Raw genomic sequence first — 57,158 nt, 5'->3', positions numbered from 1 at the left:
CACTCCACCAGGGAGTTGACCATCCCGAAGAGCAGCCGTGTCACCAGCCGTATGTCCACGTCGGAGCGGAGATCGCCGTCCGCGACCGCCGCCCTGAGCAGATCGGTCACCCGATGGTCGAACTCGCGCCGCCGCTCCATGGCCCAGCGCTCGGTCTTCGTATTGCCCCGTACGCGCAGCAGCAGCGTGACGTAGGGCAGTTCGGCTATCAGCACATCGACGGTACGGCGGGTGACGTACTCGACCCGCTCGATCGCACGCCCCTGCGTCGCTCCCGGCTCGTCGAGGATTCCGAAGAGCCCGTCCAGCGCCCGGCTGACCGCACGGCGGAGCAGTTCCTCCTTGCCCGCGACATGGTGATAGATGGACGACTTGGAGATGCCCGCCGCCTTGGAGAGATGCTCCATGGACGTGCCGTCGTAGCCGCGCTCGTTGAAGACACGGACGGCGACGGTGAGCAGAGTCTCCGGGGTGTACGTGTCCCGCTTGGCCGTGGTCATGTCCGCGATCCTCCCCTACGAGTTGTCCACAGGTTTGGCGGGCCCCCTTGTCCCGACCGATCGTTCGGTTACTCTAACTCTGTCCGCCCGTCCCTGCCCAGCTCGATGAGGAGTTGGTCCGTCATGGCCGCCGAGCTCTCCCCGCACCTGCTGTCCGAGAAGCACCGCCCCACGCTCGACCAGGCCCTCGACGCGATCCGTACGCGCGCCTACTGGTCCCCGCATCCCGAGCATCCGAAGGCATACGGCGAGGGCGGCGCCCCCGGCAGCCTGAGCGCCGCCGAGGGCAAGGCGGCCTTCGACGCCGTGCTGCACACCCGGCTCGACCTCGGCCAGCCGGGCACCGACGGCTGGACAGGCGGAGAGACTTCTCCGTACGGACCGGAGCTCGGCGTCGAATATCCGCACGCCGACCTGGACGTCCTGCTGCCGGCGATGCGTACGGGAATGGCCGCCTGGCGTGCGGCGGGCCCCGAGACCAGGGCCCTGCTCTGTCTGGAAATCCTGGCGCGGATCAGTGCCAGGACCCATGAGTTCGGCCACGCCGTGATGCACACCAGCGGCCAGGCCTTCATGATGGCGTTCCAGGCGGGCGGCCCGCACGCTCAGGACCGCGGCCTGGAGGCGGTGGCGTACGCGTACGAGGAGCAGATCCGCACCCCGCAGAGCGCCGGCTGGTCCAAGCCGCAGGGCAAGCGCGACCCGCTCCAACTGCACAAGTCGTTCACTGCGGCACCCCGCGGCATCTCGCTCCTGATCGGCTGCAACACGTTCCCCACATGGAACGGCTATCCGGGCCTCTTCGCCTCCCTGGCCACCGGCAACCCCGTCCTGGTCAAGCCGCACCCGCGCGCCGTGCTTCCGCTCGCGCTCACGGTGCAGCTGGCCCGCGAGGTGCTCGTCGAGGCGGGCTTCGATCCCAACCTGGTAGCTCTGGCGGCCGAACGGCCGGGCGAAGGCATCGCGAAGACCCTCGCGGTCCGCCCCGAGATCAAGATCATCGACTACACCGGATCCACCGCCTTCGGCGACTGGCTGGAGACCAACGCCCGCCAGGCCCAGGTCTACACGGAGAAGGCCGGAGTCAACACGATCGTCCTCGACTCCACCGACAACTACCAGGGCATGCTCGCCAACCTGGCGTTCTCCCTCTCGCTGTACAGCGGCCAGATGTGCACCACCCCGCAGAACCTGCTGATCCCCCGGGACGGCGTCACGACCGATGCCGGCGAAAAGACGTACGACGAAGTCGTCGACGACATCGCCGCCGCGGTCAACGGGCTGCTGGGCGACGACGCCCGGGCGAACGCACTGCTCGGCGCCCTGGTCAACCCCGCTGTGAAGGCCCGCCTGGAGGCAGCCGCGGAACTGGGCGAAGTCGCCCTGCCCTCCCGCGAGGTGACCAACCCGGAATTCCCCGGCGCCGTGGTCCGCACCCCCGTCGTCGTCAAACTGGACGGCACCAAGCCCGACGACGAGGAGCACTACCTGTCGGAGTGCTTCGGACCGGTCTCCTTCGCAGTAGCGGTCGACTCGACGGACGACGCCGTGGAACTGCTCCGCCGCACGATCCGTGACAAGGGCGCGATGACGGTAGGCGCGTACACCACCTCACCGGAGGTGGAGCGCGCGGTGGAGGACGTCTGCCTGGAAGAGTCGGCCCAGCTCTCGCTGAACCTGACCGGCGGGGTGTACGTCAACCAGACCGCGGCGTTCTCCGACTTCCACGGTTCGGGCGGCAACCCGGCAGCCAACGCGGCCCTGTGCGACGGAGCCTTCGTAGCAAGCCGCTTCCGCATGGTGGAAGTCCGCCGCCAGGCGTAATCCTCCGCTCCTCCGCCCAATCATCTTCCGGGCTCCCCGATCAGCCTCTCCGATGCTTGAGGAGCGGGGTCCGGGAGGGGCGGAGCCCCCGGTTACGGGAAGGGGCGGGTAGGGAAAACCGCCGCAGGTGTCCACCCGCTGCACGCCCCCACGCGCTGCCCCACCTACCGCAGAACCCCAGCCCTCCCCGGGGCCCGGGCCCGCCTCCCTGGGGGCCCGGGCCCGCCTCCCCGGGCCCCTACTCCCGCCCCGCCCCCGAAATCTCCGCATACCGCTGCACCCACGCATGCATGGCAATCGCAGCCGCAGCCCCCGCATTGATCGACCGCGTCGACCCGAACTGCGCAATGGAACACACCATCGCCGCGTGCTTTCGGGCCTCCTCGGTCAGCCCGGGCCCTTCCTGCCCGAAGAGCAGCACACACCGCCGCGGCAGCTCGGTCCGCTCCAGCGGCACCGCCCCCGGCAGATTGTCGATCCCGATGATCGGCAGCCCCTCCGCCGCCGCCCACTCGGTCAGCGATTCCGTGTCGGGGTGGTGCCGCACATGCTGGTACCGGTCGGTGACCATCGCACCGCGCCGATTCCAGCGCCGCCGCCCCACGATGTGGATCTCCTTGGCGAGGAAGGCGTTCGCGGTGCGCACCACGGAGCCGATATTGAAGTCGTGGCCCCAGTTCTCGACCGCCACATGGAAATCATGCCGCCGCAGATCCAGATCGGCGACGATCGCCTCCCGTGTCCAGTACCGGTAGGCGTCGCCCACATTGCGCCGGTCGCCGTGGGCAAGCAGCTCGGGGTCGTACCGTTCGTCCACGGGCCAGGGCAGCGGATGCGGCCCGACGCCGATCTCCGTCCCGAATCCGTCGTCGTACTGCATGGGTTCCGTCGCCGGTACGGATCCGACGGACAGTTCGCGTCCGAGCCCTCCGGACTCTTCGGTCAACGAATCCCCGCCGGTACTGCCGGTGCTGCTACTGCTGCCGCTCTCACTACTCACCCGACGAGCGTATGGCCCCCGTCGCCGCTGTGCTGCGGGGCCTCCTCGTCATCGACGGCACGCCGCTGCCCCGGCACCTTACCCCTGCGCGAGAACAGCAGCTCCCGCCCAAGGGTCACCCGGCCGCCGAGCCACACCAGGAAGACGGTCGGCAGGAAGACGGAGTCGGCGGCGATCATCGCCATCGAGAAGAACGGCAGCCCGAGCAGCAGGGCGATGCCGGCGTGCTCACACATCATGACGACGAGCAGGACGTTCTTGACCCGCCGGTTGAACAGGGCGAAGGGAAAGGCAACCTGGACAATGACCGTGCCGTACGTCAGCAGCATCACCATGACGCCGCTGGACGCGAGGATGTCCGACAGCCCGGGCCAGGGCGTGAAGGAGTCGAGCTTGAGCGGGTAGTACAGCGCCGTGCCGTCCTGCCACCGCGAACCCTGGATCTTGTACCACCCTGCTGTCGCGTAGATCAGACAGACCTCGGCCATGATCACGACGAGGGTCGCGTTGTGGGCGAGATTGGCGACTACATCCAGCAGGGTGCGTGCTTCGCTGTGCGGCGCGTAGCGATTCACGGCCCACCATGCGCCCTGGCCGGCCCAGAGGACCCAGAAGAGAACCGGCAGCCACCAGGTGCCGCCGAGGCCATCTGTCACGGTGGCCACGGTCAGAACCAGGCCGAGTACCACCCAGAGAACCGGACCGGCCGCATCCCCCCGCACCGAACGCCGCAGACCATCGTCTTCCACATCCGCATCCGCCACACGGCCCACACGCGCCGCACGCCGTGCATCCAACGACCAGACCTGCCCGCAGCGCGTCAGCACGAGGTAGATCGCCATCAGATGGATGACGTTGTCGCCGCCGTCGCCCATGAAAATGCTGCGGTTCTGCAGGGAGAGCACACCGGCCATGAAGAGAACCGACATGGCGCGGGTGTGCCAGCCGACCATCAGCAGCGCGGCGGAGAGCAGAGCAACCGCGTACACGATCTCGAACCAGACCGTACTGTCCGACCACATGAGCGCGGTGAAGGCCTGATTGCCCGATATGAGCTGCTGCGCCATGTCCCAGCGCCACGGGGCGTCGGGTCCGTACATCTCGTGGCGGTGCGGCAGTTCGCGCAGCAGGAACAGCAGATAGGTGACGGAGAAACCGATCCGGATGACGGCGCTCTGGTACGGGCCCAGGGCCGAGGAAGTGATGCGCTGGATGCCGCGGGCGAGCTTGCGGTCGAAGGTGAACGTACTCACTTGTCCGCCCCCTTGGCGTTCTCGGGGAGGTCGGCGGGGGTTACGGTCCACCACGGCAGCACCCGGTAGGACGGCTCCGTGCTGATCTTCTCCTCGCTCCATCCGGGCGCCGCGATGGACCGCACCTCGGAACGGATCTGGATGCGCTCGACGGTGCCGCCGTAGTCGTGTTCGCCGAGGCGCAGCATCGCGATGCGGCGGATGTGACGCTCGGAGAGCTCACCGCGCAGGCCGTTCGCCCGGTTCTCGTTGTCATGGGAACCGACATAGAAGTCCCAGCCGCGACGGAGCTCGTTCTGATTGACGTGGCTGGGGAGCAGATTGCCGCGTATCGCCTTGCTGTCCTCATCGGAGAGGCTCATCCAAGGGGTGGTGCGACGGCCGTCGGCGCCGACTATCTCGGCTCGTACATGAATGGCCACGTTCTGCTGAAGCGGGTTCGGGGCGAAGAGCTTCCAGTTCTGCTCGAACTCGGGATAGATCCAGTCGTCGACCGCTTCGCCGTGCTGCTTGGTCAAGGTGTTGGAGGGTGCGACGTGCAGAAATACCATGACCAGCTGAGCGCAGGCGACCAGCCCGATGACCGACAGTGTGACCGCGGCAACTATCTGGTACGGAAGTGACAGGGCAGCCATGCCGACACGGGGACCTTGACCCGCCCCCCGACCGGCGCCGGACGACGCGTCCTCGCGCTGCCCCGGCCCTGGCCCGGCGCTCCCGTTCCCGCTCCCGGCACCGCTGCCGTCGTACGAATCCATCCCGCCCCGATCCCCGTCGATCCCTGATGAGTTATCCACAGGGTTGACACCCTACGGGCCACCGACTCACCATTGAAGACATTGAACCGAACGATCGGTCGGTCGGTAGGGAGTCCGGGATGACGGCAGTGACTGCGGACCAGACAGCGCAGGCAGGAGCAGGCAGGCCCGAAGGGGCGGACGAGGTCCTGGAGGCGGCCTTCGATGCTGCGGTGGCGGCGGACGAGCGCATCGAGCCACGTGACTGGATGCCGGATGCGTACCGTGCCTCACTGGTCAGGCAAATGGCCCAGCATGCCCACTCCGAAATCATCGGAATGCAGCCGGAGGCCAACTGGATCTCGCGAGCGCCCTCACTGCGCCGCAAGGCGATCCTCATGGCCAAGGTGCAGGACGAGGCCGGACACGGGCTCTATTTGTACAGCGCCGCGGAGACCCTCGGCACTGGCCGCGAGGAGCTGCTCGACAAGCTCCACGCAGGCCGCCAGAGGTATTCATCGATCTTCAATTACCCGACGCTGACCTGGGCGGACGTCGGTGCGATCGGCTGGCTCGTGGACGGCGCCGCGATCACCAACCAGGTTCCGCTCTGTCGCTGCTCCTACGGCCCGTACGCCCGGGCGATGGTCCGTATCTGCAAGGAGGAGTCCTTCCACCAGCGTCAGGGTTACGAGCTGCTGCTCACCCTCAGCCGCGGCACCCCGACCCAGCACGAGATGGCGCAGGACGCGGTGAACCGCTGGTGGTGGCCGTCCCTGATGATGTTCGGCCCGCCGGATGACGCATCGGCCCACTCGGCGCAGTCGATGACCTGGAAGATCAAGCGGCACTCCAACGACGAGCTGCGGCAGCGCTTCGTGGACATCTGTGTCCCACAGGCCGAGGCGCTGGGGCTCGCCCTCCCGGACCCGGACCTCCGGTGGAACGAGGAGCGTGGACAGCACGACTTCGGGGCGATCGACTGGCAGGAGTTCCAGGAGGTCCTCAAGGGCAACGGCCCGTGCAACGAGCAGCGCCTCACCCAGCGTCGCCGGGCGCACGAGGAGGGCTCCTGGGTCCGGGACGCGGCGGTTGCGTACGCCGAGAAGCACACAACAGTACGGATCGGGGAGGCAACAGCATGAGCAGCTCGACCGAATGGCCCCTGTGGGAGGTGTTCGTGCGTTCGCGCCGCGGGCTGTCCCACACCCACGCGGGCAGCCTGCACGCCCCGGACGCGGAAATGGCCCTGCGCAACGCGCGCGATCTTTACACACGCCGTTCCGAGGGCGTCTCCATCTGGGTGGTCCCGTCCGCACAGGTCACGGCCTCCTCGCCCGACGAGAAGGACTCCTTCTTCGCGCCGGCCGGTGACAAGCCGTACCGGCACCCGACGTTCTACGAGATCCCGGAAGGGGTGAAGCACCTGTGACCGCGGCCCTCGCCCTGGGCGACGACGCGCTGGTGCTCTCGCACCGGCTGGGGGAGTGGGCTGGTCATGCCCCCGTACTGGAAGAGGAAGTGGCCCTGGCCAACATCGCCCTGGACCTGTTGGGACAGGCCCGGGTGCTGCTATCCCTTGTCGGGGACGAGGACGAGCTGGCGTATCTGCGCGAGGAGCGTGCCTTCCGCAACGTCCAACTGGTCGAGCAGCCGAACGGCGACTTCGCCCACACCATCGCCCGCCAGATCTACTTCTCCACGTACCAGCGACTGCTCTACGAGCAGCTGGCGGCCGGTGAGAGTCCGTTCGCCGGGCTGGCGGCGAAGGCGGTCAAGGAAGTCGCCTACCACCAGGACCACGCGGAGCACTGGACGCTGCGGCTCGGCGACGGCACGGCCGAGAGCCATGAGCGGATGCAGCGCGGGGTCAACGCCCTGTGGCGGTTCACCGGCGAACTGTTCCAGCCCGTCGAGGGCGTGGAGATCGACTGGCAGTCGTTGAACAGCGGCTGGCTGGAGTCCGTCACCGCAGTGCTGCAGCAGGCCACGCTGACCGTACCGGCCGGCCCGCAGTCCGGAGCATGGGCGGCGGGCGCGGGACGCCAGGGCATCCACACCGAACCCTTCGGCCGGATGATCGCCGAGATGCAGCACCTGCATCGCAGCCACCCGGGGGCGTCATGGTGACCGAAACGCTCCTGGAGGAGGAGCTGCACCGACTGGCAGGCTCCGTACCCGATCCCGAACTGCCCGTGCTGACCCTGGACGAGCTGGGGGTGCTCCGGGGCGTGGACGTGGTGGCGCCCGGCAAGGTCACGGTGCGCCTCACCCCGACCTACACCGGCTGCCCGGCGATCGAGGCCATGTCCGCCGACATCGAGCGGGTGTTGCACGACCACGGCATACCGGAGGTCTCCGTGGTCACCGTGCTCTCGCCTGCCTGGTCCACGGACGACATCAGCGCGGAAGGGCGGCGCAAGCTGGCCGAGTTCGGCATCGCGCCCCCGCGCCCGCACAATGCGACGGCCCCCGCAGGCGGCCCGGTGCCGCTCACGCTCTCGGTCCGCTGCCCCCACTGCGGCTCGACCGATACGGAGCTGCTGAGCCGGTTCTCCTCCACCGCGTGCAAGGCACTGCGCCGCTGTGTGACGTGTCGCGAACCGTTCGACCACTTCAAGGAGTTGTAGATGTTCCATCCGCTCCGGGTCCGCGCGATCGAACGGCTCACGGACGATTCGGTGGCCGTCACCTTCGCCGTGCCGCCCGAGCTGCGCGAGACCTTCCGCCACAAGCCCGGCCAGCACCTCAATGTGCGCTACAGCGTCGACGGCGAGGAGATCCGCCGCTCGTACTCGATCTGCTCCCCGGCCACCGAGGAACCGTCGGATCCGGCGCTACGGGTGGGCATTCGGCTCGTCGACGGCGGCGCGTTCTCCACGTACGCGCTGAAGGAACTCGCCGTCGGTGACCTGATCGAGTCGATGCCCCCGATGGGCCGCTTCGTGCTCACGCCCCGCGCCGGACATTTCGCGGCGATCGTCGGGGGCAGCGGGATCACCCCGGTGCTGTCGATCGCGGCGACACTGCTGGCGCGGGAGCCCGACGCCAGTTTCTGTCTGATCCGCAGCGACCGGACGGCGGTCTCGACGATGTTCCTGGACGAGGTCGCCGACCTCAAGGACCGCTATCCGGACCGGTTCCAGCTGGTCACGGTGCTCTCCCGGGAGGAGCAGCAGGCAGGTCTCCCCTCCGGCCGGCTGGACGGGGACCGGCTCACCGAGCTGCTGCCCGCGCTGCTACCCGTGCCGGAGGTGGACGGCTGGTATCTGTGCGGGCCCTTCGGACTGGTACAGGCCGCCGAACGCGCGCTGCATGGCATGGGCGTCGACCGGAACCGTATCCACCAGGAGATCTTCCATGTGGACGACGGCCCGAACGCACCTGCCCGCACCCGGGCCGAAACGCCTGCTCACAGCAGCCTCACCGCGACCCTGGACGGCCGCTCCGGCACATGGCCGGTACAGGAGGGCGAATCGCTGCTGGAGACCGTGCTGCGCAGCCGCTCCGACGCGCCGTACGCCTGCAAGGGCGGTGTGTGCGGGACCTGCCGAGCATTCCTGGTCTCGGGCGAGGTACGGATGGACCGCAATTTCGCGCTGGAGCCCGAAGAGACTGGCGCCGGCTATGTGCTGGCGTGCCAGTCGCATCCCGTCACTCCGGAGGTGGAGCTCGACTTCGACCGCTGACCGCGCCCCCTCTCCGTACCCTCCCTCCTGTTCCCTTCTCATAGAACCTGTTCTATCTTGACGACCCGTCGGGTCCGGGTACGGGAGCAGCGGTTCGCGGGAGGCCAGGGCAGTGGACTTCACCTTCACCGAGGAACAGCAGGCAGCCACTGAAGCAGCGAGAGCGGTCTTCTCGGGCATTGCGCCCGACGGGGTGCCCAGCCCCGCTCTCGTACCGGGAGCGGTGGCCGAGAACATCGACCGGCCTCTGTGGGCCGGGCTCGCCGCAGGCGACCTGCTGAGTCTGACGCTGCCGCCGGAGCATGGCGGGGCCGGGCTCGATCTGGTCGCGCTCTGTCTGGTGCTGCGCGAGTCCGCCAGGGTACTTGCACGGGTGCCGCTGCTGGAGACGTGCGTGGTCGCGATGGCGCTCCAGCGCTACGGCGACGCGGGGTTGGCCGCCGAGTTGCTGCCCCGGGTCGGCCGGGGCGAGCTGGTCCTCACCGTCGGGGCCAACGGCCGCACCGGCCACGACCCGGCCGAGCTCGCCGTCACCGCCCGCCGGGAAGCCCCCGCGAGCAACCGGCGGGGCGAGGCTCTTGGCGAGGGGCCTGGCAACGCCCCCGGCGACGCCGACGGTGATGCTGCGGGCTGGGTGCTCGACGGGGTGCAGTCAGGGGTGCCGTGGGCGCAGGCCGCGGACTGGATCGCGGTTCCTGCCCACACGGGCGAGGGCCGGGCCGTTGTGGCCCTGATCCGGCCCACCCACGACGGCGTCACTCTGGCCGATCAGGTCTCCACCAGCGGTGAGCTGTTCGCCGAGGTCCGGCTGGATTCGGTACGGATCGACAGCCGTGCGCTGATCGAAACCGTCGGGGCCTGGGAGTGGCTGCGCGCCCTGCTCATCACCGGGACGTGCGCGCTCGCCCTGGGTCTGGGCGAGGCTGTACTGACCATGACGAGCGAATACACCGGCAAGCGCGAGCAGTTCGGCTTTCCCGTCGCGACCTTCCAGTCCGTCGCCGTACAGGCCGCGGACCGTTACATCGACCTGCGGGCCATGGAAGTGACGCTCTGGCAGGCGGCCTGGCGGATCTCCACCGGGGCCGGCGGTGCGCTGCCCGCTGAGGGCGACATTGCCGTGGCGAAGATCTGGGCGTCGGACGGTGTCCGCCGGGTCGTGCAGACGGCACAGCATCTGCACGGCGGCTTCGGCGCGGACACCGACTACCCGCTGCACCGCTTCCATGCCTGGGCGAAGCAGATCGAGCTCTCCCTCGGCCCGGCGGCGGCACACGAGGAGGCACTGGGCGACCTACTGGCCGCGCACCTCCTCAGCTGACTCCGGCCAGGCCCTCGAACAACATGGGTCGAACGTCCGCTTGGCACTCCAGCAGCCGAGCGGCCCCGGTCTCAGAGCACGAAAGCCGGGTTGCCGTTGTCGGTGACCATCGGACGTCCGGCACCGTCCCAGGCGAACATCCCGCCATCGATGTTCACGGCGTCAATGCCCTGCTGCACCAGGTACTGGGTGACCTGGGCGGACCGGCCACCGACCCGGCACATCACATGCACGCGCCGACCGTCCTCGGCAGCTTCGGTCAGCTCACCGAAACGGCCCACGAAGTCACTCATCGGAATGTGCAGGGCGCCTGCGACATGCCCGGCCGCCCATTCGTCGTTCTCCCGGACGTCCAGCACAAAGCCGTCCGACGGAACCGCCGCGACATCCACCGAGGGCAGCGGGGCGAAATTCATGGGTCATGCCTTCTCTCGTACGTACGCTCCAGAGTCACCGGGAACGCTACTGCACCAGACCCGCCAGCTCCGCCTCACGCTGAGCGACCTCGCCCAGCAGCTGATCGGCGATCTCGTCGAGCAGCCGGTCCGGATCGTCGGGCGCCATCCGCAGCATGGCCCCGATCGCGCTCTCCTCGAGCTCCTGAGCGAGCACCGTCAGGAGTTCCTTGCGCTGGGTCAGCCAGTTCAGCCGGGCATAGAGCTCCTCGCTCTCGCTGAGCTCCGCCTCCGGCACTACCGGCCCCGCCGCCCACTCCTGCGCCAGCTCCATCAGCAGCGCCTCGTCCCCACGCCCGTAAGCGGCGTTGACGCGGGTGATGAATTCCTCCCGGCGTGCCCGCTCCGTCTCGTCCTGAGCCAGGTCCGGGTGGGCCTTGCGCGCCAGCTCGCGGTACAGCTTGCGTGCCTCCTCGGTCGGCCGGACCCGCTTGGGCGGCCGGACCGGCTGCTCGGTCAGCATCGCCGCCGCCTCGGGGGACAACCCGTCGGAGTCGATCCAGTCGTGGAACAGCTCGTCGACGCCCGGCATCGGCATCACGATCGCCCGGGCCTCCTGCGCCTTGCGGAGGTCTTCGGGGTCACCGGTCCTGGCGGCGCGGGCCTCCGCGATCTGCGCATCGAGCTCATCGAGGCGGGCGTACATCGGCCCGAGCTTCTGGTGGTGCAACCGGGAGAAGTTCTCGACCTCGACCCGGAAGGTCTCTACCGCGATCTCGAACTCGATCAGCGCCTGCTCCGCCACCCGCACAGCCTTGGCGAGCCGAGCCTCGGGCCGACCTCCATCAGCAGTTCCGTCGGCAGCCCCGCCAGTTCCGCTGTCAGTCCCAGCGGCAGCGTCGGTCTCCGAACCGGCACCAGCGTCGGCACCGGCCGGCCCTCCGTGCTGCACATCCTGCTCGTGCTGCCGGTCGTTTTCCTGCCGGTCATCGTCGTTCCGGGTGGTCGGCACCCCGGCGGCTTCGTGGGTCACCCGTCCAGCGTATGGCCACCGTCCACGCCCCGAGGACGCGCGGTCGACTCAATGCCCCTCACACACCCAGTTCGGCGGCTATCCGCCCCGACCCGATGGCCCGCACCAGCTCCGCGTGGTCCGCCTCAGTACGGTCCGCGTACGTCACCGCGAACGCCGCCACCGCCTCGTCCAGCTCCTCGTTCTTGCCGCAGTAGCCCGCGATCAGCCGCGGGTCGGCGCTGTGCGCATGGGCCCGGGCCAACAGCGCTCCGGTCATCCGGCCGTAGTCGTCGACCTGGTCGGCTGCCAGTGCTGCCGGGTCCACACTGCCCTTGCGGTTCCTGAACTGCCGCACCTGGAACGGGCGCCCGTCGACGGTGGCCCAACCCAAGAGAATGTCGCTGACGACCTGCATCCGCTTCTGCCCGAGCACCACCCGGCGCCCCTCGTGCGCCACCTCCTCCACATCGAACCCGGCAGCCGGGAGGTAGGGCGCCAGCACTGACGGCCGCGCCTCCTTCACCTGCAGCACCAAGGGCTCGCCACGGTGATCGAGCAGGAGCACCACATACGAGCGGGTACCGACGCTCCCCGTGCCGACCACCCGGAACGCCACGTCGTGGATCGCGTATCTGGCGAGGAGCGGTACCCGGTCCTCCGAGATCGTGCCCAGATAGTCGCCGAGTCCCGCCGCCACCGCCGCGGCCTCCTCGTCCGGCACCCGCCGCAGCACCGGCGGCGCGTCTATGAAGCGGCGTCCACTGTCCCCGGAATCCTCGGTGGACTTGGCAGCGAAGCGGGCGCTGGTGTTGTTACGGGCCTTCTCCGAAACCCGCTCCAGGGTGCCGAGCAGGTCCCGCGCATCCGTGTGCGAGACCAACTCCTCGTCTGCGATGGCGTTCCAGGCATCGAGCGCGGGCAGTTTGGCCAGCAGCCGCATCGTCCGCCGGTATGCGCCCACCGTGTCGTATGCGCCCTGGCGACAGGTGTCCTCGTCCGCCCCGGCCTCGCGCCCGGCGAGCACCAGCGAGGTGGCGAGGCGCTTGAGGTCCCATTCCCAGGGGCCGAAAACGGTCTCGTCAAAATCGTTCAGATCGATGACCAGACTGCCCCGCGCATCGCCGTACAGCCCGAAATTGGCCGCGTGCGCATCGCCGCAGAGCTGGGCACCCACCCCGCTGACCGGCGTGCCCACCAGGTCATGGGCCATCAGCCCGGCCGAGCCACGCAGAAACGCGAACGGTGTGGCTGCCATCCGCCCCACCCGGATCGGGGCGAGACCGGGCACCCTGCCCCGGCTCGACTCCTCGACCGCCTGCACGGCATCGGGCCGCCCGGCCGGAAGGTCAAGGGCTGAGTGAGAGACCCTGGGCACCCTCTCCCGCAGCGCCTTGCCCGCCTCCCTGGGCGACTGCGGCGCACTCTTGCCCGTCACAGTCGTCCGACGCGCGAATCCGGGCACGACCGGAATGCGCGGATCATCCGTCACAGCCCGCTGAACCGGCACTGTCGCTTCGATTTCACCCATGGCGCGCAGCCTCCCCCGCTTTCGCCCTGCGCTCCTGGCCCCATGCCCTGTCGCAGATCAATTGCGACGAAGGTACCGCCGTCCGCCGAAAGCCGTCTGCCCTGTGGAAAACTCACCTCGCGGCCTGTGGACAACAATCTGTCCTGGTCAGGCGCCGACGGCCTCTTCGAGCGCTTCTTCCAGCTCTTCCTCGTCGTCCGCCCCGGTCCGGGCTTCGGCCCTGACCTGCTGCCCCGTCCCTGTGCTCCCCCGGCCTCGGCGGACCCGACGACGGCGCCGACCGGAGTTGAGCATCACGAAAAGCACCATGACGCCGAGCGTCGTCATTGCTCCCAGCGGGACAGCCATGGGGCGGATGTCCTGGCATCAGATCCGGCAGGGGACAGCCAGGCGGTGCAGTAGGCGACGAGCCACAGCCCCAGGCGCGTGAACAGGTGGAGCCGGAGGTCCGTGAGGGTCAGTCGGTCGAGCAGTCGCCGCTGCTCGGGGGCGCCGGTGGGGTTCCGTACGGGACCTGGATCGCGTGCAGGATCACGGTGTGCCGGACTCGAGGCCGACTGCTTGGCGGCGGGCAGGGTCGTGGTCATCGGGCATCCATTCCTGGGTCCTTCGGTTACGGGACGCCGAGTTCGAAAAGGCCGTAGCCCGCGTACGAGCCGGAAGCCAGGGCCGCGATGCCGAGGAGCATGAGCTGGTGGGTCAGGCTGAGGCGGCGCAGGGCGAGGGCGAGCGGGAGAAAGAGCGGGAAGAGGGGGAGCAGATAGCGGGAGACGTTGCCGAATATCTGCTGGCTGCCCAGGACGAGGACGAGGGTGAGGACGGTGTAGACCATCAGGACGGCCGGGGGACGCAGCCGGATCAACAACGAGAGCAGTGTGAGCGCGAGCAGGACGACACCGACGCCGATCAGGTCCGCGAAGGGACAGGCGGAGAGATAGTCGGAGTGGCCCACCGGGACGGATGTGAGGACGTCGAGGGTGTGTCGGCCGTAGTCCCACTCGTGGGCCCAGGCACCGGACTGAAGCCTGAAGTAGCCGCCGTAGTCGCCCATTTGGTGACCCACCCAGCCGAGATAGGCGAGGAGGCCGAGCGGGGCGACGGCCATCGCGGCCACCGGACGCAGGATGCCGTCCCGGCGACGGTAGAGCGCGAGCAGGGCCGCGACGGCGACGGCGGCGATCAGCGCCACAGCGGTGGGCCGGTTGAGCCCTGCCACGCAGGTGAGGAGACCGGCGGTGAGCCAGCGGCGGCTCAGGACGGCATGGCAGGCCCAGACGGCCAGGGCCACGTAGAGGGAGTCGGAGTAGACCGCCCACTCCACGCCGGAACCGGGCCAGACGGCCCAGAGTCCGGCCGCGGCCAGCCCGGCCCGTCTGCCGCCGAGGCGTTCGGTGATGGCGTAGATGCCCAGGGCGGCGGCCAAGGAGGCGACGACGGAGACCAGCAGGCCGGCGCCGTACAGGCCGAGGCCGGTGAGCTCGGAGACCAGCCGCATCAGCGCCGGGTAGAGCGGGAAGAACGCCGCCGAGTTCCCTTCGAGGGTGATCGGGCCGGTGGCGCCGGGGATCGGGACCAGCTGAGGGTCGTACCCGTGCGCGGCGATCTGCTGGTACCACCAGCCGTCCCAGCTGGCCAGGACGTCCCACGGTTGGGCGCCGCCGCCGAAGCGCGGGTTCTTCGTGCGGTAGTCCCCGGCGGAGTGCAGCAGCCACATGAAGGCGGCGAAGCCGATGAACTTGAGCGTGCCGTAGACGGCCAGTACGGCGCCGTAGCGCTCGGCTGTGCGGCGCAGCCGGCGCCGGCGGTCGGGGCCCGTGGTGGCGGGCTGTTGCGACAGCCTCGCGTTCCAGCTCAGGGTGCCGGTCGCGGTCGTACGGGCGGTGGTCCTGATCATGCGCGGAACACCCACGCTCGGAAGAACAGGAACCGCAGCAGCGTCGCGGCCAGGTTGGCGGCGAGGAGTACGGCGAGTTCGGTGGCCTGCCCAACCGAGGGCACCGCGTGGTGCAGGGCGGCGAGCGATCCGCCGGTGAGCGCCAGGCCGATCAGGAGGACGACCAGGCCCCTGCCCTGGTGGCGCAGCACACCGCCGCGGCCACGGAGGCCGAAGGTGAGCCGCCTGTTCACGGCCGTGTTGGCGACGGCACAGACCAGCAGCGCGAGTGCGTTGGCGGCCTGGGATCCGGCCACCGGGCGCAGCGCCGCGTAGAGGAGCAGGTATGCGAGGGTGCTGACGGCTCCTACGGCGGCGAAGCACACGAGTTGGGTGGCGAGCCTGCCCGGTGCGTCGGCGCCACCGTCGCGGAGCGACCCGCCCGGCGGCAGCGTGCCCCGTGCCAGTGCCCCGCCGATCCTGGCGATGCCGCGCAGGTCGGCGAGTGCCGTGGCGAGGATGTCGACCCGGGTGTCGGGATCGTCCACCCAGTCGACCGGCACCTCATGGATGCGCAGCCCGGCACGCTCGGCGATCACCAGCAGTTCGGTGTCGAAGAACCACTCTGAGTCCTGCACGAGGGGCAGCAGTCGCTCGGCCACATCGCGCCGCACCGCCTTGAATCCGCACTGCGCGTCGGAGAAGCCCACGGCGAGGACGGAGCGCAGGAGGGCGTTGTAGCAACGAGAGGTGATCTCTCGCTTGGGGCCGCGCACCACCCGGGAACCGGGGGCCAGGCGGGTGCCGATGGCGATATCGGAGTGGCCGGAGAGCAGCGGGGCCACGAGCGGCAGCAACGCCGTCAGTTCCGTGGACAGGTCCACGTCCATGTACGCGAGTACGGGGGCCGACGAGAGCGACCAGGCGGTACGCAGCGCCCGGCCGCGACCCTTCTCGGCCAGCCGAAGCCACTGTGCTTCGGGCAGTTCGTCTGCCAGCCGAGCGGCGATCCGCGGGGTGCTGTCCGTGCTGGCGTTGTCGGCGATGGTGATACGGAACGGATAGGGGAAGGTCTCGCACAGGTGTGCGTGGAGCCGCCGCACGCTCGGCTCCAAATCTCTCTCCTCATTGAACACGGGGACGACCACGTCCAGGACGGGCTCCGGGTGGTGCGTCGCCACCGGTGCGCGGTGCGGCAGTCGGCTCAGGTCCTTCAGGGCAAGTGGCCCTTGATTTCTCACATTTTGTCCTTTTTGTGACCTGGTACGGGGCAGGCCGAAGACACTCGGGGCAACGGTGTGCTAAGGCGTTACGGGGTGACGAGCGAGGACGAAGCGGTCGACGGCTAGTTCCGCGCGGTCGCCGTACCCGAAGGCGGGGCCGAGGTCGAGGGCGGCGACTCGCCCTCCGTGCTCCCCGGCAGGGTCTCGGTGGCCGTGGCCGTACTCCCGGTCGTGGCCGGCGGCGTGATTGAGGCAGTCCCGTCCGGGGACGCGGGAGCAGTGGAGGTGCCCGAGGAGGAGGGCGCGCTCGGGGACACGCCGGATGTCGCGGGCGGGGCGGAGGGCGTCCGGCTCGTCGCGGGCTGTGGGCGGGGGTGGCTGGGCTCGACCCGGGTCACATAGCCGGGCAGCAGGAACAGCCCGACACTGAGGCCGACGACGGCCAGGACGGAGCCGACTGCCCTCTGCGCGGCCCGTCTCCGGTACCGGACACGCACCCCTGCCCAGAGACGTTCCCGGTGCTTCGGCTCGAACGGTGCGGGCGCCTCGGTGTCGCACATCATCTGTGCCAGCTGCCGCTCGAAGTGATCCATGGGGTTCTCCTTCACCGCACCGGCTCGTTCACATCGCCCAGGAGCTGCCTCAGCTGCGCCACTCCGCGTGCGGCATGGGACCGAGCCGTACCCACCGGGCACCCGAGCACCTCCGCCACCTGCCCCTCGGGAAGGTCCTGGTAGTAGCGCAGCACCACCGCCACCCTCTGCTTCGGCGACAACTGGGCCAGCGCGGCCTCCAGCCGAGAGCGCTCCACCACGTCCGCGGACACATCGCCGACCACCGCCGCCTCGGGCAGCTGTTCGACGGGGCGTTCACCCCACCAACGCCGCTGTCCCGAGCGTGCCGCCGCACGCACCATCACCTTGCGGACGTACGGCTCCGGTGCGTCATCCGCGACCTTGGGCCAGACGAACCAGAGCTTGACCAAGGACTCCTGCAACAAGTCCTCGGCCCGATGCCGATCGCCTCCGACGAGCAGACGGGCCAGGTGGACCAGCACCGACCAGCGGGCAGCCACGAACTCGTCGAACGCACGGGCTCGACTCTGCTCCATCCACACTGTCCCTGTTCTCGCCGGTCGCCTACACCCTGTAAAAGGCACTGGCACGCGGCCCACGATGCACCTGCGGCCCGTGATCTGGATCACATGGCATGTCGACGACAAGCGCGAGACGCTCCTCCGTCCCATCCCGTCAGCGACGCCGACGACGAGGACGCGGTTCGACGGCCCCGCCCGACGGCCACCCGCCCGACGGGAAGGGCACCGCCGTCGAAGACCAATGGCGCCAACCCCTTCGGCCGCAGGGGGATTTCCGTATCTCCAGGTGGAAGGCCGGCCCGGTCGTCCACGAAGCGGTGTTGGCAGCGGCCGCCGAGCGGCTCGAGACCCCAGGCAGTGCGAGCCACCTGTTCCGCCCGAACTGCCACAGCCGCGGAACGAACACAGTGACCAACTTCCTGAGCCGGACCAAGCCCAGCGATGACGTTCCCCGCCTGGCCATGGGGCACCTGCGCTCCACCTGGCCGGTCGATCTCTTCGAATCCCGAGTCCCGATCACTGTGATCGTCGCGGCGGCAGGCGTGGACACGCTTCACGGACCCTCCCGCATCCTGCCGTTCCTCCGCGGCATCCCGGCCGACGAAGCTGCCGCACTGCTGCGAGGCGACTAATGGGCGCCGCCGTCCCCATGGGCCAATGCCCCCTCAAGCCGCACACGCTCGGCCGCGGCATTCACTTGCCCCTCGTGGACCCGGAGCCGAGCCCCGCCGGCCCGGTCGCGGTCTGCCGCCGGCGCAGCATCACCGTCGCCCCCGCTGCAGGTGCCAAGCACTGGCAGGCCCTCGAGTACGACGACGAGGAATGACAGAAGGTCTACTTCCGGCTCCGGAACAGCGTCGAGGGGTACAACGGCTACGCGAAGAACCCCCTCACCGAAGCCATCGAAGCCTCGGGCTCGCGCCGCATCGCCGCCCGGACGATCCTCCTTGTCTTCCAGCTCGCCCACGCCAACCGCCGGAAGATCAAAAATCGGGTCGAGACGCTCGCCCTCAACGGAGAGCGCCCCCGCAGGCGCACGCACCACCGGCGCCGCACCAAGCCGCTGGGCAACTGGACCCCCACCGGGTATCTGGCACCCACCGGCTAATGATCAACCCCAGCCCCACCAACTGGAGATCATCAAACAAGCAGGGCCCGCACTGCGAGGCATGTCATGGTGTGGGCTCATTCACGCATAAACCGCCCTGTACGTACCGACTCGGACGGCCACGCTCCCGGAACAACGAGAAACGGGCCCCCACCAGGACTTTCGTCTCTGGTGAGAACCCGTTTCATCGGTTTCTCCTTGTGCGCGAGGGGGGATTTGAACCCCCACGTCCCTAAGGACACTGGCACCTGAAGCCAGCGCGTCTGCCGTTCCGCCACTCGCGCAAGAGTGGTGTTTCCAGACTCTCTCACCGTTTGGTGCGAGCGCCTGGCGACATCCGGAAGATTAGCACGCTGGACAGGGTGGATTCACATCCGTTGTTTCACCGAACGCCTGGCGGGAACCGGGAACGCCGTGCGGCCGCCCCCACTCCTCCTCAGTGCACCCAAGGTGCGGGACACTGTCAGGAGGCCGCCTCTACGATCCGTGTGAGAGGTGACACTCATCCACAGGGCAGACAAGGGGAACCAGCCGATTTCCCCACGCGTGGATACGATCAGTAAGCAGTACAGGGACGACTACAACGGAGGAGGTGCCCCATGGGAGTCATGAAGCGTTTCGAGCAGCGTCTCGAAGGTCTGGTCAACGGCACCTTCGCCAAGGTCTTCAAGTCCGAGGTCCAGCCGGTCGAGATCGCGGGAGCCCTCCAGCGCGAGTGCGACAACAACGCAACAATCTGGAACCGTGAGCGGACCGTCGTCCCCAACGACTTCATCGTCGAGCTCAGCACCCCGGATTACGAGCGACTCAGCCCGTACTCCGGCCAGTTGGGCGACGAACTCTCCAGCCTGGTCCGCGACTACGCCAAGCAGCAGCGGTACACCTTCATGGGCCCCATCAAGGTCCATCTGGAGAAGGCCGACGACCTCGACACCGGGCTCTACCGGGTGCGCAGCCGCACCCTGGCGTCGAGTTCGTCACAGCAGCAGGACCCCCAGGGCCGGCAAGGACTGCAGAGCCAGCCGGGACAGCACGGCCAGCCCCCCTACCCGGGCCCGGGGCGGCCTGCACAGCCCACCGGCGGCTACGGCTACCCGCCCAGCTCCGCCCCGCCCATGCCCGCGGCCCCGCCGCCGGGCGCGGGCAGGCCCGGAGCGCCCAGTAGCGACCGGCACCCGCCGGCCGGACCGAGCCCCCTGCCGAACGCGCAGGTGCGGCGCTGGATCGAGATCAACGGCACCCGCCATCAGATCTCCCGCCCGACGCTGGTGCTGGGACGCAGCACCGACGCCGACGTGCGGATCGACGACCCCGGCGTATCGCGCCGGCACTGTGAGATCCGGACCGGAACGCCCTCGACGATCCAGGATCTCGGGTCTACCAACGGCATCGTGGTAGACGGGCAGCACACAACCCGCGCTACGCTCCGCGACGGCTCGCGGATCGTCGTGGGCAGCACCACCATCGTTTACCGGCAAGCCGAAGGGTGAAGCGGGGGCAATGTCAGAGCTGACCCTGACGGTCATGCGGCTAGGTTTCCTGGCTGTTCTGTGGCTGTTCGTGATCGTGGCCGTCCAGGTCATCCGCAGCGACCTGTTCGGAACGCGCGTCACGCAGCGCGGCTCACGCCGCACTGCGACCGACGCACGGCCGCCACAGGCACGCCAGAATGCCGCGGCACCGCCGCAGCAACGTCAACAGCCCGGCCGCCAGCGCCGGGGGGCACCCACAAAGCTGGTCGTCTCCGAGGGCACACTCACCGGCACCACGGTGGCGCTCCAGGGGCAGACCATCACGCTGGGCCGTGCCCACGACTCAACGATCGTCCTGGACGACGACTACGCGTCCAGCAGGCATGCCAGGATCTACCCCGACCGTGACGGCCAGTGGATCGTCGAGGATCTCGGGTCCACCAACGGCACGTATCTCGACCGGACCCGACTCACCACCCCGACACCTGTTCCGCTGGGCGCGCCGATCCGGATCGGCAAGACCGTCATCGAGCTGCGGAAGTAGTACGACAATGAGCGAGCGGAGCGAGCGAGCCGCGGCGGTCCGGGCAACGGACCCGGCCCGGCTCCCGACCGGAGGGTGGGCAGTGTGGCTCGAGACCGGCTGTACCCCGAGCCGACGGGAGAGGTGCGCATGAGTCTGTCCCTGCGCTTCGCCGCCGGATCGCACAAGGGCATGATCCGGGAAGGCAACGAGGACTCCGGCTACGCCGGTCCGCGCCTTCTCGCCATCGCCGACGGCATGGGTGGCCAGGCAGCCGGCGAGGTCGCCAGCTCCGAGGTGATCTCCACCCTCGTCCAACTCGACGACGACGTCCCGGGCTCGGACATCCTCACTTCGCTCGGTACGGCGGTCCAGCGGGCCAACGACCAACTGCGCATGATGGTCGAGGAGGACCCCCAGCTGGAGGGCATGGGCACCACGCTCACCGCCCTGCTCTGGACCGGCCAGCGCCTCGGCCTCGTCCACGTCGGCGACTCCCGCGCGTACCTGCTGCGCGACGGCGTGCTCACCCAGATCACCCAGGACCACACCTGGGTGCAGCGGCTGGTCGACGAGGGCCGGATCACCGAGGAAGAGGCCACCACCCACCCGCAGCGCGCCCTTCTGATGCGTGCCCTGGGCAGTGGCGACCACGTCGAACCCGATCTCTCCATTCGTGAGGTCCGGGTCGGCGACCGCTATCTGATCTGCTCCGACGGGCTCTCCGGCGTCGTCTCCCACCAGACGATGGAAGAGACCCTCGCCAGTTACCAGGGCCCCCAGGAGACCATCCAGGAGCTGATCCAGCTCGCCCTGCGCGGCGGCGGCCCGGACAACATCACCTGCATCGTCGCCGACGTCCTCGACGTCGACAGCAATGACACCCTGGCCGGACAACTCAACGACACCCCGGTCATCGTCGGCGCGGTCGCCGAGAACCAGGCTGCGCAAATGACCGCCGCCGAAAGCACAGCCGCCATGCAGACCCCCGCCGGACGGGCGGCCGGCCTCGGCCGCCCCGTCCCGCCGCCCGCAGGCGGCTTCGGTCCGCCCGGAAGCGGTGACGACAGCGACTACGACGGCTACGGCGGAATGCCGGACGGCTCCTTCGACGCATACACCGACGACGACTTCATCAAGCCCGGCGGCGGCCGCAAGTGGCTCAAGAGGTCCTTCTACGTCGTGCTCACGCTCGCTGTCATCGGCGGCGGTCTCTACGGCGGCTACCGCTGGACCCAGAACCAGTTCTATGTCGGCGCGAAGAACGAGCATGTCGCGCTGTTCCGTGGCATCAGCCAGGACCTGGCCTGGGTCTCGCTCTCGAAGGTCGAGAAGGACCACCCCGAGATCGAACTCAAGTACCTCCCGCCCTACCAGCGCAAGCAGGTCGAGGCGACCATCGCCGAGGGCAACCTCACCGCCGCACGCGAGAAGATCGGCGAACTCGCCGTCCAGGCATCGGCCTGCAAGAAGGACGCCCAGCGACGCACAGCCGAGAAAGCCCGCTCCGACGAGGGCCAAGCCGCTGGTACGGGCTCGGACGGCACCAAGACATCCGCCGCTTCCGATGCCACCAAGACCAAGCCGACCGCAACTCCCACTCCTGGTCCCAGCCTCTCGGAGGAAGAGAAAAAGCTGGTCCCGCAGTGCGGTAAGCAGTAAAGCCGTAGGGGGCCTTCAGCACCATGAGCGTTGTCACCAACACGACCACGATCGGCGCGATCGACGCACCGAGCCGTCGCAACACCGAGCTCGTCATGCTTCTCTTCGCCGTCTTCATCTCGGCGTTCGCGTACGCCAACGTGGGCCTCGCCCTCAACGGCGAATTGCCCTCCGGCATGCTCGGATACGGACTCGGGCTCGCGCTGCTCGCAGGCGTGGCACATCTCGCGGTCCGAAGGTTCGCCCCGTACGCGGACCCGCTTCTGCTGCCGCTGGCCACCCTTCTCAACGGACTGGGCCTGGCGTTCATCTGGCGCCTGGACCAGTCCGAACGGTTCCAGGCAACCGCGAACTTCGCGCCCGCCGCCTCCAAGCAGCTGGTGTTCTCGGCAGTGGGCGTCGCGCTGCTGGTCGTCGTTCTGGTGGCCCTCAAGGACCACCGCATCCTGCAGCGCTACACCTACATCTCCATGGTCGTCGCGCTCATCCTGCTGATCCTGCCGATGTTCTTCCCCGCGGTGAACGGCGCCAAGATCTGGATCAAGATCCCCGGCGTCGGCACAATCCAGCCAGGGGAGTTCGCCAAAATCATCATTGCGGTGTTCTTCGCCGGCTATCTCATGGTCAAGCGCGACGCGCTGGCCCTGGCCAGCCGCCGCTTCATGGGCCTCTATCTGCCCCGAGGCCGCGACCTCGGACCCATCCTCATGGTCTGGGCCTTCTCAATCCTGATCCTGGTCTTCGAGACCGACCTGGGCTCTTCCCTGCTGTTCTTCGGCATGTTCATCGTGATGCTGTACGTGGCCACCGAACGCACCAGCTGGATCGTCTTCGGTCTGCTGATGTCCGCAGTCGGTGCCGTCGGTGTCGCCGCGTTCGAACCGCACGTCCAGCAGCGCGTCACTGCCTGGCTAGACCCCTTCGCGGGCTGGGGCACGGAACCCGCCAGCGAGCAGATGGCCAAGTCCCTGATGGCGTTCGGCTCCGGCGGCACTCTCGGCACCGGCCTCGGCCAGGGCAATTCCGACCTGATCGGCTTCGCCGCCAACTCCGACTTCATCCTCGCCACCGTCGGCGAAGAGCTCGGCCTCGCCGGGATGATGGCCATCCTTCTCATCTACGGTCTGATCGTCGAGCGCGGTGTCCGCACCGCGCTCGCTGCCCGCGATCCCTTCGGCAAACTTCTCGCGATCGGGCTCTCCGGCTCGTTCGCCATTCAGGTCTTCGTCGTTGCCGGCGGTGTCATGGGACTCATTCCGCTGACCGGTATGACCATGCCGTTCCTCGCGGCAGGCGGGTCGTCAGTGATCGCCAACTGGGCCCTGATCGGCATCCTGCTCCGCATCAGCGACACTGCGCGCCGCCCCGCGCCGGCCCCAGCCCCATCACCCGACGCCGAGATGACCCAGGTGGTCCGACCGTGAACAAGCCCCTTCGCAGGATCGCTGTCTTCTGCGGGGTGCTCATCCTCGCTCTCCTGGTCCGTGTCAACTGGCTCCAGTACGTGCGTGCCGACGAACTGAACGCGAATGAGCACAACCGCCGCGTCCAGATCGAGCGGTACGCACACGAGCGCGGCAACATCATCGTCGACGGAAACCCCGTCACCGGGTCCGTCGAGACCAAGGGCAGCGACTTCAAGTACAAGAGGGTCTGGAAGGACGGCCCCATGTGGGCCCCCGTGACCGGTTACTCCTCGCAAGCGTTCGATGCATCGCAGTTGGAGAGCATCGAGGACGGAATCCTCACCGGCAACAGCGACCAGCTGTTCTTCAACCGCACACTGGCTCTCTTCACCGGCGAAAAGAAGACCGGCGGCAACATCGTCACGACCCTCAACGGCGCCGCCCAGAAGGCCGCCTTCAAAGGGCTTGGCGACAAGAAGGGTGCAGTAGCCGCGATCGACCCGCAGACCGGCGCCATCCTGACCCTCGTCAGCACCCCTTCGTACGATCCCTCGGTCTTCGCGGGCAATTCCCTCAAGGACGCGGATGCTCGGCAGCAGCTCCTGAAGGACAAGGACAAGCCGATGCTCAACCGGGCGTTGCGCGAGACCTACCCGCCGGGATCGACCTTCAAGGTCGTCACCGCCGCGGCCGCGCTGGAGAACGGGCTGTACACCAGCATCGACGAGCCCACCAAGTCGCCACTGCCCTACCGGCTCCCGCTGACCACCGGCAACCTGGAGAACGAGGGCAACATCCCGTGCGAGAACGCCTCGCTCCGGGAAGCGCTGCGTTGGTCCTGCAACACCGTCTTCGGCAAGATCAGCGATGACCTCGGCAACCAGAAGATGATCGACCAGGCCAACAAGTTCGGCTTCAACAAGGAAATCTTCACTCCGGTACGGGCCGACGCCAGTGTCTACCCCAAGGACAACCGCCCGCAGAACGCCATGGCCGGCATCGGGCAGGCGTCCAACCGCGCCACCCCACTGCAGATGGCGATGGTCGCCGCCGCGGTCGCCAACGACGGCAAGCTGATGCAGCCGTACATGGTCGCCGAGCGCAAGGCCCCCAATCTGGACGTGATCTACACCCACGAGAAGGAGCAGCTCAGCCAGCCCCTCTCGGGTGAGAACGCCCAGAAGCTCCAGCAGATGATGGAGACCGTCGTCAAGAACGGCACGGGGCAGCAGGCCAAGATCCCCAATGTCACCGTCGGCGGCAAGACCGGTACGGCCCAGCACGGTCTCAACAACAGCGAGAAGCCGTACGCCTGGTTCATCTCGTACGCCAAGACCGACAGCGGCTCCCCGGTCGCCGTCGCCGTGGTCGTCGAGGACAGCCAGGCCAACCGCGACGACATCTCCGGTGGCGGTCTGGCCGCTCCGATCGCAAAGGATGTAATGAAGGCGGTCATCGACAGCAAGTAGTGATGCCCATCACATCGGGTGCCATACCTGCACATTGGGATACCGGTCAGATATCAGGTCCGGACTCCCGGCCGATCAGGTAGTGCGCGGCCGGTAGCGTATGCGCGAGCAGCACACCGCCGGACCGCACACCGGTGCGGTCGGGACTGACGGAGAGGGCTGGAACAGTTATGGAAGAGCCGCGTCGCCTCGGCGGCCGGTACGAGCTGGGCTCGGTGCTCGGCCGTGGTGGCATGGCCGAGGTCTACCTCGCACACGACACCCGGCTCGGCCGCACCGTAGCTGTGAAGACGCTGCGGGCCGATCTGGCCCGCGACCCGTCCTTCCAGGCCCGGTTCCGCCGTGAGGCCCAGTCCGCCGCCTCGCTCAATCACCCGGCGATCGTCGCTGTCTACGACACCGGTGAGGATTACGTCGACGGGGTGTCCATCCCGTACATCGTCATGGAGTACGTCGACGGGTCGACGCTCAGAGAACTTCTGCACTCCGGCCGCAAGCTGCTGCCCGAGCGCACCCTCGAGATGACCGTCGGCATCCTCCAGGCGCTGGAGTACTCGCACCGCGCGGGCATCGTCCACCGCGACATCAAGCCGGCGAACGTCATGCTGACGCGCACCGGCCAGGTCAAGGTCATGGACTTCGGCATCGCCCGTGCCATGGGCGACTCCGGCATGACGATGACCCAGACGTCTGCCGTCATCGGCACCGCCCAGTACCTCTCCCCGGAGCAGGCCAAGGGCGAGCAGGTCGACGCGCGCTCCGACCTGTACTCGACCGGTTGCCTGCTCTACGAGCTGCTGACGGTCCGGCCGCCGTTCATCGGGGACTCACCCGTCGCGGTCGCCTATCAGCACGTACGGGAAGAGCCGCAGAAGCCCAGCAACTTCGACCCCGAGATCACGCCCGAGATGGACGCGATCGTGTTGAAGGCTCTGGTCAAGGACCCTGACTACCGCTACCAGTCGGCCGACGAGATGCGTGCCGACATCGAGGCCTGCCTCGACGGCCGGCCGGTCGCCGCCACCGCGGCGATGGGTGTGCCCGGTTACGGCGGCTACGACGGTTACGGCAACGACCAGCCCACCACCGCACTGCGCGCCGCGGACCAGAACGGCGCGCCCACGTCCATGCTGCCCCCGGTCAACCCGGACGACGGCGGCTACGGCTACGACGACCGACCCGACCGCAGGCGCCAGAAAAAGAACAACAAGTCGACGATCATGCTGATCGTCGCGGGCGTCCTGGTGCTGATCGGCGCGATCCTGATCGGCCAGTCGGTGTTCAGCGGCAAGGCCGACAGCGGCAAGGTCGATGTGCCGAACATGGTCGGCTCGACCTTGGAGGAAGCACAGGGCCTCGCGAGAACCGCCGACGTCATCCTCGAGGTCGGCTCGCGCGAACCCTGCGAGGACCAGCCCAAGGGCAAGATCTGCAGCCAGACCCCGACCGTGGGCGGCAAGATGGCGGAGAAGGACACCGTCAAGGTCGTCGTCTCCACCGGTGCGCCGAAGGTCGAGGTCCCGAGCGTCGTGGAGAAGACCGAGGCAACCGCCCGCAAGGAGCTTGAGGACAAGGGCTTCACGGTGAACGTCACCGCGGTCGAGTCCAACAAGACCGCGGGTACGGTCATCAAGCAGGACCCCGAGGGCGGCACGAAGACCGAGAAGAACTCCGAGGTCACGATCACGGTCGCCAAGCAGGCCCTGCTGGACCTCCCCGACGTTCGCACCCGTACGTACCAGGATGCAGAGGCACAGCTCAGGGGCATCGGGTTCACAACCATCTCGCGTGTCGACATCGACTCGCCCCAGCCGGTGGACATCGTGGTCGAGCAGTCCCCCGGAGTCGGCAAGCAGGCCAAGGACGTCCCGATCGTCCTGAAGGTCTCGAAGGGTCCGCCGCAGCCGGAGAAGGCAACTGTTCCCGACCTGCAGGGCAAGACCCTCGGGGAGGCGAAGGCCCTGCTGGCCCAGGCGGGCCTGCAGATCCAGGTACAGGGATCGAATGACGACAACGCGAAGGTCGTCTTCATCCAGCCCCAAGCAGGCCAGCAGGTCGACAAGAACAGCGCGGTCAGCGTCCAGACCATGCAGGGCGGTGGAGACGGCAACATCTTCGGCGGCCTGTCCGGCTCACGTCAGCACTGACCCCGAATCGCGACTGCCATCGGGCCCCGGTCACCGTTGCGGTGACCGGGGCCCTTTGCTGTGCCTGCCGGGCTGCCTCCTGCCGGCATACCGCACATGCGGCCGTAAACCGATCGTGTCTTCATATGTCCTGAATCGTTGGACCGATGGGGTGACTTGGGGGTTCAGGCCCCACCCCCAGCTCGCACCAACATCCGAGACGAGCCGAGAGGGCATGGTGATCAACAATGCAGTACTGCTGGAGTCGAGGTCTCTGCGCAATGACGTCGCCGGCCGGACAGAGGTGCTCGACAAGGTCAAGGCACTCTCGCTGCTGCCGGACGGCATGCACGTGACCACGGCGATGGTCGCGGTGTACTTCGAGGTGACCGTGAAGACCCTTGAGTCCGTTATGGAGGACCACAGGGAGGAGCTGGACTCCAATGGCCTCCAGGTTCTGACAGGCACGCGACTGGCCCTCTTCAAGGGGGCCTGTGGAATTCAGTCACGTTCACGGGCGATCGCGGTCTTCTCCCGACGGACGGTACTCAACGTCGCCATGCTTCTCCGGGACAGTGAAGTCGCACGTCAGGTGCGTACATACCTGATTGACATGGAGTACGTGGCGCGGACTCAGCCTGTGGATAACTCTGTCCACAGGGAAGCAGAGGCCCTCGACGAGCGCATCGACCGCCGCATCACCCACATCCTCGGCAAGACCGTCGTCCCCATGTTCAACGCCCTCATCGAGGCTTCCGGCAAGCACCGCAAGGAGCTGATCTCGCTCCGGGACGACGTTGAGAAGGTCGAGCGGAAGCTCTGCAACCACCACCAAAGGCTCAGGCACCTTGAGCACGCCCAGGGCCCGCGCCCGTACACCGGAATCATGGCGTCCATCGACGCCATGAACTGGCGGGAGTTCGAGCACCACGTCGCCGCACTGCTCCGCCGCGACGGCTGTACGGACGTCGTGGTGCATGGCGGCCGCGGCGACCGAGGTGTGGATGTCACAGCAGTGACCGCGGACGGCCGCAGCATCGTCGTGCAGTGCAAGAGCTTCGCGCCCTACCGTCCGGTGTGGAGCGGAGAGCTGCAGAAGTTCCTCGGCGCCTCATTCGTCCAGCACGGGGCCGATGTGGCTCTCTTCGTCGCCACGACTTCCTTCACACCCGACGCACGCGCCATCGCCGAGACCTACGGCATCACCGTCGTCGACCGCGCTCACCTCGAAAAGTGGAGCGCCGGAGTACCGCTCCCGATCCTGAGGTAGCCGTCGCCAGGTAGAGAAGGGGCCCGAAGTCGCAAAGGCTAGTTGCGACTTCGGGCCTTCGCCATCCTAGAACGACTGGGCTCCTCGAATGAGCTCAGTCACGGTTGCTGCAGCTCCGCCGGCTTCGTACGGTCCTTGTCCACCTTCTCCGTACGCACCAGCTCGCCCCACACGATGTAGCGGTACTTCGACGTGTAGACCGGCGTGCAGGTCGTCAACGTGATGTAGCGGCCGGGCTTCTTCGCTCCCGATCCCTTCGGCACCGCCTGCAGCACATCGACGTTGTACTTCGACGTCTCGGGAAGCTCCTTGAAGACCTTGTAGACGTACCAGGTGTCCTTGGTCTCGAAGACGACCGCGTCACCCGTCTTCACCTTGTCGATGTTGTGGAACTTGGCACCGTGCCCGTCGCGGTGTGCCGCCAGGGTGAAGTTGCCCCTCTTGTCCCAGGGGAGAGCCGACTTCACCGGGTCCGTGTAGTAGCCCGCGATGCCGTCGTTGAGGTTCTCGGTGTCGGTGCCCTTCTTGACCAGCACCTCGCCGTTCTTCATCGACGGGACGTGCAGGAAGCCGATGCCGTCCTTGGTGTCCAGCGCGCCCGGTCCGCCCGCCCAGCGGTCGCGGACGGTGTGGCCCTGTTTGGTGGCCTCGCGATCGGCGAGCACATTTGTCCACCAGAGGGAGTAGACGACGAAGAGCCCCAGCACCAGGCCTGCGGTGATCAGCAGTTCGCCGAAAACACTGACCGCAGTCGCGACGGGATGGCGGTCGCTGCGCCGAGGCGGGGGCACGGACTCACCGATTCGCTCTTCGTGCTCGGTACTCGCTGTCACCGCACCCGTCCCTGTCGTGATGATGTCTCAGCCGACGAGCGCGTCGGGCTTCCCTTTGCTGCGCGGTCGTTCGTCGACCATCTTGCCCCAGACGATCAAGCGGTACGTACTCGTGAATTCCGGCGTACAGGTCGTCAGAGTGATGTACCGGCCCGGCCCGGTGAACCCCGAACCGGGCGGCACCGGGCCGATCACCGAGACATTGGACGGCGATGTCTGCGGCAGGGTCTTCGTCGCCTCGTACGTGTAGTACGCATCCTGCGTCTCGACCACGATCAGGTCACCGGGGCGCAGCCGGTTGATGTAGCGGAAGGGTTCGCCGTGCGTGTTGCGGTGGCCCGCCAGCGCGAAGTTGCCCTGCTTGGCCGACGGCATCGCCGTGCGGAGCGCGCCCTCGTCGTAGTGGCCGACCATGCCCCGGTCGAGGACCTTGTCCTTGCTGATGCCCTCGGCGATCGGAGCGACCACATCCAGCTCGGGGATGTGGATGATGGCGAATCCCTGCCCCGCTTCGAACACACCGGGATTGCGGTCGCCCTTCGCCCAGTCGTCCTGGATCTTGTGCGTCTCCGTGCCGGCGTACTGGTCGGCGCGCACATTCGTCCACCACAGCTGGTACGTGACGAACAGCAGCATCAGCACACCGAGGGTGATGAACAGCTCTCCGGTGACCCGGCTGGCGACAACGGCCGGGCTGTCCTTGGCCGCGCGCGCCGCACGCCGTGCCTCGACGCGCGACATCGGCTTCGCGGCCGGCGCCGTTGTCTCCGGCTGCGGTTCGGTACGTCGGCGGCCGCGCCCCTTGGCAGCGTGCCGACGCTCGGCGCGGCCTCCGGTACGCGGTTCCGGATCGGCCTTCTCGAACCCCGTGCCCGGTTCCGCGAAGTTCTCCGCATCGCTCGCCGACCCCAAGCCCGGCTCCGGCTCCGGCTCCGGCTCCGGCGCGGGATTCGGCGCGGGATTCGGCTGCCGGGTCGTCACCGCCTGGTCGACCAGGCGCCGGGTGTCCGCCGTCCGCAGACCGACCGTCTCGTCGTCGAGCGGGAAGGGATGGGCGACGGGTTGCGCCCGGTGCGTCGGCGCGGGCATCGGTGCAGGCGCCTGCTGCCCGTACCAGTCCCGTTCGAACCCCTCGGGGTCGTACCACTCCCGCGGAGTCTCCTCGGGCTTCTGCGCCCCTTGTGGCGGCTGAACCGGCGCCCGGTGCAGCCCCCGCCCCGGCTTCTGCTCCTGCCCCGCCCCCGGCTCCTCGGACGGGATGTTGTCCGCCCGGAACCACGGCGAGGCATGCTTCCCCGGCAGCGGATCGTTCAGCGGATCCGCCAGCTGGTCGACCGCCGCCTCGAACGCGCCTGCGGCCTCGTACGCTCCTTGCTCGTACGGACCGTCCTGTCCGGCGTCGTGTTCGGGGCGGAGTGCGGTCACGCGACGGCCTTGCCCACCACCGGCGCGAGCCCCGCCGACCTCGCGACGGCTCCTGTGTCGCCGCACTGTGCCAGCCAGTTGGCCAGCATCAGATGGCCGTGCTCGGTCAGCACCGACTCCGGGTGGAACTGCACGCCCTCCACCGCCAGTTCGCGGTGGCGCAGCCCCATGATGATGCCGTCGGCGGTGCGCGCGGTCACTTCCAGCTCCGGCGGAACCGTGTCGGGTTCGGCGGCGAGCGAGTGGTAGCGGGTCGCGGTGAAGGGGGACGGCAGACCGGTGAAGACCCCGGTGCCCTCATGGGTCACCAGCGAGGTCTTGCCGTGCAGCAGCTCCGGGGCCCGGTCCACCACACCGCCGTACGCCACCGCCATCGACTGCATCCCGAGGCAGACCCCGAAGACCGGAACGCCCGTGGCCGCACAGTGGCGCACCATCTCGACGCAGACACCTGCCTGCTCCGGGGTGCCGGGGCCGGGTGACAGCAGCACGCCGTCGAAGCCGTCCTGGGCGTGTGCCGTGGTCACCTCGTCGTTGCGCAGCACTTCGCACTCGGCGCCGAGCTGGTAGAGGTACTGGACGAGGTTGAAGACAAAGCTGTCGTAGTTGTCCACGACAAGGATGCGGGCACTCACTGGCCGGCCCCCGATCCGGTCGAGCCGTCAACCGTCACGTCGCCGAACGGAAGCAGCGGCTCCGCCCACGGGAAGACGTACTGGAAAAGCGCGTAGACGACAGCCAGCGCCAGCACGAGCGAGATGAGCGCACGCACCCATGCGTTGCCCGGCAGATGCCGCCAGATCCAGCCGTACATGCTGTCCCCTCCATTCGGTACGGGACCAGACTAAAGGGCCGGGGCAGGGGCGTGGGTCAGCTGTGGAAAGCTGCCGGCTTGCCGTCGGTCACAGGCTGAGTCGCATCGAGGTGCGCCCAGGCGATCAGCCGGTGACTGCTGCCCCATTCGGGATCGCAAGTGGTCAGCGTCAGGTAGCGGCCCGTCCCGTCGAAGCCGGACTTGCGGGGGACGGGGTCGATGACCCCGATGTCGCTCGGCACCGTCCGGTAAGGCTTCTTGTCGATGCGGTACGTGAACCACGTCGTCCCGTCCGTCAGCACCACCGCGTCTCCCCGGCGCAGCTTCGGGAAGTCCTTGAACGGGTCCCCGTATGTGCGGCGGTGTCCGGCCACCGCGAAATTGCCCCTCGTGCCGAGGCGGGCGGTCCCGGTGTAGTGGCCGAGCCCCTTCTGTAAGGTCCTGACCTCGGTGTTCTCCAGGACGGGCCACTCCCAGCCCTTCCCGAAGCGGGGTATGTACAGCATCGCGAACGGCTTGCCGTCCCGGTACGCCGCGGGGGCGGGTGGCGCCGCCGCCGTCGGGGATGTGTGCGGCGCAGGTGCGGACACCGTTCCCTGCGCCCACTGGTTGCGCAGGGTGTCGATCTGTCCCTCGGTCGCGTCGGCGGCCTTCACTCCGGTCCAGAACAGCACGTACACCACAAAGAGCACGATCAGGGCGCCGACGGTGATGCAGAATTCGCTGAACGTCCTCACGATCAGTCGCACCGACACCTCGTCGGCCTCCCCACAGCTGCTCGCTACTTCACCGGCTCCGCATAGTGGAGATCCACTGTGCCCGAGTAGCCGGGAAGAGTCACCGCCTCGTGCTCGTCGACTTTCCAGCCGAGCCCGTACGCCTTCACATACAGCAGGTAGTTGCTGATTGCCGGGGAGTTGTCGAGAGCCTGCTTCAGCTTGGCCGGGTCACCGACTGCGGTGATCTTGTACGGCGGGGAGTAGACCCGGCCCTGGAGGATCAGGGTGTTGCCGACGCAGCGCACCGCGCTGGTGGAGATCAGCCGCTGGTCCATGACCTGGATGCCCTGGGCGCCGCCCTGCCAGAGGGCATTGACGACCGCCTGCAGGTCCTGCTGGTGAATGACCAGGTCATTGGGTTGCGGGTCCGGGTAGCCGGGGTTGGCGGTGGCGTTGGGCGGGGCGTCGTCGAGCGTGACGGCCACGGATCGGCCGGAGAGCTTTGTGGTGCCCGCGGCCCGCTCCAGCTCCTTGAGCCGGGCGTCCTCCGCCTCGGTGCTGCCGTCGTCGCGGCGGACGAGGGTGTCGATGTCCTCGCGCACGGAGGCGTTGGTCTCGTCCAGTTGGGCGTTCTTGCCGCTGCGCTGCTGGATGAGATCGGAGAGCTTCAGCAGCGAGGAGTCGGTGCGGATGTTGGTGCCCTTGGCCGTGTTGGCGCTGGTGACGAAGATCAGTCCGGCGAGGGCGAAGACGGCAGCGGTGAGCACCCTGACCGGGTGCCGGAAGGTACGCCGGACCGGTCCTCGGGGGGAGTCGGCACAATTGCTCAACGTACCCTTATCTCCTTCGGAGCCACGGAAGCACTACGCTAACGGACGCCCGGGGGAGACAGCATTCCCCCTCGCGCCCTGCCCCGGCCCCAGCCACAGTTCCCTGCGCGGTCACGCAGCGCATCGACAGGAGAGTTCCTCGTGCCGAAGTCACGTATCCGCAAGAAGGCCGACTTCACGCCCCCTCCGGCGAAGCAGGCAACCAACATAAAGCTGACCAGCCGGAGCTGGGTGGCGCCGGTGATGCTGGCGCTCTTCCTGATCGGTCTGGCCTGGATCGTCGTTTTCTATGTGACCGACGGCGATCTGCCGATCGCGTCGCTGGAGAACTGGAACATCGTCGTCGGCTTCGGCTTCATCGCCGGCGGCTTCGGTGTCTCCACGCAGTGGAAGTAGCCCCGCAGGGCACGTGACCCCACAGCAGGGCCCAGTCCTGCAACCCTTGCCCCGAGTTACCCACAGCGTTATCCACAGGCAGGGGAAAAGGTCAGACGATCTGTGGATAACTCCCTGCCTGTTGACGCCGATGTGACTGCAGCCTCCCTCATCGGGGGATGGCACGCCCCTTGTCTCTGCTGGAAAAACCCAGCTCAGCGACAAGGGGCACAGTTGTTCCCACAGAATGCACAAGATCCGGCACGCGCTGTGGACAACTGCCCGGGGGAACGCCCAGGGAACGCCGGGGAACGGCGTCCGCTCAGGTCAGCGCGGCTGTTCTGGCGATGACGATGGCGACCACAGCCACCAGGACCAGGGCGCAGGTGCCGTACTGCACCAGTGCGCGCCGCTCGCGGGGTGCGTGCACCATGCCGATCGCGATCAGCGTGCCCGCGATCAGACCGCCGACATGTGCCTGCCAGGCGATTCCGCCCCAGGGGTTGAAGGTAATGACCAGGTTCACCGCGAGAAGCGCGAAGACCGGGCGCATGTCGTAGTTGAGCCGGCGCATGAGCACGGCAGTGGCGCCCAGCAGGCCGAAGATCGCTCCGGAGGCTCCGAGCGAGCCCTGTACGGGTGCGGAGAGCCAGTAGGTGAGGGCGCTGCCCGCCAGGCCGGAGAGCATGTAGAGCGTGAGGTAGCGGGCACGGCCGAGCGCCGCCTCCAGCGGCCCGCCGAGCCACCACAGCCCCAGCATGTTGAACGCGATGTGCCACACCTCCTGATGCAGGAACATCGACGTCACCAGCCGGTACCACTGGCCCTCGGCGACACCTTCCGGCGGACCGCCGAAGTGGGTCGTGGCACGGCCGATCAGCTCCAGATCGTTGACCAGCGCACCGTTCGCCAGCACGGCGATGTACACGGCGACATTGATGCCGAGAAGGATCTTGGTGACGAGCCGGGGGTCGGCCGTGACGGGGGCGCCGGCGACCGTGCGCGGCCGGGCGGCGCCCGGGCCGTGTCCCGTACCGGCTCCCTGGCGGGCGCAGTCCGGGCACTGGAAGCCGACCGAGGCGTTGACCATGCACTCGGGGCAGATCGGGCGGTCGCAGCGGGTGCAGCGGATGTACGTCCCACGGCCGGGGTGGCGGTAGCAGCTGAGCGATCCGTCCGTGGCGGCGGACCGATCCTGGTCTCCCGGCGGCTGCTGGTCCATCGGTCCCATCGCTTCCCGGTCCCCTCGGTGCTCGTCATGGCGGCAGCACGCACAACGCAGCCCTGCTCGTCCGCTATGTAACAAGTACGGACGAGCAGGGCGATTGGTTCCCGAAAAGAGAATCAGAGCGTGATCAACCGATGACCACCGGTGATCATCGGTTCTCGATGACCACCGACTCGATCACGACGTCCTGCAGCGGACGGTCGGAGCGGGCGTTGGTCCTGGTGGCCGCGATGGCGTCCACGACCTTCTGGCTGGCGGGGTCGACGACCTCGCCGAAGATGGTGTGCTTGCCGGTCAGCCAGGCTGTCGGCGAAACGGTCACGAAGAACTGCGAGCCGTTGGTGCCCGGGCCGGCGTTGGCCATGGCCAGCAGGTACGGCTTGTTGAAGCTGAGGTCGGGGTGGAACTCGTCACCGAACTCGTACCCCGGGCCACCGGTGCCGTTGCCCAGCGGGTCACCGCCCTGGATCATGAAGCCGCTGATGACGCGGTGGAAGACGGTGCCGTCGTACAGCCTGTCCGTGGACTTCTTGCCGGTCTCGGGATGCGTCCACTCACGCTCACCCTTGGCGAGCTCGACGAAGTTCTTGACCGTCTTGGGCGCGTGGTTCGGCAGAAGCCGGATCTCGATGTCGCCCTGATTGGTCTTCAAGGTGGCGTAAAGCTGCTCGGCCACGATCTGCCTTCCGTAAGTCTTCAGTGACGTTCACCGATCCTCGCACGGACCGTCCGCTCCGGCGCCCGGCCGCCACCACCAACGCACTTCACTCACCTTCTTGCCCGATTCCGCGCCCCGTGCGCCGAGGCCGTTTTCGCCCCGCTCGCCTGCGGCTTCCCCGAAACCCTCACGTGCCGCTCCCCGCAGGAACAAATGCGGCCAAGTGCGTGACGAACCGGCGCGGGCTGAACCGAACCGTGGCATTGTCATCGGCAAGCTCCCCTTGCACCGCATTGCCCGGAGGCGTCACCGATGACCTGAATAACCCGGATGCCTGCCCCGCATGCCATACAGGCCTCCGGCAGGCATGATCTCGAAATGGGTGGAAAGGCGGAGTATCCACCCGCCACCAAGGAGGAGGATCCCGTGACCCGCATCGACAGCGTGCGCGCCGCAACCGACTCGGCGAAGGACAGCGTGCAGCACGCCGCGGAAGTGGTGGCGCCCTACGCCGACACGGCCAAGGACCAGGCCGCACATCTTGCGTACGAGGCCCGCACGCGGCTCGCGCCGAAGGTGTCGAAGGCAGCCCAGCAGGCCCGCGTCCAATACGACGCGCATCTCGCACCACGTATCGAACTGGCCCGTGCTCACGTACCCCCCAAGGTCGACGAGGCCGCCCAGCGCGCCGTGTACCGCACCCGCCGAGCCGCCCGTACCGCTGCGGACTACACCGTGCCGCGCGTCGGTCACGCAATGGCCGTCGCCCAGCCCGTGGCCGAGGAGGCCACGGCCCGCAGCGCCGCCGCGCTGGCCGCGCTGCGCAGTCAGGTGACCGCGAAGGAGATCAAGCAGCTGGCCAGAAAGCACGAGCGGCGGGCGAAGGCCGGACGGCTGTTCAAGAGGCTCGTCGTGGCCGGCATCGTGGCGGGCGGTGCCTACGCCGCCTGGAGGTGGTGGGACAAGCAGGCCAACCCGGACTGGCTGGTCGAACCACCCGCTCCCACGGAGGTCTCCGACCGCGCGCCCCTGTCCTCCGTCGACGGCAGTGGTCCGAGCTCGCTCGACCCGGAGGTCCAGGCCAAGCAGGCCGACGCGGAGACCAAGGGGACGGACGGCCCGGAAGGTGTGGACGGCACCGATCTCGACGACCGTCGTTGAACAGCCCCCTGCACGACGAACGGGCGCCGGAAGACCTGAGGTCTTCCGGCGCCCGTTCCGTCACCCGTGGAGCCTAGGAGATTCGAACTCCTGACATCTGCCTTGCAAAGGCAGCGCTCTACCAACTGAGCTAAGGCCCCGAAAAAGCGGACAGCAGCCGGATGCTTCAGCGCCTCGGCGACCGCCGCAGACCAGAGTACCGGGTCCCCCCCGGAATCTTGCAAAAAGATGGGGACTCCCGGTCGGCGACCACTCTCCGTAAGATGCTCGACGAGGTTCGCAGCAGCGAAGCCGCAGCGAAGGGGAGACGCCATGGATGCAGCTCAGCAAGAGGCAACAGCAAGAGCCAGGGAGCTTCAGCGCAGCTGGTACGGAGAACCTCTCGGGGCGCTCTTCCGCCGGCTGATCGATGATCTCGGCCTGAACCAGGCCCGGCTCGCCGCGGTCCTCGGGCTGTCCGCCCCCATGCTCTCCCAGCTGATGAGCGGCCAGCGGGCGAAGATCGGCAACCCCGCGGTCGTCCAGCGTGTCCAGGCGCTCCAGGAACTGGCCGGCCAGGTCGCCGACGGCAGCGCCAGCGCGGGAGAGGCCACCGACCGCATGGAAGAGATCAAGAAGTCCCAGGGCGGCTCCGTCCTCACCGGCACCAGCCAGACCTCCAACACCGGCGGCGCCCCGACCGTCCGGCGCGTGGTGCGTGAGATCCAGTCGCTGCTGCGGTCGGTCGCGGCCGCCGGTGACATCATCGATGCCGCCGACTCCCTCGCCCCGACCCACCCGGAACTGGCAGAGTTCCTCAAGGTGTACGGCGCAGGGCGCACCGCGGACGCGGTGGCGCACTACGAGGGACACCAGAGCTAGGGCCTGTCCTTTCATGCCCTAGGGCACTACCCCCGAAAGCCGGGCACGAGCCGAAACAGGACTGGGAGCGGGCGCAGCGCAATGGGTGAGGTCTTCGCCGGTCGGTACGAACTGATCGATCCGATCGGACGTGGTGGGGTCGGCGCCGTCTGGCGCGCCTGGGACCACCGGCGCCGCCGTTATGTGGCGGCCAAGGTCCTCCAGCAGAGCGACGCACACACGCTGCTGCGCTTCGTCCGCGAGCAGGCGCTGCGGATCGAGCATCCGCATGTGCTCGCCCCGGCCAGCTGGGCCGCGGACGACGACAAGGTCCTGTTCACCATGGATCTGGTGAGCGGCGGTTCGCTGGCGCATGTCATCGGCGACTACGGACCGCTGCCTCCTCGTTTCGTCTGCACGCTGCTCGACCAACTGCTGTCCGGACTGTCGACGGTGCATGCGGAGGGCGTCGTGCACCGGGACATCAAACCCGCAAACATCCTGATGGAGGCCACCGGCACCGGACGGCCGCATCTGCGGCTGTCCGACTTCGGTATCTCCATGCGCAAGGGTGAGCCGCGGCTCACCGAGACCAACTACGTGGTGGGAACGCCCGGTTACTTCGCGCCCGAACAGATGATGGGCGCGGAACCCGATTTCCCCGCGGACCTCTTCGCGGTCGGACTGGTCGCGCTGTATCTGCTGCAGGGGAAGAAGCCGGACGCGCGGGCCATCGTCGAGCACTTCGCCTCGTACGGCACTCCCAGCGCCCCGGAAGGGATTCCCGAGCCGTTGTGGCAGGTCCTCGCGGGGCTGCTGCAGCCGGATCCCCAGGCCAGGTTCCGTACGGCCACGGGCGCGCGCAAGGCGCTGACGGCCGCGGTCGACATGTTGCCCGAGCCCGGCGCCGACGACGAGCCGGTGGAGGTCTTCGACCAACTCGGGCCACTGCCCGCAGGCTTCGGCCCCGCCGGACCGATCGCGGCCCCCCGGACAGCCTCACAGGACACGCAGCCCGCACAGACGGACCAGTCCGCCCAGCAGCCCTACACCCGGCCGCCGGTCCCGATGTCGGAAACGGGCAGCTTCCACCTCCCACCGCCTCCGCAGCAGCCCACACCGCTGCCCCATCCGGCGCAGCCGGCCACGCCCCCCACACCGATCCCGGCGCACGCGGCTTCCCCCCTCCCCGCGCCAAATCCTTCGCAGGCAACCACTGCCGCGGTGCAGCACGAACCGGCTCTCACCCGTGCGTACACCGCCGGGCAGCCGGGGGTTCCCGCTCCCGGAGCAGGGGTTCCCCAGCACCTCTCGGCCGCCGTTCCCGCGCACGCACCGCAGAAGCGTCCGGGACCGCCCCCGAAGGTGGCGGTCCCGGTCCTGCTGGTGGCGTTGATCTGTTTCGCCGTGGGCATCTGGGCGCTGACCCAGAGCTGAGCACGGCCGGCCGGAGCCCCAGCCGTACGCGGCGCCGGCTCCGGCCCGCTACCAGGTCTGCGGCGGGCCTCCGTACGGCGGTTGCCCGCTCCCGGCCGGGCCTCCCGCAACCGGACTGTTCGAACCGATCGGTGCCGCCTGGGCGCTCCCCGCGCGGCGCCGTGCCAGCAGCGTCCACACACCCAGCCCGAGCACCAGCACCGCACCCACACCGATCCCGGCCACGCCGACCATCCTCATGGTGTCGCTCTCGGCCGCCTCGGGGCCGCTCTGGCCGCTCCTCGCCATGTCCTTGTCGTGCTGCGTGACCGCGAAGATCCCGGCATCCCCCGTGTACGGCGACTTCCCCGCCTTCCCCTCGACCTTGACCTTGAGGACCAGCGGAATCGCCTTGTCCCCGTACGACTTCGCGACCTCCGGGCTGAGAGTCACCGACAGGTAGTACCAGCCGGCGAACCGCATGGCGCTGTCGCTGCTGGTGGAGTCGTAACGGTTCTCATACGCCACCGGAGGCAGGGGTTTCAGCGAAACGGACGCGGGCTTGCCGGAGTACGACAGCGGCGACGCGTCGTCGACATGGCCATGCGCCGGATTGTCCAGGGACATCGCGAGCGCGCTGCCGATGTATTCCTCCGAGGCTTTGTTGTTGCCCAGGACGGCGGTGGCGAAGATCTGCTGGTCCCAGTCCACCGGCACCTGGTAGAAGCGGGTCTGCCCGGGTGCGATGCTGTCGTGCCACTCGCCGGTTTCCAGGCTGGTCGCATCGTTGTAGCTGGTGCCGCCCGACCGCTTCTGCGGGGCTGCGGTGGGCGGTGCGGGCGACGCCGACGGCCAGTTCTCCGGCGCCCGGGTCGGCATCGAACCGCCTGATTTCAGCTGCGGCTCCGACTTGTACCGCAGTTCCAGGTCCCACTCGTCGGATGCCGAGGTGGCCTTGCTCTCCCGCTCGATCAGGACGTTGTACGTTCCGGCTTCCTGACAGGTGCTGCTGTCCTTCTGCGTGATCCGGTAGGCGTACGCCGCGATCGGACGCGGAAATTCCGCCGACTCGAACCGTGCGTCCTCCGAACTGCACTGCAGGTCAGCGCTGTCCCTGATGCTGACCGTGATGCCGTCCCCGTAGGCGACCTGGCCGCCTCCCTTGGGCACGGCCACCGCCGAGACGTACGCATTCGTCCTGTCGTCGAGGTCCAGACGGTAGTAGAGCTTCTCGCCGCGCTTGATCGAGCTCTTGTAGACCGATCCGGGCGTGAGCGCCGACGCCTCGGTGCTGACCTCCGCACCGCTGACCTTCTTCGCGCCGGGATCGAAGGTGTACGCAGCACTCTCCCCGTCCGCGTACGCCTGCACCGGCAGCGCCGCCGCCACGCACATCGCCGCGACCGCGGCCAGCGCCACCCGGCCCCTGTTGCGCTGCCTCATCACGCGCTTCCCCTCGTCGTCTGTGTGGCCCGCCTGCGACGCCCGCGTACGGACACGAGCCCCGCGATCACCACCACCACGGCGCCCGCACCGGCAGCGGCCGCAATGCCGGTCCATCCTGCCCCGCCCGTACGGCTGCTGTCTCCGACGCCACTCGAATTGCCCTCCTTGTCCGCCTTCTTGGCCACGGCAGAAGCATGGTGTTCGGGGCCGACCAGCTCGTCGCCGAGCACCGACACCCGCAGCACCACACCGATCTGCGGGTTCTCCGCGATATCGGCGGCCCTCGCCCCCAGCGTCACCGAGATGTAGAAGTCACCCCCGGCGTGTACGGGCTGGACGTTGGAGCGGTACTCGTAGCGGTTGGTCCAGGCGACCGGCACCCCGCCCATCCTGATCGCCGACGGCCGACCGTTGTACATGGCCGTCGAGGTGAACTCGCCACCGCCGGTGAGCGGGAAACGAGCGGGAGTGAACAGCTGGGTCGCCCCGTACGAGTACGTGGAGGTACCGCGCTCCACCGTGGGCTCGTTCGCGAACTCCACGTCGTAGCGCACCTGCTGGCCCCAGCCGGCCGGGACCTTGTACCAGAGGGTCTGCGACGGAAGGATCCGGTCGCGCCACACCCCCCGGCCGAGCTGCTCGGCGTCGTTGAAGCCGGTACCGCCCCGCACATCGCGGGGGTCGCCGGTGGGCAGCACGGCGTCCTTGCCGCCCTTGCCGTACTCCGGCTGCGACTGGGCGGGCGTGACGCCCTTCTCCAGCGGCGCCTCCACCCCGTAAAGGAGCTCGAGCGGCCAACGTGCGGCGTCGGAGCCCTTCTTGCTCTCCCGCTCCACCACCAGCCAGTACCGGCCCGCCCGGTCGCAGGCGTGGTTGCCCTCCTCCGCGGGGATACGGGCGACCGCCGAGGTCAGCGGGGTCGCGCCCTCCTTCTGGTAGAAGTGCGCGGTGTCCGTCACACAGGAACTGGCGGTGCCGTACACGATGCCGGTGCGCAGTGCGTCGAAGGTGTCGACGGCCGCCCCGGGCTGCGGCACCGCCGTCGCCGAGAAGTCCACCGTCGAAACGGCATCCAGGCCGACGGCGTAGTACCGCTTCTCACCGGGTCCGATGGTGTCCAGATACTGCCCAGGTACGAGCACGGGTGCCGCCTCACCCGTCGCCGTACCCTCGACCCGCTCGCCCCGGAACCGGTAGCCGTCCGCGGAGAGTTGCGACGCCCGTTGCAGTTGCCGGGCCAGCGCCTCGGCATCCGGTGCGTCGTAGTAGCGGCCGTTGCCCGCCGCCGCGATGCATTCGAGCTGTTCGCGCGCCGCGCCCTTCACCTGGAAGCCGACCGTGTCGATCCGCAGCCCGACCCCCTCCTTGCCGAGCTGCTCGGCGACCTCGCAGGGCTGCGGCATACCGCAGTTGTCCTCGCCGTCGGAGATCAGCAGGACCGTGCGCGTCCCGATGGCACCGTCCGCGGGCCGCGGAAGGTCCTCGGCGGCCTTCTGCAGCGACAGCCCGATGGGAGTGTCACCCTTGGGCTCCACGGCCGCCACAGCCCGCTTCACGGCTTCCCGGTCGAGCCCCTGCACCGGCTGGACGAGCCTGGTGTCCGTGCAGCCCTGGGGACGGTCCGCGCCGTACACCCGCAGCCCGGTCGGATATCTGTCGGGAAGGCCGTCGACGACGGTGCCGACAGCCGTACGGGCGCTCTCCATCCGGGTACGCCCCGTGCCGTCGTCGTCCCCCATGGATCCGGACGAGTCGAGCACCATGACCAGGCTGCTGCCCGAGCCGGGTCGGGGTGTCTCCGCAGTGGCGGGTGCACCGCCCGGTGCCGCCGCGGCCGGCATCGCGCCCGCCACCAGGGCGAGCAGCGCTCCGCCGATCCATGCCCCCGCAGCTGCAGTACGGCGGTGGTGGTCCCGTGCCTTCACCCGTGCCCCCTCGACCGAAAAACCCGGCTGTTTTGCTCTCGCAACCTATTGATTTGCTTAGGTGAACTCAAGAGCACGGGTGTCACGGTCCCGCAACAGCACGAAGCCCCGGCCGCTCAGCGACCGGGGCCCGCAATCAGGCTGTTCTGTCTCACACACCCGAACCTGCGGGCACGGAGTCAGTCGCCTCCGTCCACAGATCCTGCTCGGCGCGATCCGCCTGGATCTGGCGGTACACGAGGAGCCCGCCGATGGCGGCCAGTGCGACCAGGAGAAGCTTCTTCACCGCGCGACCTCGTCTTTCCTTGACGTAGGGGACTTCTGCCGCCCGACTATACACACCGGCCGATATCGATCGGTGACCTACCTGCGCCCCAACTGGCGTCCAGGGAAAAGCGATCACCCAAGGGCCGCTCCGCGGACCGTCCCGACCGAAGGACCCGGCCACGCCGATCGCCCCGCACACACCCGTCAAGGCCGGTTGAACCATACGAGTGGTGTTCATCTGAAGATCGGCGGATCGATGGCGTCGGTCCACGAAATCGCGGGCCACGTCCACATCATCAGAAAGGTAAGCAAACCGGACTACACGAAAGCGAGGGGCCATGAGCACCGTCAAGGCCAAGAACATCTGGACCGCCTTCGTCACCGCCTTCTTCGCACTCCTCGCCGCACTGGGGCTCATGAGCACCCCGGCGGCGGCCACGGAGTCGAGCACCACGGAGCCGACCACCACGAGCCAGGAGCACACGGGTGCGACGGCGGCAACCGCGACCACCCCGTCGGTGCGATGGACCCTTCCGCGTGACAGGGCGCTGCCACCCACGATGAAGCAGCGCATCCGCGCCGAGGCACACGGCTCCTCACCCGCCACCCGGCATCTGTCCGCAGACACGACGGACGCCATGGAGACAAGGAACACCGCCCGCGCAGCCCACGGGGCCCCGGCGGGGGACGCATCCCTCCTCCCACCGTGAGAGCCGCGCAACTGACACACAGAGCCCCTGGGCCGGTTCACGCCGGACGGGGGCTTCTTCATGCGCTCAAGCCCCGCGCTGCCCCCGTCGGCGCGGGAACAGGGCACATCTCCGTGCCGCACCGGGCCCCGGGAAGGTCTCCCTGTACGCGCCCAGACCCCGGGCCTGGGCGCGTACAGGCGCCAAGACCGGCCCCGAGACCGCGTTCCTCAACCCCTGCGCACGCACACCCGGGGACGCATCGCACCGACCACACGCAGAAGGCCCGGTATCTCCGAAGAGATTCCGGGCCTTCAACTGTCACTGTGGGGCTAACAGGATTTGAACCTGTGGCCTCATCCTTATCAGGGATGCGCTCTAACCAACTGAGCTATAGCCCCGCCGCGCTGTGCGCTGACTTCTGAAGATTAGCGCACGTCGGGGCCAGTCCCAAAATCGATACCCGGGCGCCCTACTCGTCCTCGGCCAGCGTGAGCTCGATCCCGCCCACGAAGCCCGCCGACAGGTTGTAGATGAAGGAGCCCAGCGTCGCCAGCGCGGTCGCCAGAACCACATCGATCACAGCGATGACCGAGGTGAAGATGAGGACCCGCGGCAGCGACAGGAACGACTGAAGATCGAAGCCGTTGTTCTCGTTCGAGCCGGTGGCCTCGCTGATCGTGCCGCCCACGGTGGAGAAGACGCCCATCGCGTCCATGACCATCCACAGCACCGCGGCCGCCACCACCGTGCAGATACCGAGCGCGATGGAAAGCAGGAAGCTGACCTTCATCACCGACCACGGGTCGGCCTTGGCCACCCGCAGGCGCGCCTTGCGGGTACGCGGAGTGGTTTGCGCCCCTGTCCGCGGCCGCCGGGCCGCCTGCGCGGCGCCGGCGCCCTGCGTACCGTGCGGCCGGCCGCCCTGGGTCTCGCCCGCGGGCGAGGGGTACGCCTGCGGCGGGTGGTACGGCCCGCTCGCCTGCCCCGGTGCGGGCTCGCGCTCACCGGGCAACGGCCCGGTCGCATAACCCTCGTACTGGGGCTGAGGCCCCCGAGTGTCCGTCACAGTGCCCCCTTGGGAGTCCGTGGCAGGGCCACGGGCACCGTTCGCTCCAGCTCCGGAAGCGGCCGAACCGGCGCCCGTGGCTCCACTCACGCTCTACTCCTCGTGCTCCCCGGCCGAAGGCGACGTGCCTTCGACATTGCCCTCGACTGTGCTCTCGGCAGCGTCTGCCGTCGCGGCCTCGGCGTCCTCGGACCCCTCGACCTCTTCGGCCTCGCGGCCGGCTTCGGCGTTACGAGCGATACCGACGACGGCATCGCGCTTGCCCAGATTGATCAGTTGGACGCCCATGGTGTCACGGCCCGTCTCCCTGACTTCATTGACTCTCGTACGAATCACACCGCCGCCGAGCGTGATGGCGAGGATCTCATCCGTCTCCTCGACCACCAGCGCACCGACCAGCGAGCCCCTGTCCTCCACGATCTTGGCAGCCTTGATGCCCAGGCCGCCACGACCCTGAACGCGGTACTCGTCGACGGGAGTCCGCTTCGCGTACCCACCATCGGTGGCAGTGAACACGAACGTACCTGGCCGGACAACATTCATCGAGAGCAGTTCATCGCCTTCGCGGAAACTCATGCCCTTGACGCCCGAAGTGGCACGGCCCATCGGGCGCAGCGCATCGTCCGTCGCAGTGAACCTGATCGACTGGGCCTTCTTGCTGATGAGCAGCAGATCGTCCTCGGCCGACACCAGCTCCGCACCGATCAGCTCGTCGGCAGTGCCTCCGGCGCCATCTGCCGTCTCCCGAAGGTTGATGGCGATGACACCACCGGAACGCGGCGAGTCATAGTCCTTCAGCGCGGTCTTCTTCACGAGACCGCCCTTCGTGGCCAGGATCAGATACGGCGCGGCCTCGTAGTCACGGATCGCCAGGATCTGGGCGATCTGTTCGTCCGGCTGGAAAGCCAGCAGGTTGGCGACATGCTGACCGCGGGCATCGCGGCCGGCGTCCGGGAGCTCGTACGCCTTCGCCCGGTACACCCGGCCCTTGTTCGTGAAGAACAGCAGCCAGTGGTGCGTCGTCGACACGAAGAAGTGGTCGACGATGTCGTCTTCCTTGAGCTTCGTACCGCGCACGCCCTTGCCGCCGCGCTTCTGCGAGCGGTAGTCGTCCGTCTTCGTACGCTTCACATAGCCGCCGCGCGAGATCGTGACGACGATGTCCTCCTCGGCGATCAGGTCCTCGATGGACATGTCACCGTCGAAGGGCACCAGCTTGGAACGCCGGTCGTCGCCGAACTTCTCGACGATCGCCGCCAGTTCCTCGCTGACGATCCGACGCTGCCGATCCGTCGACACCAGGATCGCGTTGTACTCGTTGATCTTCGCCTGGAGCTCGTCGTGTTCGGCCGTGATCTTCTGGTGCTCCAGCGCGGCCAGTCGGCGCAGCTGCATCTCCAGGATCGCGTTCGCCTGGATCTCGTCGATCTCCAGCAGGCCCATCAGGCCCTCGCGCGCCACCTCGACCGTCTGGCTGCGTCGGATGAGGGCGATGACCTCGTCGATCGCGTCCAGCGCCTTGAGCAGACCGCGCAGAATGTGCGCCCGCTCCTCCGCCTTGCGCAGACGGAACTTCGTACGCCGGACAATGACCTCGATCTGGTGCGTCACCCAGTGGCGGATGAACGCGTCGATCGACAGGGTGCGCGGCACACCGTCGACCAGCGCCAGCATGTTGGCGCCGAAATTGGTCTGCAGATCGGTGTGCTTGTACAGGTTGTTCAGAACGACCTTGGCGACCGCGTCCCGCTTCAGCACGACGACCAGACGCTGACCCGTACGCGACGAGGTCTCGTCACGGACGTCCGCGATCCCGCCGACCTTGCCGTCCTTCACCAGGTCGGCGATCTTCTGCGCCAGGTTGTCGGGGTTGGTCTGGTACGGAAGCTCCGTGACGACCAGGCACTGCCGGTTCTGGATCTCCTCGACCGCGACGACCGCACGCATCGTGATCGAACCACGGCCGGTGCGGTACGCCTCCTCGATGCCCTTGCGGCCCACGACGAGCGCACCCGTCGGGAAGTCCGGGCCCTTGATCCGCTCGATCAGCGCGTCCAGGAGCTCCTCCTGCGAAGCCTCCGGGTGCTCCAGGTACCACTGCGCACCCTCCGCGACCTCACGCAGGTTGTGCGGCGGGATGTTGGTCGCCATACCGACCGCGATGCCCGCGGAACCGTTGACCAGCAGGTTCGGGAAGCGCGCCGGCAGAACCGTCGGCTCCTGGTTGCGGCCGTCGTAGTTGTCCTGGAAGTTGACGGTCTCCTCGTCGATGTCCCGGACCATCTCCATGGACAGCGGCATCATCTTGCACTCGGTGTACCGCATGGCGGCGGCCGGGTCGTTGCCCGGAGAGCCGAAGTTGCCGTTGGAGTCCACCAGCGGCATGCGCATCGACCACGGCTGTGCCAGTCGCACCAGTGCGTCGTAGATCGACGAGTCACCGTGCGGGTGGTACGTACCCATGACGTCACCGACGACACGGGCACACTTGTAGAAGCCCTTCTCGGGCCGGTAACCGCCGTCGTACATCGCGTACAGCACCCGGCGGTGGACGGGCTTGAGACCGTCCCGTACGTCAGGCAGCGCACGCGAGACGATCACGGACATCGCGTAGTCGAGGTAGGAGCGCTGCATCTCCGTCTCGAGCCCCACGGGCTCGACACGCATGCCCACGCCGGCGGCGGGCTCCTCTTCAGGTGTCACAGGGGTGTTCTCGTCGGCCATTGCTGGTCAAAGTCCTTTCGAGCGGCGGCTTGCTGGTACGGCCGACTCAGATGTCGAGGAAGCGGACGTCCTTGGCGTTGCGCTGGATGAACGAGCGCCGCGCCTCGACGTCCTCGCCCATCAGCACCGAGAAGAGGTCGTCGGCCTGCGCCGCGTCGTCCAGCGTGACCTGGCCGAGGACCCGGTGGTCGATGTCCATCGTGGTGACGCGCAGCTCCTCGGCGTTCATCTCGCCGAGACCCTTGAAGCGCTGGATCGAGTCTTCCTTGATCCGCTTGCCGTTCTGCTTGCCCAGCTCGACCAGGGCGTCGCGCTCCCGGTCCGAGTACGCGTACTCGAAGTCGTCCCGGCCCCACTTGATCTTGTAGAGCGGCGGACGGGAGAGGTACACGTGCCCGGCCTCGACCAGCGGACGCATGAAACGGAAGAGGAACGTCAGCAGCAGGGTGTTGATGTGCTGACCGTCGACATCGGCGTCCGCCATCAAGATGATCTTGTGATAGCGAAGCTTCTCGATATCGAAGTCCTCGTGGACCCCGGTACCGAAGGCCGAGATCAACGCCTGGACCTCGGTGTTCTGCAGGATCTTGTCGACCCGGGCCTTCTCGACGTTCAGGATCTTGCCTCGGATCGGCAGGATCGCCTGGTACATCGGGTTACGGCCGGACTTCGCCGAACCACCGGCGGAGTCACCCTCGACGATGAAGATCTCGCACTTCGTCGGGTCGTTGGACTGGCAGTCGCTCAGCTTGCCCGGCAGCGAGGCACTCTCCAGGAGCCCCTTACGACGGGTCAGATCACGCGCCTTGCGGGCCGCGACACGGGCCGTGGCCGCCGCGATGCCCTTGCGGATGATGTCGGCCGCCTCGTTCGGATTGCGGTCGAACCAGTCCGTGAGGTGCTCGTGCACCACCTTCTGGACGAAGGTCTTCGCCTCCGTGTTGCCCAGCTTGGTCTTCGTCTGACCCTCGAACTGCGGCTCGCCCAGCTTCACCGAGATGATCGCCGTCAGACCCTCACGGATGTCGTCACCGGTGAGGTTGTCGTCCTTCTCGCGCAGCAGCTTCTTGTCCCGCGCGTACTTGTTGACCAGCGTCGTCAGCGCCGCACGGAAACCCTCCTCGTGCGTACCGCCCTCGTGCGTGTGGATCGTGTTCGCGAAGGAGTACACACCCTCGCTGTACTGCGTGTTCCACTGCATCGCGATCTCGGCCGAGAGGAGACGCTCCTTGTCCTCGGCCTCGATGTCGATCACCGACTGGTGAATGACGTCGCCCTTGCGGGAGTTGAGGTACTTCACGAAGTCGACGATGCCGCCCTCGTAGTGGTACGTGACCGTGCGGGCCTGCTCCGCCTCGGCGACCTCGGCCACCTCGGCAACATCCGCACCCAGCGTCGCCTTCGCCGACTCGCGCTCGTCGGTGAGCTTGATCGTCAGGCCCTTGTTGAGGAACGCCATCTCCTGGAAGCGGCGCGACAGGGTCTCGAAGGAGTACTCGGTCGTCTCGAAGATGTCCCCGTCGGCCCAGAAGGTGACGGACGTCCCCGTCTCGTCAGTGGCCTCGTTGCGGGCCAGCGGAGCGGTGGGCACACCGAGCTTGTAGTCCTGGGTCCAGCGGTAACCGTCCGTCCGGACCTCGACCGAGACCCGCGACGACAGCGCGTTGACCACGGAGACACCGACACCGTGCAGACCGCCGGAGACGGCGTAGCCGCCGCCGCCGAACTTGCCGCCGGCGTGCAGCACCGTCAGCACGACCTCGACCGCGGGCTTCTTCTCCGACGGCACGATGCCGACCGGGATGCCTCGGCCGTTGTCGATCACGCGGACCCCGCCGTCGGCGAGGATCGTGACGTCGATCGTGTCCGCGTGCCCTGCCAGCGCCTCGTCGACCGAGTTGTCGACGACCTCGTACACGAGGTGGTGGAGGCCGCGCTCACCGGTCGAGCCGATGTACATGCCAGGTCGCTTACGGACCGCGTCCAGGCCCTCGAGGACGGTGATCGCGCTCGCATCGTACGAGGACGCGACCTCGCCCGAGGCAGTTGCCCCGCCGCTCTCACCGGGTGTGGACGGAATGTTCTCGTTGGGGTTGCCGGAATCGGCCACGAAGCGCCCTTTCTGGCACAGCACAAGCCGTTCTCCGGACAGTCGGGAGCGGCTGCGTCGTTCGGCTTGTAATCGACGACTCCCGCAAGGATGCGGGATTGTCCACCAGTCTACCGGTAGCACGGACATGAATGGGGGTTTGCCGGTACCTGAGTACGCATGTGCCGCCCTGAATGAGCGCCTGACGACTCCCCATATTCAGGACGGCCCCCCAAGAGGCTCACGCGGGCATTGAGCGCTTCGGCCTGTCAACCTCTCACTACCGTGAGGGACGCCCCACTCCCGCCGCGTGGTTTCAACCGCCACATACCCGCACAACACGGACGCGACGGACGGCGCCACCGAGAAGACAGCAACAAGGCCATGACTCGAATCGGAACAGAGCCCCACGGAGCTCAGAAACAAGGAAAAGCCCAGCTCAGAGGCCTCATCCGTACGTATCGCCAGGACCGGTGCTCCCCGGCGCCCGCAGTGGACCGAACCTGCGCTGCGGCCCCCCCGGCCCCAACACCTTGATCAGCCTCACCGTGCCATGCCCCAGATCCGCATTCAGCCGAGCCACCAGCTGAGGCGCCAGCAAACGCAGCTGCGTCGCCCACGCCGTCGAATCGCACTGCACCGTCAGCACCCGCTCGTCCGGATCCTCGTCGTACCGCAACGGCACACAGTGATTGGCCAGATCCTCACCGACGATCTGCGGCCAGCGCCCCATCACCCCACCCACCGCCGCAGGCGTCTCCCAGCCACGCTCAGTGATCAGACGATTGATCGCAGCACCCAACGGCAACGGGTCACGCCCGTCCGCCCGCGCCCCGGAACGCAGCCCACCACCCCGCCTGGCCTGCTTCTTCTGCTGCGCCGCAGCACCACGGGCCCGCGCCTGCTCCTTCGCCGCACGCAACGCCACCCGCGCCAGATCGACACCCGACGGCTCCGGCTGCTTCCCTTCCACCGGCCGCTCCTGTGACTGCTCCCCAGAAGCCCCGGACCCCTCACCACGGCCGCTCACAGCCGCTCCACCTCACCCGCGGACACTGCATACCGCGTCCCCGCCAGCACACCCGGAACGTCATCGTCCACCGCAGCCGTCACCAGCACCTGCTCGCCCGGAGCCACCAACTCCGCCAACCGCTCACGACGACGCGCATCCAGCTCGGCAAAGACATCGTCCAGCACCAGCACCGGCTCATTGCCCTCGCCGCGCAGCAGATCGTACGAAGCCAGCCGCAGCGCCAACGCATACGACCAGGACTCACCGTGGCTCGCGTACCCCTTGGCCGGCATCCCCCGCAACCCCAGCAACAGATCATCACGGTGCGGACCGACCAACGTCACACCCCGCTCGATCTCCTGCTTACGCACATCCACCAGGGCCGCGATCAGCTGCTCGTACAGCTCCTCACGTGTACGCACCGAACCCACACCCGCACCGACCGAACTGCGGTACTCCAACGTCACCGGACCACCACCCGGCGCCACATCCCCATACGCCTTGTCAGCCAGCGGCTGCAACGCAGCGATCAGATCCAGCCGCTGCGCCAGCAGCTCCGCACCCACCCGGCCCAGATGCTGATCCCACACATCGAGGGTGGACAGATCCATCGACCGGCCACCGTGCCTGCGCGCCATCGCCGCCGACTTCAGCAAGGTGTTGCGCTGCTTCAGCACCCGCTCGTAGTCCGAACGCACCCCCGCCATCCGCGGCGAACGCGCCGTGATCAGCTCGTCGAGAAAACGCCGACGCTCCCCGGGGTCCCCCTTGACCAGCGCCAGATCCTCCGGCGCGAACAGCACCGTACGTATGATCCCCAGCACATCACGCGGCCTGACCTGCGGCGATCTATTGATCCGGGCCCGATTGGCCTTGCCCGGATTGAGCTCCAGCTCGACCAGCTGCGAGCGCTCGCCCTGCGTCACGGCAGCCCGGATGACAGCCCGGTCCGCGCCCAACCGCACCAGCGGCGCATCGGAGGAGACCCGATGGCTGCCGAGCGTCGCAAGGTAGCCGACGGCCTCCACCAGATTCGTCTTGCCCTGGCCGTTGGCCCCCACGAAAGCGGTGACGCCCGGATCGAGAGGTACCTCGACCCGGGCGTACGAGCGGAAGTCGGCCAGCGAGAGATGCGTGACATGCATGGGTGTTACGCCGACCTTCCCGGCTTCCTGCTCCGTGCTCCGTAGTTACGGGTCGGACACCTCGGCCCGGCCCGCTCCTCGTTGCGGTTACTTCTTGTTCTCGACCGCGTGGCCGCCGAACTGGTTGCGCAGCGCGGCGATCATCTTCATCTGCGGGGAGTCGTCCTGCCGCGAGGCGAAACGCGCGAAGAGCGACGCAGTGATCGCGGGCAGCGGCACCGCGTTGTCGATCGCGGCCTCCACCGTCCAGCGGCCCTCACCGGAGTCGGCGGCGAAGCCACGGAGCTTGTCGAGGTGCTCGTCGTCGTCAAGGGCGTTGACGGCCAGGTCGAGCAGCCAGGAGCGGATGACCGTGCCCTCCTGCCAGGATCGGAAGACCTCGCGCACATCGGTGACGGAGTCGACCTTCTCCAGGAGCTCCCAGCCCTCGGCATAGGCCTGCATCATGGCGTACTCGATGCCGTTGTGGACCATCTTCGCGAAGTGGCCGGCGCCGACCTTGCCCGCGTGGACGGAACCGAAGTCGCCCTCGGGCTTCAGCGCGTCGAAGACCGGCTGGACCTTCGCCACGCTCTCGGCGTCACCGCCGTACATCAGCGCGTAGCCGTTCTCCAGGCCCCATACGCCGCCGGAGACCCCGCAGTCCACGAAGCCGATGCCCTTGATGCCCAGCTCGACCGCGTGCTTCTCGTCGTCCGTCCAGCGGGAGTTTCCGCCGTCCACGACGATGTCACCGGGCGAAAGGAGCCCGGCCAGCTCGTCGATGGTGGCCTGGGTCGGCGCACCGGCCGGCACCATCACCCAGACGACCCTGGGACCCTTCAGCTTGCCCACAAGCTCTTCGAGGCTGTGGACATCGGAGACGTCCGGGTTGCGGTCGTAACCGATGACGGTGTGGCCTGCGCGGCGGATGCGCTCGCGCATGTTGCCGCCCATCTTGCCGAGGCCGACGAGACCGAGCTCCATCAGAGATTCCTTAAGCGTTGTGCCGATTCGTACCCAAGGCCGAGCCTACGCCCGGCCGGGGACAGACCGACGGGCATGCTCGGCACTGAGCGCGCCCGTCGGGAGCTGCCGTTGCAGGACCGATGGTCGGGTCAGCCGGAAAGGCGGACCGGCATGATCAGGTACTTGTACGCGTCATCCGCATCGGCGTCCACGGCCGGACGGCCGCTGAGCAGCGCAGGCTTTGTGGACGTGGTGAACGAGAGCTGGGCGACCGGGGAGTCGATCGCGCTCAGCCCGTCCAGCAGGAAGGTCGGGTTGAAGGCGATCGAGATGTCGTCACCCTCCAGCACCGCGTCGACCCGCTCCACAGCCTGTGCATCGTCACTGGAACCCGCCTCCAGGATCAGCACACCCTGCTCGAAGCTGAGCCGCACCGGAGTGTTCCGCTCGGCGACAAGAGCCACACGCTTGACGGCCTCGACGAACGGAGCGGTCTCGATGACCGCGACCGAGTTGAACTCGGTGGGGAACAGCGTCCGGTACTTCGGCAGATCGCCTTCGAGCAGTCGCGTGGTCGTACGCCGGCCCGCGCCCTCGAAACCGATCAGGCCCTCACCGGCACCCGAGCCGGACAGCGCCAGAGTCACCGTGTCACCGCTGGTCAGCGCTTTGGCGGTGTCCAGCAGCGTCTTGGCGGGCACCAGGGCGACAGCCGAGGCATCCGGGTTCTCCGGCTTCCAGAGGAACTCTCGGACCGCGAAGCGGTAGCGGTCGGTGGACGCCAGGGTGACGGTCTCGCCCTCGATCTCGATCCGCACACCGGTCAGGACCGGCAGCGTGTCGTCACGGCCCGCGGCGATGGCGACCTGGGCGGCGGCCGAGGCGAAGACCTCACCCGGGACCGTGCCGGTCGCGGTCGGCATCTCCGGCAGCGCCGGGTACTCCTCCACAGGAAGGGTGTGGAGTGTGAATCGCGAGGAGCCGCAGACCACGGTGGCTCGTACACCGTCTGTGGAAATCTCCACCGGACGGTTGGGAAGGGCACGGCAGATGTCGGCGAGCAGCCGGCCGGAGACCAGCACCGTGCCGTCCTCCTCGACCTCGGCATCCACCGAGACCCGGGCCGAGACCTCGTAGTCGAAGCTGGAGAAGCTGAGGGCGCCGTCCTCAGCCTTGAGTAGAAGGCCCGCAAGAACGGGCGCCGGCGGACGGGCCGGGAGGCTACGGGCCACCCAGGCCACAGCCTCCGCGAGTACATCGCGCTCCACCCGGATCTTCACCGGAACCGCCTCCTGCTGTTGCTCGCTCGCCCTGCTGGCCTTCGTCGTCTGATCGGGTCTCCCACCGATGACAGCGGGAGGACGCCGGGGACCAGTCTGACGTACGGCACCGACACTCGGTGCTGCTCGGGGTCAAGTCGCGACAAGAGGTTCGGGGAGCTCCGGTGCCGAGTTGTGCACAGGCCCCACTTCGAAGCGGATTCCGGGCTAACTCTAGGTGGCAGTAGTAGTAGGGCCTGTGGAAACCGTGGATAACGTCGTTTCCGCAGGCCAGGCCCAGTTTTTTGTCCACCGACCCTGTGGGTGGCACCAGTGGACAACCCGGTGCTTCTGTGGACACGCGAAAGTTCTGCACACCCGATGCACAGGACAGGGGGGTTTCTCCCCAGGGCTGTCCCCAGCTTTACCCACGTTCCCCACAGCCCAACCGGCCCTCTTGGTGTGACGCCTTTCACTCGGCGCAGTGAAAGGCGGTGTTGCGTTGCCGAACAGTGGACAGGGGTGTGGAGAAGCTCGAGGAAGCTGGGGACAACACGGCCCGGACTGTGGGCCACCGGTGGACAACAGCATCGGCTCTCTGTGGACGAATATTTTGTCCACAGGCTGTGGATCACTGTTGACCACAAATCCCCAGGCCCTTGACCTGGCCTGATGGAGTATCGACAGTCGCCCCTGTGGAAGCAATATGGACAACTTCCGGATCCCCAGGCTGTGGAGGGGAAAATCTCCCCAGATCTGTGGAGAACGGACGGCCGGCGCCGGGTATTCGAACACCGCGACTGCATCGGAGCCTCAGAGGCCGGGATCGGAGGGGCCCTTCGGGGCTCCGGAGGGGCTCGGGGAAGGCTTCAGGGGGGGCGGGAAGGTTTCCAGAGGACTTCGGAGCGGCACCTGGAAGCCCTCCGGGACGCCCTCAGGAAGGGCTTCGGGCAAGCCTTGGGCAACGGGGAAGGGCGCCTGGGAAACCCTGTGAGGGTTTCCCAGGCGCCCTTCCGGCGCGTACGGAGAGCGTGTGCCGGTGGTCCGTCAGCCGTTCTTGATGCGGTTGGTGAGCTCGGTGACCTGGTTGTAGATGGAGCGTCGCTCCGCCATCAGCGCACGGATCTTCCGGTCCGCGTGCATCACCGTCGTATGGTCGCGGCCGCCGAACTGCGCACCGATCTTGGGCAGCGAGAGATCGGTCAGCTCTCGGCAGAGGTACATGGCGATCTGGCGGGCCGTCACCAGCACGCGGCTGCGCGAGGTCCCGCAGAGATCGTCGACCGTCAGACCGAAGTAGTCTGCAGTCGCCGCCATGATGGCTGTCGCCGTGATCTCCGGAGCCGAGTCCTCGCCACCCGGGATCAGATCCTTCAGTACATGCTCGGTCAGCCCGAGGTCCACCGGCTGGCGGTTGAGACTGGCGAAGGCCGTGACCCGGATCAGCGCCCCCTCCAGCTCCCTGATGTTCCGGGAGATGCGGGAGGCGATGAATTCCAGTACCTCCGGCGGGGCGTTGAGCTGCTCCTGCACCGCCTTCTTGCGGAGGATCGCGATCCGCGTCTCCAGCTCCGGCGGCTGCACATCGGTGGTCAGACCCCACTCGAAACGGTTCCGCAACCGGTCTTCCAGGGTCACCAGCTGCTTGGGCGGCCGGTCCGAGGAAAGCACGATCTGCTTGTTGGCGTTGTGGAGCGTATTGAAGGTGTGGAAGAACTCCTCCTGCGTCGACTCCTTGCTCGCCAGGAACTGGATGTCGTCGACCAGCAGGATGTCCACATCGCGGTAGCGCTTGCGGAAGGTGTCGCCCTTGCCGTCGCGGATCGAGTTGATGAACTCGTTGGTGAACTCCTCGGAGCTCACGTACCGCACCCTGGTGCCCGGGTAGAGACTGCGGGCGTAGTGCCCGATGGCGTGCAGCAGGTGGGTCTTGCCGAGTCCTGACTCCCCATAGATGAAGAGCGGGTTGTACGCCTTGGCGGGTGCTTCGGCGACGGCGACCGCTGCGGCGTGCGCGAATCGGTTGGACGCACCGATGACGAAGGTGTCGAAGAGGTACTTCGGATTCAGCCGGGCCGCCGGCTCGCCGGGGCCGGGCGTGGGAGCGGGCTGTGCGCCCATCGGCCCGGTGGCGCCGCCGGGCCGTCCGGTGCCGGCGCCGCCCTGACGGTGCTGGGGGTCCTGAATGTCGTGGCGCTCGGAGCGCTGTTGCTCGTAACTCTGACGCTCGGGCGGCTGCGACCGGTAGTCGTGCTGCGGCTGCTGGGGGCGGCCGCCGGCGTACGGCTCGCGCCACTGTCCCGCCGAGGTGTCACGGTCCTGGAATCCGCCGAGCCGGGGCTGCTGCCAGGAGAGGTCCTCCTGGGTGCGCGGCCACGCGCCGGGGTCGGGCCGCTGCTGCTGGTAGTCGGGGTAGGCGGGCCGGGCGGTCGGCATGCCGTCGTCGGAGGGCCGGTGTCCGTATCCGTCGTATGCGTCGTTGTGCTGACGCTCATCGTGCTGCGGTCCCTGGTAGCGGTGCTGCTGAGGCTGCTGGGACTGGTGCATCGGAGGCGCGGGCGGGCTGGGAGGTTCGCCCGCGGAGTCGTCGACGGTGATCGCGATGCGGATCGGGCGGCCGCACTCGCGGCTCAGCGTCTCGCTGATGAGCGGCGCGAGCCGGCCTTCCAGGACTCGCTTGCCCCATTCATTGGGGACGGCGAGCAGAGCCGTGTCGGCGACCAGTGCGAGCGGCTGGCAGCGCTCGATCCACTGCTTGTCCTTCGGCTCGATGCCCTGCTGGCCCTCCCCGAGGAGTTGCTCCAGCACTCGTGGCCACACTGCGGCAAGATCGGCAGGTACATCAGCCACAAGGCACGCTCTCTCGCTGGTCCCACGAATGTGTGGTTCTCGGGACGGGATGGGTCGGGATGGGTGAGGACCGGCAGGCAGGAAGAAAAAGAACCGGAGTTCAGCCACGGTAGTCAGGCCGACCCGCATGGTTCAAGTTGTTGTCCACAGGCTGTGCACAGTGGGGGTTCTGTGGAGCCGGTTTGACCGGATGGCGTAGCCGCGCGTACCGTGACCAGGTCGAGTTGTCGATGGCTGCTGCCGCCTGCCTCCGATGGGCAAAGATCACGATCTGTGATTGTGAAGCGGTGCACTAGGGCGTTTACGCGAGTCTCTCGTGGGCGCACGGTGACAGCCAGGCGATGTCCCGCCAACACACGAGTCATTTCTGGAGCCCCCGAGTGAGCAAGCGCACCTTCCAGCCGAACAACCGTCGTCGCGCGAAGACCCACGGCTTCCGGCTGCGTATGCGCACCCGTGCCGGCCGCGCGATCCTCGCGTCCCGCCGTGGCAAGGGTCGCGCCAACCTGTCCGCCTGATCGCTTACAGGTCATGACGTGCTGCCTACCGAGAATCGGCTGAGGCGGCGCGAGGACTTCGCGACCGCAGTACGTCGAGGACGCCGGGCCGGCCGCCCGCTTCTCGTCGTTCATCTACGCAGCGGTGCAACGGACCCGCACGTGACTGGGGAGAATGCTCCCCCGCCGCGTGCGGGTTTCGTTGTCAGCAAAGCTGTGGGTGGAGCGGTTGTGCGCACAGCGGTGAAGCGCAGGCTTCGCCATCTGGTCCGCGAGCGACTGGCCCTGCTGCCCCCCGGTAGCCTGGTTGTCGTACGAGCGCTGCCCGGAGCGGGCGACGCCGACCATGAACAGCTGGCCCGAGACCTGGACGCCGCTCTGCAGCGGCTGCTGGGAGGGGGCGCGCGATGAAGTACCCGCTGCTGGCTCTTATCAAGCTGTATCAGTGG

The 57,158-nt window shown here is 67.9% G+C and carries 55 protein-coding genes and 3 tRNA genes (2 of these 58 cut by a window edge); 23 read left to right on the top strand and 35 right to left on the bottom strand.

Features of this window, described 5'->3' with window-relative positions; all coding sequences use genetic code 11:
* Positions 1-500, bottom strand: the 5' portion of a protein-coding gene (locus tag OG953_RS22065) for a TetR/AcrR family transcriptional regulator (protein ID WP_405686328.1). Its footprint begins 94 nt before the window's first position; only the first 500 of its 594 coding nucleotides appear in the window; the start codon lies at positions 498-500; its stop codon lies beyond the left edge, outside the window.
* 123 nt (positions 501-623) lie between these two features.
* On the opposite strand from OG953_RS22065, the gene paaN reads away from it, so the two are divergent.
* The gene (gene paaN / locus OG953_RS22060) at positions 624-2,324 is read left to right on the top strand and encodes a phenylacetic acid degradation protein PaaN (RefSeq protein WP_405686327.1); all 1,701 of its coding nucleotides are present in this window, start codon (positions 624-626) and stop codon (positions 2,322-2,324) included.
* 238 nt (positions 2,325-2,562) lie between these two features.
* Here paaN and OG953_RS22055 read toward each other — a convergent pair whose 3' ends face one another.
* The 3 genes from OG953_RS22055 to OG953_RS22045 all read right to left on the bottom strand — a co-directional run bounded on the left by OG953_RS22055 (position 2,563) and on the right by OG953_RS22045 (position 5,335).
* Positions 2,563-3,204, bottom strand: a complete 642-nt coding sequence (locus OG953_RS22055; RefSeq protein WP_405691979.1) for a TrmH family RNA methyltransferase — start codon at positions 3,202-3,204, stop codon at positions 2,563-2,565.
* 116 nt (positions 3,205-3,320) lie between these two features.
* Complete coding sequence (locus OG953_RS22050) at positions 3,321-4,577, bottom strand: HTTM domain-containing protein (RefSeq protein WP_405686326.1); 1,257 nt, start codon at positions 4,575-4,577, stop codon at positions 3,321-3,323.
* A complete protein-coding gene (locus OG953_RS22045) occupies positions 4,574-5,335 on the bottom strand; it encodes a DUF5819 family protein (protein WP_405686324.1) in 762 nt (253 codons plus the stop codon). The genes OG953_RS22050 and OG953_RS22045 overlap by 4 nt, the downstream gene beginning before the upstream one ends.
* Before the next feature lie 119 nt (positions 5,336-5,454).
* On the opposite strand from OG953_RS22045, the gene paaA reads away from it, so the two are divergent.
* From paaA to OG953_RS22015, 6 genes are all read left to right on the top strand, one after another.
* On the top strand, positions 5,455-6,459 hold the full coding sequence (paaA, locus tag OG953_RS22040) for a 1,2-phenylacetyl-CoA epoxidase subunit PaaA (protein ID WP_405686322.1): 1,005 nt from the start codon (positions 5,455-5,457) through the stop codon (positions 6,457-6,459).
* Complete coding sequence (gene paaB / locus OG953_RS22035; RefSeq protein ID WP_405686321.1) at positions 6,456-6,746, top strand: 1,2-phenylacetyl-CoA epoxidase subunit PaaB; 291 nt, start codon at positions 6,456-6,458, stop codon at positions 6,744-6,746. The genes paaA and paaB overlap by 4 nt, the downstream gene beginning before the upstream one ends.
* Positions 6,743-7,444, top strand: a complete 702-nt coding sequence (gene paaC / locus OG953_RS22030; protein ID WP_405686319.1) for a 1,2-phenylacetyl-CoA epoxidase subunit PaaC — start codon at positions 6,743-6,745, stop codon at positions 7,442-7,444. Before paaB ends, paaC begins: the two co-directional genes overlap by 4 nt.
* On the top strand, positions 7,438-7,944 hold the full coding sequence (gene paaD, locus OG953_RS22025) for a 1,2-phenylacetyl-CoA epoxidase subunit PaaD (protein WP_383967089.1): 507 nt from the start codon (positions 7,438-7,440) through the stop codon (positions 7,942-7,944). The genes paaC and paaD overlap by 7 nt, the downstream gene beginning before the upstream one ends.
* A complete protein-coding gene (locus tag OG953_RS22020; RefSeq protein ID WP_405686317.1) occupies positions 7,945-9,003 on the top strand; it encodes a 2Fe-2S iron-sulfur cluster-binding protein in 1,059 nt (352 codons plus the stop codon).
* Between the two features lie 112 nt (positions 9,004-9,115).
* The gene (locus OG953_RS22015; RefSeq protein ID WP_405686315.1) at positions 9,116-10,324 is read left to right on the top strand and encodes an acyl-CoA dehydrogenase family protein; all 1,209 of its coding nucleotides are present in this window, start codon (positions 9,116-9,118) and stop codon (positions 10,322-10,324) included.
* A 71-nt stretch (positions 10,325-10,395) separates the two neighbouring features.
* Here OG953_RS22015 and OG953_RS22010 read toward each other — a convergent pair whose 3' ends face one another.
* The 9 genes from OG953_RS22010 to OG953_RS21970 form a co-directional block, all read right to left on the bottom strand.
* Entirely contained in the window at positions 10,396-10,740 is a 345-nt protein-coding gene (locus OG953_RS22010; RefSeq protein ID WP_405686313.1) for a rhodanese-like domain-containing protein, read from the bottom strand.
* 46 nt (positions 10,741-10,786) lie between these two features.
* On the bottom strand, positions 10,787-11,752 hold the full coding sequence (locus OG953_RS22005; protein WP_405686311.1) for a J domain-containing protein: 966 nt from the start codon (positions 11,750-11,752) through the stop codon (positions 10,787-10,789).
* A 58-nt stretch (positions 11,753-11,810) separates the two neighbouring features.
* Positions 11,811-13,262: a DUF2252 domain-containing protein gene (locus tag OG953_RS22000; RefSeq protein ID WP_405686309.1), complete on the bottom strand. Its 1,452-nt coding sequence runs from the start codon at positions 13,260-13,262 to the stop codon at positions 11,811-11,813.
* A 147-nt stretch (positions 13,263-13,409) separates the two neighbouring features.
* A complete protein-coding gene (locus OG953_RS21995) occupies positions 13,410-13,610 on the bottom strand; it encodes a hypothetical protein (protein ID WP_405686307.1) in 201 nt (66 codons plus the stop codon).
* On the bottom strand, positions 13,586-13,849 hold the full coding sequence (locus OG953_RS21990; protein WP_405686305.1) for a hypothetical protein: 264 nt from the start codon (positions 13,847-13,849) through the stop codon (positions 13,586-13,588). The genes OG953_RS21995 and OG953_RS21990 overlap by 25 nt, the downstream gene beginning before the upstream one ends.
* Positions 13,850-13,875: 26 nt before the next feature.
* Positions 13,876-15,156: a glycosyltransferase family 39 protein gene (locus tag OG953_RS21985; protein ID WP_405686303.1), complete on the bottom strand. Its 1,281-nt coding sequence runs from the start codon at positions 15,154-15,156 to the stop codon at positions 13,876-13,878.
* Complete coding sequence (locus OG953_RS21980; protein ID WP_405691977.1) at positions 15,153-16,343, bottom strand: glycosyltransferase; 1,191 nt, start codon at positions 16,341-16,343, stop codon at positions 15,153-15,155. The genes OG953_RS21985 and OG953_RS21980 overlap by 4 nt, the downstream gene beginning before the upstream one ends.
* A 137-nt stretch (positions 16,344-16,480) precedes the next feature.
* The gene (locus tag OG953_RS21975; RefSeq protein WP_405686301.1) at positions 16,481-16,951 is read right to left on the bottom strand and encodes a cellulase; all 471 of its coding nucleotides are present in this window, start codon (positions 16,949-16,951) and stop codon (positions 16,481-16,483) included.
* A gap of 11 nt (positions 16,952-16,962) precedes the next feature.
* Complete coding sequence (locus OG953_RS21970; RefSeq protein WP_405686299.1) at positions 16,963-17,469, bottom strand: SigE family RNA polymerase sigma factor; 507 nt, start codon at positions 17,467-17,469, stop codon at positions 16,963-16,965.
* Positions 17,470-17,861: 392 nt separating this feature from the next.
* Here OG953_RS21970 and OG953_RS21965 point away from each other — a divergent pair, with 392 nt between their 5' ends.
* Positions 17,862-18,086: a hypothetical protein gene (locus OG953_RS21965; protein WP_405686297.1), complete on the top strand. Its 225-nt coding sequence runs from the start codon at positions 17,862-17,864 to the stop codon at positions 18,084-18,086.
* A 677-nt stretch (positions 18,087-18,763) separates the two neighbouring features.
* Here OG953_RS21965 and OG953_RS21960 read toward each other — a convergent pair.
* Positions 18,764-18,846 (bottom strand) — tRNA-Leu (locus tag OG953_RS21960).
* A 315-nt stretch (positions 18,847-19,161) separates the two neighbouring features.
* Here OG953_RS21960 and OG953_RS21955 point away from each other — a divergent pair.
* From OG953_RS21955 to OG953_RS21925, 7 genes are all read left to right on the top strand, one after another.
* On the top strand, positions 19,162-20,052 hold the full coding sequence (locus OG953_RS21955; protein WP_405686295.1) for an FhaA domain-containing protein: 891 nt from the start codon (positions 19,162-19,164) through the stop codon (positions 20,050-20,052).
* Between the two features lie 10 nt (positions 20,053-20,062).
* Positions 20,063-20,578: an FHA domain-containing protein gene (locus tag OG953_RS21950; RefSeq protein ID WP_093895021.1), complete on the top strand. Its 516-nt coding sequence runs from the start codon at positions 20,063-20,065 to the stop codon at positions 20,576-20,578.
* A gap of 129 nt (positions 20,579-20,707) precedes the next feature.
* Positions 20,708-22,219: a Stp1/IreP family PP2C-type Ser/Thr phosphatase gene (locus OG953_RS21945; protein WP_405686293.1), complete on the top strand. Its 1,512-nt coding sequence runs from the start codon at positions 20,708-20,710 to the stop codon at positions 22,217-22,219.
* A gap of 23 nt (positions 22,220-22,242) precedes the next feature.
* Complete coding sequence (locus OG953_RS21940) at positions 22,243-23,643, top strand: FtsW/RodA/SpoVE family cell cycle protein (protein ID WP_405686291.1); 1,401 nt, start codon at positions 22,243-22,245, stop codon at positions 23,641-23,643.
* Positions 23,640-25,094, top strand: a complete 1,455-nt coding sequence (locus OG953_RS21935; protein WP_405686289.1) for a penicillin-binding transpeptidase domain-containing protein — start codon at positions 23,640-23,642, stop codon at positions 25,092-25,094. Before OG953_RS21940 ends, OG953_RS21935 begins: the two co-directional genes overlap by 4 nt.
* Before the next feature lie 170 nt (positions 25,095-25,264).
* Positions 25,265-27,241 (top strand): Stk1 family PASTA domain-containing Ser/Thr kinase, encoded by a 1,977-nt coding sequence (gene pknB, locus OG953_RS21930; protein WP_405686287.1) that lies wholly within the window; start codon positions 25,265-25,267, stop codon positions 27,239-27,241.
* A 325-nt stretch (positions 27,242-27,566) separates the two neighbouring features.
* Positions 27,567-28,490, top strand: a complete 924-nt coding sequence (locus OG953_RS21925; protein ID WP_405691975.1) for a restriction endonuclease — start codon at positions 27,567-27,569, stop codon at positions 28,488-28,490.
* Between the two features lie 98 nt (positions 28,491-28,588).
* Here the strand turns inward: OG953_RS21925 and OG953_RS21920 are convergent, their stop codons facing one another.
* Genes OG953_RS21920 through OG953_RS21895 form a run of 6 tightly spaced genes read right to left on the bottom strand, consistent with a single transcriptional unit; the run spans position 28,589 to position 33,111 of the window.
* Entirely contained in the window at positions 28,589-29,323 is a 735-nt protein-coding gene (locus OG953_RS21920) for a class E sortase (protein ID WP_405686285.1), read from the bottom strand.
* Positions 29,324-29,350: 27 nt separating this feature from the next.
* Positions 29,351-30,748, bottom strand: a complete 1,398-nt coding sequence (locus tag OG953_RS21915; protein ID WP_405686283.1) for a class E sortase — start codon at positions 30,746-30,748, stop codon at positions 29,351-29,353.
* Positions 30,745-31,383, bottom strand: coding sequence for an aminodeoxychorismate/anthranilate synthase component II (locus OG953_RS21910; protein WP_093895028.1), 639 nt, complete (start codon positions 31,381-31,383; stop codon positions 30,745-30,747). Before OG953_RS21910 ends, OG953_RS21915 begins: the two co-directional genes overlap by 4 nt.
* Positions 31,380-31,562, bottom strand: a complete 183-nt coding sequence (locus OG953_RS21905; protein ID WP_093895029.1) for a hypothetical protein — start codon at positions 31,560-31,562, stop codon at positions 31,380-31,382. The genes OG953_RS21910 and OG953_RS21905 overlap by 4 nt, the downstream gene beginning before the upstream one ends.
* Before the next feature lie 56 nt (positions 31,563-31,618).
* On the bottom strand, positions 31,619-32,317 hold the full coding sequence (locus OG953_RS21900) for a class E sortase (RefSeq protein ID WP_405686281.1): 699 nt from the start codon (positions 32,315-32,317) through the stop codon (positions 31,619-31,621).
* A gap of 26 nt (positions 32,318-32,343) precedes the next feature.
* Positions 32,344-33,111 carry a DUF881 domain-containing protein gene (locus tag OG953_RS21895; RefSeq protein ID WP_405686279.1) on the bottom strand — a complete coding sequence of 256 codons (768 nt, stop codon included), beginning with the start codon at positions 33,109-33,111 and terminating at the stop codon, positions 32,344-32,346.
* A gap of 141 nt (positions 33,112-33,252) precedes the next feature.
* On the opposite strand from OG953_RS21895, the gene crgA reads away from it, so the two are divergent.
* Positions 33,253-33,507, top strand: a complete 255-nt coding sequence (crgA, locus tag OG953_RS21890) for a cell division protein CrgA (RefSeq protein WP_405686277.1) — start codon at positions 33,253-33,255, stop codon at positions 33,505-33,507.
* A gap of 301 nt (positions 33,508-33,808) precedes the next feature.
* Here crgA and OG953_RS21885 read toward each other — a convergent pair whose 3' ends face one another.
* Both OG953_RS21885 and OG953_RS21880 read right to left on the bottom strand, forming a co-directional pair.
* The gene (locus OG953_RS21885) at positions 33,809-34,708 is read right to left on the bottom strand and encodes a rhomboid family intramembrane serine protease (protein ID WP_405691973.1); all 900 of its coding nucleotides are present in this window, start codon (positions 34,706-34,708) and stop codon (positions 33,809-33,811) included.
* Between the two features lie 154 nt (positions 34,709-34,862).
* Positions 34,863-35,390 (bottom strand): peptidylprolyl isomerase, encoded by a 528-nt coding sequence (locus tag OG953_RS21880; RefSeq protein ID WP_405686275.1) that lies wholly within the window; start codon positions 35,388-35,390, stop codon positions 34,863-34,865.
* 408 nt (positions 35,391-35,798) lie between these two features.
* Here OG953_RS21880 and OG953_RS21875 point away from each other — a divergent pair, with 408 nt between their 5' ends.
* Positions 35,799-36,533 (top strand): DUF5324 family protein, encoded by a 735-nt coding sequence (locus tag OG953_RS21875; protein ID WP_405686273.1) that lies wholly within the window; start codon positions 35,799-35,801, stop codon positions 36,531-36,533.
* Positions 36,534-36,600: 67 nt separating this feature from the next.
* Here the strand turns inward: OG953_RS21875 and OG953_RS21870 are convergent.
* Positions 36,601-36,673, bottom strand: a tRNA-Ala gene (locus OG953_RS21870).
* Between the two features lie 172 nt (positions 36,674-36,845).
* Here OG953_RS21870 and OG953_RS21865 point away from each other — a divergent pair.
* Positions 36,846-37,394, top strand: a complete 549-nt coding sequence (locus OG953_RS21865; RefSeq protein WP_266359832.1) for a DNA-binding protein — start codon at positions 36,846-36,848, stop codon at positions 37,392-37,394.
* Positions 37,395-37,475: 81 nt separating this feature from the next.
* Positions 37,476-38,810, top strand: coding sequence for a protein kinase domain-containing protein (locus OG953_RS21860; RefSeq protein ID WP_405686271.1), 1,335 nt, complete (start codon positions 37,476-37,478; stop codon positions 38,808-38,810).
* A 48-nt stretch (positions 38,811-38,858) separates the two neighbouring features.
* Here OG953_RS21860 and OG953_RS21855 read toward each other — a convergent pair whose 3' ends face one another.
* The 3 genes from OG953_RS21855 to OG953_RS21845 form a co-directional block, all read right to left on the bottom strand.
* Positions 38,859-40,232, bottom strand: coding sequence for a hypothetical protein (locus OG953_RS21855; protein ID WP_405686269.1), 1,374 nt, complete (start codon positions 40,230-40,232; stop codon positions 38,859-38,861).
* Positions 40,232-42,076 carry a vWA domain-containing protein gene (locus OG953_RS21850; protein WP_405691971.1) on the bottom strand — a complete coding sequence of 615 codons (1,845 nt, stop codon included), beginning with the start codon at positions 42,074-42,076 and terminating at the stop codon, positions 40,232-40,234. The genes OG953_RS21855 and OG953_RS21850 overlap by 1 nt, the downstream gene beginning before the upstream one ends.
* A 235-nt stretch (positions 42,077-42,311) precedes the next feature.
* Entirely contained in the window at positions 42,312-42,446 is a 135-nt protein-coding gene (locus OG953_RS21845) for a DLW-39 family protein (protein WP_003958712.1), read from the bottom strand.
* A 319-nt stretch (positions 42,447-42,765) separates the two neighbouring features.
* Between OG953_RS21845 and OG953_RS21840 the strand changes: the two genes are divergently transcribed.
* On the top strand, positions 42,766-43,137 hold the full coding sequence (locus tag OG953_RS21840; protein ID WP_405686267.1) for a DUF6344 domain-containing protein: 372 nt from the start codon (positions 42,766-42,768) through the stop codon (positions 43,135-43,137).
* A gap of 306 nt (positions 43,138-43,443) precedes the next feature.
* Here the strand turns inward: OG953_RS21840 and OG953_RS21835 are convergent.
* The 9 genes from OG953_RS21835 to dnaA all read right to left on the bottom strand — a co-directional run bounded on the left by OG953_RS21835 (position 43,444) and on the right by dnaA (position 56,212).
* Positions 43,444-43,517 (bottom strand) — tRNA-Ile (locus OG953_RS21835).
* 71 nt (positions 43,518-43,588) lie between these two features.
* On the bottom strand, positions 43,589-44,185 hold the full coding sequence (locus OG953_RS21830; protein ID WP_405686266.1) for a DUF3566 domain-containing protein: 597 nt from the start codon (positions 44,183-44,185) through the stop codon (positions 43,589-43,591).
* Between the two features lie 93 nt (positions 44,186-44,278).
* Entirely contained in the window at positions 44,279-46,909 is a 2,631-nt protein-coding gene (gene gyrA, locus OG953_RS21825; protein WP_405686265.1) for a DNA gyrase subunit A, read from the bottom strand.
* Positions 46,910-46,955: 46 nt separating this feature from the next.
* The gene (gene gyrB, locus OG953_RS21820) at positions 46,956-49,043 is read right to left on the bottom strand and encodes a DNA topoisomerase (ATP-hydrolyzing) subunit B (protein ID WP_405686264.1); all 2,088 of its coding nucleotides are present in this window, start codon (positions 49,041-49,043) and stop codon (positions 46,956-46,958) included.
* Between the two features lie 403 nt (positions 49,044-49,446).
* A complete protein-coding gene (locus OG953_RS21815) occupies positions 49,447-49,971 on the bottom strand; it encodes a DUF721 domain-containing protein (protein ID WP_232837722.1) in 525 nt (174 codons plus the stop codon).
* A gap of 53 nt (positions 49,972-50,024) precedes the next feature.
* Complete coding sequence (recF, locus tag OG953_RS21810) at positions 50,025-51,155, bottom strand: DNA replication/repair protein RecF (protein WP_405686262.1); 1,131 nt, start codon at positions 51,153-51,155, stop codon at positions 50,025-50,027.
* A gap of 87 nt (positions 51,156-51,242) precedes the next feature.
* The gene (gene gnd / locus OG953_RS21805) at positions 51,243-52,121 is read right to left on the bottom strand and encodes a phosphogluconate dehydrogenase (NAD(+)-dependent, decarboxylating) (protein ID WP_405686261.1); all 879 of its coding nucleotides are present in this window, start codon (positions 52,119-52,121) and stop codon (positions 51,243-51,245) included.
* 131 nt (positions 52,122-52,252) lie between these two features.
* Positions 52,253-53,383, bottom strand: coding sequence for a DNA polymerase III subunit beta (gene dnaN / locus OG953_RS21800; protein WP_405686260.1), 1,131 nt, complete (start codon positions 53,381-53,383; stop codon positions 52,253-52,255).
* Positions 53,384-54,409: 1,026 nt separating this feature from the next.
* A complete protein-coding gene (dnaA, locus tag OG953_RS21795; protein ID WP_405686259.1) occupies positions 54,410-56,212 on the bottom strand; it encodes a chromosomal replication initiator protein DnaA in 1,803 nt (600 codons plus the stop codon).
* A gap of 380 nt (positions 56,213-56,592) precedes the next feature.
* Here dnaA and rpmH point away from each other — a divergent pair, with 380 nt between their 5' ends.
* The 3 genes in view from rpmH to yidD are tightly spaced (at most 18 nt apart) and all read left to right on the top strand, a layout consistent with a single transcriptional unit that may run on beyond the window.
* Positions 56,593-56,730, top strand: coding sequence for a 50S ribosomal protein L34 (gene rpmH, locus OG953_RS21790; protein WP_030930485.1), 138 nt, complete (start codon positions 56,593-56,595; stop codon positions 56,728-56,730).
* Between the two features lie 18 nt (positions 56,731-56,748).
* Positions 56,749-57,120: a ribonuclease P protein component gene (gene rnpA, locus OG953_RS21785; RefSeq protein WP_093895046.1), complete on the top strand. Its 372-nt coding sequence runs from the start codon at positions 56,749-56,751 to the stop codon at positions 57,118-57,120.
* Positions 57,117-57,158 carry the start of a membrane protein insertion efficiency factor YidD gene (yidD, locus tag OG953_RS21780; protein ID WP_078852785.1) on the top strand. It continues 318 nt past the right edge of the window, so only the first 42 of its 360 coding nucleotides appear in the window; the start codon lies at positions 57,117-57,119; its stop codon lies off the right edge, out of view. Before rnpA ends, yidD begins: the two co-directional genes overlap by 4 nt.

The sequence above is a fragment of the Streptomyces sp. NBC_00057 genome, assembly GCF_045041165.1.
Classification (GTDB): Bacteria; Actinomycetota; Actinomycetes; order Streptomycetales; family Streptomycetaceae; genus Streptomyces.
Note: the sequence above shows the minus strand (reverse complement) of the source record. Positions and strands in the feature narration are given on the sequence as shown.

Excerpts from the sequence above, each read along its gene's own strand:
- paaN (WP_405686327.1), top strand. The coding sequence starts at position 624 with ATGGCCGCCGAGCTCTCCCCGCACCTGCTGTCCGAGAAGCACCGCCCC.
- OG953_RS22055 (WP_405691979.1), bottom strand. The coding sequence starts at position 3,204 with ATGCAGTACGACGACGGATTCGGGACGGAGATCGGCGTCGGGCCGCAT.
- OG953_RS22045 (WP_405686324.1), bottom strand. The coding sequence starts at position 5,335 with ATGGATTCGTACGACGGCAGCGGTGCCGGGAGCGGGAACGGGAGCGCC.
- paaA (WP_405686322.1), top strand. The coding sequence starts at position 5,455 with ATGACGGCAGTGACTGCGGACCAGACAGCGCAGGCAGGAGCAGGCAGG.
- paaB (WP_405686321.1), top strand. The coding sequence starts at position 6,456 with ATGAGCAGCTCGACCGAATGGCCCCTGTGGGAGGTGTTCGTGCGTTCG.
- paaD (WP_383967089.1), top strand. The coding sequence starts at position 7,438 with ATGGTGACCGAAACGCTCCTGGAGGAGGAGCTGCACCGACTGGCAGGC.
- OG953_RS22020 (WP_405686317.1), top strand. The coding sequence starts at position 7,945 with ATGTTCCATCCGCTCCGGGTCCGCGCGATCGAACGGCTCACGGACGAT.
- OG953_RS22010 (WP_405686313.1), bottom strand. The coding sequence starts at position 10,740 with ATGAATTTCGCCCCGCTGCCCTCGGTGGATGTCGCGGCGGTTCCGTCG.
- OG953_RS22000 (WP_405686309.1), bottom strand. The coding sequence starts at position 13,262 with ATGGGTGAAATCGAAGCGACAGTGCCGGTTCAGCGGGCTGTGACGGAT.
- OG953_RS21995 (WP_405686307.1), bottom strand. The coding sequence starts at position 13,610 with ATGGCTGTCCCGCTGGGAGCAATGACGACGCTCGGCGTCATGGTGCTT.
- OG953_RS21990 (WP_405686305.1), bottom strand. The coding sequence starts at position 13,849 with ATGACCACGACCCTGCCCGCCGCCAAGCAGTCGGCCTCGAGTCCGGCA.
- OG953_RS21985 (WP_405686303.1), bottom strand. The coding sequence starts at position 15,156 with ATGATCAGGACCACCGCCCGTACGACCGCGACCGGCACCCTGAGCTGG.
- OG953_RS21975 (WP_405686301.1), bottom strand. The coding sequence starts at position 16,951 with ATGGATCACTTCGAGCGGCAGCTGGCACAGATGATGTGCGACACCGAG.
- OG953_RS21970 (WP_405686299.1), bottom strand. The coding sequence starts at position 17,469 with ATGGAGCAGAGTCGAGCCCGTGCGTTCGACGAGTTCGTGGCTGCCCGC.
- OG953_RS21955 (WP_405686295.1), top strand. The coding sequence starts at position 19,162 with ATGGGAGTCATGAAGCGTTTCGAGCAGCGTCTCGAAGGTCTGGTCAAC.
- OG953_RS21950 (WP_093895021.1), top strand. The coding sequence starts at position 20,063 with ATGTCAGAGCTGACCCTGACGGTCATGCGGCTAGGTTTCCTGGCTGTT.
- OG953_RS21945 (WP_405686293.1), top strand. The coding sequence starts at position 20,708 with ATGAGTCTGTCCCTGCGCTTCGCCGCCGGATCGCACAAGGGCATGATC.
- OG953_RS21940 (WP_405686291.1), top strand. The coding sequence starts at position 22,243 with ATGAGCGTTGTCACCAACACGACCACGATCGGCGCGATCGACGCACCG.
- pknB (WP_405686287.1), top strand. The coding sequence starts at position 25,265 with ATGGAAGAGCCGCGTCGCCTCGGCGGCCGGTACGAGCTGGGCTCGGTG.
- OG953_RS21925 (WP_405691975.1), top strand. The coding sequence starts at position 27,567 with ATGCACGTGACCACGGCGATGGTCGCGGTGTACTTCGAGGTGACCGTG.
- OG953_RS21905 (WP_093895029.1), bottom strand. The coding sequence starts at position 31,562 with ATGTACGGCTGGATCTGGCGGCATCTGCCGGGCAACGCATGGGTGCGT.
- OG953_RS21885 (WP_405691973.1), bottom strand. The coding sequence starts at position 34,708 with ATGGACCAGCAGCCGCCGGGAGACCAGGATCGGTCCGCCGCCACGGAC.
- OG953_RS21865 (WP_266359832.1), top strand. The coding sequence starts at position 36,846 with ATGGATGCAGCTCAGCAAGAGGCAACAGCAAGAGCCAGGGAGCTTCAG.
- OG953_RS21860 (WP_405686271.1), top strand. The coding sequence starts at position 37,476 with ATGGGTGAGGTCTTCGCCGGTCGGTACGAACTGATCGATCCGATCGGA.
- OG953_RS21855 (WP_405686269.1), bottom strand. The coding sequence starts at position 40,232 with ATGAGGCAGCGCAACAGGGGCCGGGTGGCGCTGGCCGCGGTCGCGGCG.
- OG953_RS21850 (WP_405691971.1), bottom strand. The coding sequence starts at position 42,076 with ATGCCGGCCGCGGCGGCACCGGGCGGTGCACCCGCCACTGCGGAGACA.
- OG953_RS21840 (WP_405686267.1), top strand. The coding sequence starts at position 42,766 with ATGAGCACCGTCAAGGCCAAGAACATCTGGACCGCCTTCGTCACCGCC.
- gyrA (WP_405686265.1), bottom strand. The coding sequence starts at position 46,909 with ATGGCCGACGAGAACACCCCTGTGACACCTGAAGAGGAGCCCGCCGCC.
- recF (WP_405686262.1), bottom strand. The coding sequence starts at position 51,155 with ATGCATGTCACGCATCTCTCGCTGGCCGACTTCCGCTCGTACGCCCGG.
- gnd (WP_405686261.1), bottom strand. The coding sequence starts at position 52,121 with ATGGAGCTCGGTCTCGTCGGCCTCGGCAAGATGGGCGGCAACATGCGC.